Source organism: Paenibacillus sp. DS2015, from assembly GCF_050433705.1.
Lineage (GTDB): Bacteria > Bacillota > Bacilli > Paenibacillales > Paenibacillaceae > Paenibacillus_AQ.
Map to the genome: position 1 here is coordinate 1 of NZ_JBNPWS010000009.1, position 57,671 is coordinate 57,671.

The 57,671-nt window shown below is 41.6% G+C and carries 52 protein-coding genes, 1 rRNA gene, 1 pseudogene and 1 riboswitch (1 of these 55 running past the window's edge); of the genes and pseudogenes, 44 read left to right on the forward strand and 10 right to left on the reverse strand.

From position 1 onward, the window contains the following. A 5S ribosomal RNA gene (gene rrf, locus J2T13_RS10140) occupies window positions 1–95 on the forward strand; the annotation flags it as partial. A 220-nt stretch (window positions 96–315) separates the two neighbouring features. On the opposite strand, the gene J2T13_RS10145 is transcribed toward rrf, so the two are convergent. Further along, the gene (locus J2T13_RS10145; protein ID WP_429370848.1) at window positions 316–732 is read right to left on the reverse strand and encodes a hypothetical protein; all 417 of its coding nucleotides are present in this window, start codon (window positions 730–732) and stop codon (window positions 316–318) included. Further along, complete coding sequence (locus tag J2T13_RS10150) at window positions 729–1,133, reverse strand: stalk domain-containing protein (RefSeq protein ID WP_429370850.1); 405 nt, start codon at window positions 1,131–1,133, stop codon at window positions 729–731. The genes J2T13_RS10145 and J2T13_RS10150 overlap by 4 nt, the downstream gene beginning before the upstream one ends. Before the next feature lie 372 nt (window positions 1,134–1,505). Here J2T13_RS10150 and J2T13_RS10155 point away from each other — a divergent pair, with 372 nt between their 5' ends. The 17 genes from J2T13_RS10155 to purD all read left to right on the forward strand — a co-directional run bounded on the left by J2T13_RS10155 (window position 1,506) and on the right by purD (window position 19,520). Further along, window positions 1,506–2,240 (forward strand): acyl-[acyl-carrier-protein] thioesterase, encoded by a 735-nt coding sequence (locus tag J2T13_RS10155; RefSeq protein WP_429370852.1) that lies wholly within the window; start codon window positions 1,506–1,508, stop codon window positions 2,238–2,240. Window positions 2,241–2,303: 63 nt separating this feature from the next. After that, window positions 2,304–2,441: a hypothetical protein gene (locus J2T13_RS10160; RefSeq protein ID WP_199924974.1), complete on the forward strand. Its 138-nt coding sequence runs from the start codon at window positions 2,304–2,306 to the stop codon at window positions 2,439–2,441. 130 nt (window positions 2,442–2,571) lie between these two features. After that, window positions 2,572–4,701: a DNA topoisomerase III gene (locus tag J2T13_RS10165; protein ID WP_429370855.1), complete on the forward strand. Its 2,130-nt coding sequence runs from the start codon at window positions 2,572–2,574 to the stop codon at window positions 4,699–4,701. A 101-nt stretch (window positions 4,702–4,802) separates the two neighbouring features. Continuing rightward, window positions 4,803–5,066, forward strand: a complete 264-nt coding sequence (locus J2T13_RS10170; protein ID WP_429370857.1) for a DUF1294 domain-containing protein — start codon at window positions 4,803–4,805, stop codon at window positions 5,064–5,066. A 37-nt stretch (window positions 5,067–5,103) separates the two neighbouring features. Then, a complete protein-coding gene (locus J2T13_RS10175; RefSeq protein WP_429370859.1) occupies window positions 5,104–5,538 on the forward strand; it encodes a universal stress protein in 435 nt (144 codons plus the stop codon). A 176-nt stretch (window positions 5,539–5,714) separates the two neighbouring features. Beyond that, window positions 5,715–5,816, forward strand: a riboswitch (purine riboswitch). A gap of 194 nt (window positions 5,817–6,010) precedes the next feature. Beyond that, entirely contained in the window at window positions 6,011–6,496 is a 486-nt protein-coding gene (gene purE, locus J2T13_RS10180; RefSeq protein WP_429370861.1) for a 5-(carboxyamino)imidazole ribonucleotide mutase, read from the forward strand. Further along, window positions 6,493–7,683: a 5-(carboxyamino)imidazole ribonucleotide synthase gene (gene purK / locus J2T13_RS10185; RefSeq protein WP_429370863.1), complete on the forward strand. Its 1,191-nt coding sequence runs from the start codon at window positions 6,493–6,495 to the stop codon at window positions 7,681–7,683. The genes purE and purK overlap by 4 nt, the downstream gene beginning before the upstream one ends. A gap of 9 nt (window positions 7,684–7,692) precedes the next feature. Beyond that, the gene (gene purB / locus J2T13_RS10190; protein WP_429370865.1) at window positions 7,693–8,988 is read left to right on the forward strand and encodes an adenylosuccinate lyase; all 1,296 of its coding nucleotides are present in this window, start codon (window positions 7,693–7,695) and stop codon (window positions 8,986–8,988) included. A gap of 54 nt (window positions 8,989–9,042) precedes the next feature. Further along, window positions 9,043–9,948, forward strand: a complete 906-nt coding sequence (locus tag J2T13_RS10195; RefSeq protein ID WP_429370867.1) for a phosphoribosylaminoimidazolesuccinocarboxamide synthase — start codon at window positions 9,043–9,045, stop codon at window positions 9,946–9,948. Window positions 9,949–9,965: 17 nt separating this feature from the next. Continuing rightward, on the forward strand, window positions 9,966–10,211 hold the full coding sequence (gene purS / locus J2T13_RS10200; RefSeq protein ID WP_429370869.1) for a phosphoribosylformylglycinamidine synthase subunit PurS: 246 nt from the start codon (window positions 9,966–9,968) through the stop codon (window positions 10,209–10,211). A gap of 4 nt (window positions 10,212–10,215) precedes the next feature. Beyond that, window positions 10,216–10,908: a phosphoribosylformylglycinamidine synthase subunit PurQ gene (purQ, locus tag J2T13_RS10205; protein WP_429370871.1), complete on the forward strand. Its 693-nt coding sequence runs from the start codon at window positions 10,216–10,218 to the stop codon at window positions 10,906–10,908. Continuing rightward, on the forward strand, window positions 10,883–13,132 hold the full coding sequence (gene purL, locus J2T13_RS10210) for a phosphoribosylformylglycinamidine synthase subunit PurL (RefSeq protein WP_429370873.1): 2,250 nt from the start codon (window positions 10,883–10,885) through the stop codon (window positions 13,130–13,132). The genes purQ and purL overlap by 26 nt, the downstream gene beginning before the upstream one ends. A gap of 8 nt (window positions 13,133–13,140) precedes the next feature. Beyond that, on the forward strand, window positions 13,141–14,640 hold the full coding sequence (gene purF / locus J2T13_RS10215) for an amidophosphoribosyltransferase (RefSeq protein WP_429371108.1): 1,500 nt from the start codon (window positions 13,141–13,143) through the stop codon (window positions 14,638–14,640). A 153-nt stretch (window positions 14,641–14,793) separates the two neighbouring features. After that, on the forward strand, window positions 14,794–15,834 hold the full coding sequence (gene purM / locus J2T13_RS10220; RefSeq protein ID WP_429370875.1) for a phosphoribosylformylglycinamidine cyclo-ligase: 1,041 nt from the start codon (window positions 14,794–14,796) through the stop codon (window positions 15,832–15,834). Continuing rightward, on the forward strand, window positions 15,834–16,457 hold the full coding sequence (purN, locus tag J2T13_RS10225; RefSeq protein WP_429370877.1) for a phosphoribosylglycinamide formyltransferase: 624 nt from the start codon (window positions 15,834–15,836) through the stop codon (window positions 16,455–16,457). The genes purM and purN overlap by 1 nt, the downstream gene beginning before the upstream one ends. A gap of 112 nt (window positions 16,458–16,569) precedes the next feature. Then, on the forward strand, window positions 16,570–18,117 hold the full coding sequence (purH, locus tag J2T13_RS10230) for a bifunctional phosphoribosylaminoimidazolecarboxamide formyltransferase/IMP cyclohydrolase (protein ID WP_429370879.1): 1,548 nt from the start codon (window positions 16,570–16,572) through the stop codon (window positions 18,115–18,117). 137 nt (window positions 18,118–18,254) lie between these two features. Next, window positions 18,255–19,520 (forward strand): phosphoribosylamine--glycine ligase, encoded by a 1,266-nt coding sequence (gene purD / locus J2T13_RS10235; RefSeq protein ID WP_429370881.1) that lies wholly within the window; start codon window positions 18,255–18,257, stop codon window positions 19,518–19,520. 453 nt (window positions 19,521–19,973) lie between these two features. On the opposite strand, the gene J2T13_RS10240 is transcribed toward purD, so the two are convergent. After that, window positions 19,974–20,810, reverse strand: a complete 837-nt coding sequence (locus J2T13_RS10240; protein ID WP_429370883.1) for a YitT family protein — start codon at window positions 20,808–20,810, stop codon at window positions 19,974–19,976. 284 nt (window positions 20,811–21,094) lie between these two features. On the opposite strand from J2T13_RS10240, the gene J2T13_RS10245 reads away from it, so the two are divergent. Beyond that, entirely contained in the window at window positions 21,095–21,706 is a 612-nt protein-coding gene (locus J2T13_RS10245) for an alpha/beta hydrolase (protein ID WP_429370885.1), read from the forward strand. 179 nt (window positions 21,707–21,885) lie between these two features. Beyond that, window positions 21,886–23,175: a threonine ammonia-lyase IlvA gene (ilvA, locus tag J2T13_RS10250; protein ID WP_429370887.1), complete on the forward strand. Its 1,290-nt coding sequence runs from the start codon at window positions 21,886–21,888 to the stop codon at window positions 23,173–23,175. Between the two features lie 88 nt (window positions 23,176–23,263). Here the strand turns inward: ilvA and J2T13_RS10255 are convergent, their stop codons facing one another. Continuing rightward, on the reverse strand, window positions 23,264–23,779 hold the full coding sequence (locus tag J2T13_RS10255) for a C40 family peptidase (protein WP_429370889.1): 516 nt from the start codon (window positions 23,777–23,779) through the stop codon (window positions 23,264–23,266). A gap of 203 nt (window positions 23,780–23,982) precedes the next feature. Continuing rightward, window positions 23,983–25,491, reverse strand: coding sequence for an aminotransferase class V-fold PLP-dependent enzyme (locus J2T13_RS10260; protein WP_429371110.1), 1,509 nt, complete (start codon window positions 25,489–25,491; stop codon window positions 23,983–23,985). Window positions 25,492–25,782: 291 nt separating this feature from the next. Here J2T13_RS10260 and uxaC point away from each other — a divergent pair, with 291 nt between their 5' ends. From uxaC to J2T13_RS10290, 6 genes are all read left to right on the forward strand, one after another. Beyond that, a complete protein-coding gene (uxaC, locus tag J2T13_RS10265) occupies window positions 25,783–27,198 on the forward strand; it encodes a glucuronate isomerase (RefSeq protein WP_429371112.1) in 1,416 nt (471 codons plus the stop codon). Between the two features lie 134 nt (window positions 27,199–27,332). Beyond that, window positions 27,333–28,331, forward strand: coding sequence for a LacI family DNA-binding transcriptional regulator (locus J2T13_RS10270; RefSeq protein ID WP_429370890.1), 999 nt, complete (start codon window positions 27,333–27,335; stop codon window positions 28,329–28,331). 160 nt (window positions 28,332–28,491) lie between these two features. After that, window positions 28,492–29,946: a tagaturonate reductase gene (locus tag J2T13_RS10275; RefSeq protein ID WP_429370892.1), complete on the forward strand. Its 1,455-nt coding sequence runs from the start codon at window positions 28,492–28,494 to the stop codon at window positions 29,944–29,946. Between the two features lie 56 nt (window positions 29,947–30,002). Further along, on the forward strand, window positions 30,003–31,493 hold the full coding sequence (locus J2T13_RS10280) for a UxaA family hydrolase (RefSeq protein WP_429370893.1): 1,491 nt from the start codon (window positions 30,003–30,005) through the stop codon (window positions 31,491–31,493). Window positions 31,494–31,774: 281 nt separating this feature from the next. Further along, window positions 31,775–32,002: a DUF1858 domain-containing protein gene (locus J2T13_RS10285; protein ID WP_429370895.1), complete on the forward strand. Its 228-nt coding sequence runs from the start codon at window positions 31,775–31,777 to the stop codon at window positions 32,000–32,002. 41 nt (window positions 32,003–32,043) lie between these two features. After that, window positions 32,044–33,303, forward strand: coding sequence for a DUF438 domain-containing protein (locus J2T13_RS10290; RefSeq protein ID WP_429370897.1), 1,260 nt, complete (start codon window positions 32,044–32,046; stop codon window positions 33,301–33,303). Between the two features lie 311 nt (window positions 33,304–33,614). On the opposite strand, the gene J2T13_RS10295 is transcribed toward J2T13_RS10290, so the two are convergent. After that, window positions 33,615–34,289 carry a DUF1129 family protein gene (locus tag J2T13_RS10295; protein WP_429370899.1) on the reverse strand — a complete coding sequence of 225 codons (675 nt, stop codon included), beginning with the start codon at window positions 34,287–34,289 and terminating at the stop codon, window positions 33,615–33,617. A gap of 137 nt (window positions 34,290–34,426) precedes the next feature. Here J2T13_RS10295 and J2T13_RS10300 point away from each other — a divergent pair, with 137 nt between their 5' ends. The 3 genes from J2T13_RS10300 (at window position 34,427) to J2T13_RS10310 (ending at window position 36,474) form a co-directional block, all read left to right on the forward strand. After that, the gene (locus tag J2T13_RS10300; RefSeq protein ID WP_429370901.1) at window positions 34,427–34,633 is read left to right on the forward strand and encodes a hypothetical protein; all 207 of its coding nucleotides are present in this window, start codon (window positions 34,427–34,429) and stop codon (window positions 34,631–34,633) included. A gap of 126 nt (window positions 34,634–34,759) precedes the next feature. Continuing rightward, entirely contained in the window at window positions 34,760–35,590 is an 831-nt protein-coding gene (locus tag J2T13_RS10305; protein WP_429370903.1) for an alpha/beta hydrolase, read from the forward strand. A gap of 89 nt (window positions 35,591–35,679) precedes the next feature. Then, on the forward strand, window positions 35,680–36,474 hold the full coding sequence (locus J2T13_RS10310; RefSeq protein WP_429370905.1) for a DODA-type extradiol aromatic ring-opening family dioxygenase: 795 nt from the start codon (window positions 35,680–35,682) through the stop codon (window positions 36,472–36,474). 121 nt (window positions 36,475–36,595) lie between these two features. On the opposite strand, the gene J2T13_RS10315 is transcribed toward J2T13_RS10310, so the two are convergent. Continuing rightward, window positions 36,596–37,138: a DoxX family protein gene (locus J2T13_RS10315; protein ID WP_429370907.1), complete on the reverse strand. Its 543-nt coding sequence runs from the start codon at window positions 37,136–37,138 to the stop codon at window positions 36,596–36,598. A 323-nt stretch (window positions 37,139–37,461) separates the two neighbouring features. Between J2T13_RS10315 and J2T13_RS10320 the strand changes: the two genes are divergently transcribed. The 4 genes from J2T13_RS10320 to corA all read left to right on the forward strand — a co-directional run bounded on the left by J2T13_RS10320 (window position 37,462) and on the right by corA (window position 41,434). Continuing rightward, a complete protein-coding gene (locus J2T13_RS10320; RefSeq protein ID WP_429370908.1) occupies window positions 37,462–38,535 on the forward strand; it encodes a DUF3048 domain-containing protein in 1,074 nt (357 codons plus the stop codon). 204 nt (window positions 38,536–38,739) lie between these two features. Continuing rightward, entirely contained in the window at window positions 38,740–39,354 is a 615-nt protein-coding gene (locus J2T13_RS10325; RefSeq protein ID WP_429370910.1) for a DUF47 domain-containing protein, read from the forward strand. A 14-nt stretch (window positions 39,355–39,368) separates the two neighbouring features. After that, window positions 39,369–40,358: an inorganic phosphate transporter gene (locus J2T13_RS10330; RefSeq protein WP_429370912.1), complete on the forward strand. Its 990-nt coding sequence runs from the start codon at window positions 39,369–39,371 to the stop codon at window positions 40,356–40,358. A 116-nt stretch (window positions 40,359–40,474) separates the two neighbouring features. Then, window positions 40,475–41,434 carry a magnesium/cobalt transporter CorA gene (gene corA, locus J2T13_RS10335; RefSeq protein WP_429370914.1) on the forward strand — a complete coding sequence of 320 codons (960 nt, stop codon included), beginning with the start codon at window positions 40,475–40,477 and terminating at the stop codon, window positions 41,432–41,434. 57 nt (window positions 41,435–41,491) lie between these two features. On the opposite strand, the gene J2T13_RS10340 is transcribed toward corA, so the two are convergent. Beyond that, window positions 41,492–42,115: a tyrosine protein kinase gene (locus J2T13_RS10340; RefSeq protein ID WP_429370916.1), complete on the reverse strand. Its 624-nt coding sequence runs from the start codon at window positions 42,113–42,115 to the stop codon at window positions 41,492–41,494. A gap of 306 nt (window positions 42,116–42,421) precedes the next feature. Between J2T13_RS10340 and J2T13_RS10345 the strand changes: the two genes are divergently transcribed. The 6 genes from J2T13_RS10345 (at window position 42,422) to J2T13_RS10370 (ending at window position 49,701) form a co-directional block, all read left to right on the forward strand. Further along, window positions 42,422–42,712, forward strand: coding sequence for a YerC/YecD family TrpR-related protein (locus J2T13_RS10345; protein ID WP_429370917.1), 291 nt, complete (start codon window positions 42,422–42,424; stop codon window positions 42,710–42,712). A 1-nt stretch (window position 42,713) separates the two neighbouring features. Continuing rightward, window positions 42,714–43,484 carry a sirohydrochlorin chelatase gene (locus J2T13_RS10350; protein WP_429370919.1) on the forward strand — a complete coding sequence of 257 codons (771 nt, stop codon included), beginning with the start codon at window positions 42,714–42,716 and terminating at the stop codon, window positions 43,482–43,484. Between the two features lie 21 nt (window positions 43,485–43,505). Further along, window positions 43,506–44,390, forward strand: coding sequence for a diacylglycerol kinase (locus tag J2T13_RS10355; protein WP_429370921.1), 885 nt, complete (start codon window positions 43,506–43,508; stop codon window positions 44,388–44,390). 61 nt (window positions 44,391–44,451) lie between these two features. Beyond that, window positions 44,452–46,056: a 23S rRNA (uracil(1939)-C(5))-methyltransferase RlmD gene (gene rlmD, locus J2T13_RS10360; RefSeq protein ID WP_429370923.1), complete on the forward strand. Its 1,605-nt coding sequence runs from the start codon at window positions 44,452–44,454 to the stop codon at window positions 46,054–46,056. 1,268 nt (window positions 46,057–47,324) lie between these two features. Then, window positions 47,325–48,437, forward strand: coding sequence for an SAVED domain-containing protein (locus J2T13_RS10365; RefSeq protein ID WP_429370925.1), 1,113 nt, complete (start codon window positions 47,325–47,327; stop codon window positions 48,435–48,437). After that, window positions 48,430–49,701, forward strand: coding sequence for a cyclic GMP-AMP synthase DncV-like nucleotidyltransferase (locus J2T13_RS10370; protein ID WP_429370927.1), 1,272 nt, complete (start codon window positions 48,430–48,432; stop codon window positions 49,699–49,701). Before J2T13_RS10365 ends, J2T13_RS10370 begins: the two co-directional genes overlap by 8 nt. 605 nt (window positions 49,702–50,306) lie before the next feature. On the opposite strand, the gene J2T13_RS10375 is transcribed toward J2T13_RS10370, so the two are convergent. Beyond that, entirely contained in the window at window positions 50,307–50,981 is a 675-nt protein-coding gene (locus tag J2T13_RS10375; protein ID WP_429370928.1) for a helix-turn-helix domain-containing protein, read from the reverse strand. A 462-nt stretch (window positions 50,982–51,443) separates the two neighbouring features. On the opposite strand from J2T13_RS10375, the gene J2T13_RS10380 reads away from it, so the two are divergent. From J2T13_RS10380 to J2T13_RS10400, 5 genes are all read left to right on the forward strand, one after another. Beyond that, window positions 51,444–51,863 carry a hypothetical protein gene (locus J2T13_RS10380; RefSeq protein WP_429370930.1) on the forward strand — a complete coding sequence of 140 codons (420 nt, stop codon included), beginning with the start codon at window positions 51,444–51,446 and terminating at the stop codon, window positions 51,861–51,863. Window positions 51,864–52,020: 157 nt separating this feature from the next. After that, on the forward strand, window positions 52,021–52,152 hold the full coding sequence (locus tag J2T13_RS10385; protein ID WP_429370932.1) for a hypothetical protein: 132 nt from the start codon (window positions 52,021–52,023) through the stop codon (window positions 52,150–52,152). Window positions 52,153–53,045: 893 nt separating this feature from the next. Then, window positions 53,046–54,002, forward strand: coding sequence for a hypothetical protein (locus J2T13_RS10390; protein WP_429370934.1), 957 nt, complete (start codon window positions 53,046–53,048; stop codon window positions 54,000–54,002). After that, window positions 54,002–55,105 carry a hypothetical protein gene (locus J2T13_RS10395; RefSeq protein WP_429370936.1) on the forward strand — a complete coding sequence of 368 codons (1,104 nt, stop codon included), beginning with the start codon at window positions 54,002–54,004 and terminating at the stop codon, window positions 55,103–55,105. Before J2T13_RS10390 ends, J2T13_RS10395 begins: the two co-directional genes overlap by 1 nt. A 4-nt stretch (window positions 55,106–55,109) precedes the next feature. Next, window positions 55,110–55,463, forward strand: coding sequence for a hypothetical protein (locus tag J2T13_RS10400; protein WP_429370937.1), 354 nt, complete (start codon window positions 55,110–55,112; stop codon window positions 55,461–55,463). Between the two features lie 1,281 nt (window positions 55,464–56,744). Here the strand turns inward: J2T13_RS10400 and J2T13_RS10405 are convergent. Next, window positions 56,745–57,671, reverse strand: a pseudogene (locus tag J2T13_RS10405) (IS30 family transposase); it runs 35 nt beyond the window's last position.

Sequence of the window (57,671 nt, forward strand, 5' to 3'; positions counted from 1 at the left end):
TTCCACACGTACCCATCCCGAACACGACCGTTAAGCCCTCCAGCGCCGATGGTACTTGGACCGCAGGGTCCTGGGAGAGTAGGACGTCGCCAAGCAATAAAAAGAACATTACCTATATACGGTAGTGTTCTTTTGCTGTTTATAGAGGCAGATGTAATAAAGGTAGGCAATATTTAGTTAGATTCCTGTGACCATAGAGCATTCGTAAGTATGCGTTGTGGGTACATAAGACGGGTTGATTAGCAGAAATCCTATTGCTATACATAAAGAAAAGACTGCTACTGATGTAACAGTCTTTGTAATAGATTATAGGCTCTATAGAACGTAGATGGCGTCTAATGAATATACTCCGCTACTAAGTTTACTAAATATGAAACGAACTGCATATAGATTAAAGCCTTCTTGGGGATAAAAAGTTGAGTCGAAATTAATAGTAGAATCAGATTTATAAGGATCAATACCTGATATATCATTAGCGTCTGCCTTTTTCAATATAGAAATATATTCCTTTTTAGTTCCACTAAATTCAAAACTTATCTTATTCGTGAGAAAATTTTTGAGGTTGTCTTTCGTTACTTGTCTCCCCTGAAATGCGTTCTCTGCCGTGGATTCAGTAACATATTTATCAATAAATTTGTTAACATCGGTCATGTTACCACTTTCAAGGGCACTTCCAAGAAGGTTTAGTATCTGAACCATGTATGGTTTTACTTCTTTTTCTATCTGACTCAAAGTAATGTTGGAAGGTAATGTGAGTATTGTGCTACCCGTACTGCTACTTCCAGCACTACCGCTAGCACTACTACCATCACTGTTACTTGATCCATTATTAGTAGAGCTAGAACTATCTTTGTAAGGGATGCCAACGTTACTGTCTGCACTATTGATCGCGTTATCTGTTGAGAGCTATTATTCCAACTCACTTCGGCTCCTAATGCTTCAGAGACTACCCGAAGAGGTACGTATGTAGAGCCATCATAGACTAAGGCGGACAATTTATCCCCATTTGAATCTTTGGGGGTCCACTTTATCCCGTCTACCTTAAATGTAATATTGTGGTTAAGTGCTGTGCTTGGATTTTCTGGATTCCGTTCGCTGCTCCAGCGATAATAGATCCAAGAACTAAACTGCAAGCTAATACAGATACAACAAATACTGTTTTTGTTACTTTCATAAATAGCCTCCTAGAAATAAATATGTATTTATTACACTAACTAAAAGGTTCTGTTTCCCATAGTTTCATATAATTACAAGTCATATATTAACACATATCCTTATACTTGGGAAAGATATGGATGTCGCAGAGTCCAATCACAAACTGCTCATTAGGTTGGACACTTGTTGATTGCAGTATTATTAATTAATATACTCAATGGAAGTTAAAGTTCTTATGAAAGTGTTAGTATTTTTACACATGTAGTGGGCTAACCTTGTATTGGATGGGGTACAATGAACAATAGATTGATGAGTATTGATTACTAAAGAAACAGGAGAGAAATAGACACATGGGAAATACATGGACAGAAGAACACCTCATTTATTCTAATGAAATTGATTATAACGCCAATTGTCGATTATCTAATTTGCTGAGTTTGATGCAGCGTGCTGCTGATGGTGATGTGGAGCATATGGGGGGAACAAGAGACCAAATGCTCGCTCATCATCTTGGTTGGATGCTGACAACGATTGACTTAGTATGCGAACGGATGCCTAGATTTAATGAAACTATACAAATTAGGACATGGAATAAAGGTACGAAGGGGCCGTTATGGTTAAGGGATTTTAGGATATATGATGAGAATGATCTAGAAATCGCTAAGGCATGTACGTTGTGGGCTCTAGTGGATATTCATAAGCGTAAGGTGCTGAGACCATCCGCATATCCATTTAATATAAACTCTAACCATGATGATTCCGTTGGACCTGTGCCGGATAAAATGAATATATCGGATGAAGTCGAACTATATACATCTTATTCAATAACGGTACGTTACAGTGGCATAGACAGTAATAGACATTTAAATAACTCTCGTTATGCTGACTTATGTATGGATGCATTGACACCACCTGAGCTGGATACAATAGCTATATTGGGTTTCCATATTACCTATGTTCATGAAGTGAAGAGCGGAGAGCATATTGAAGTACTTCGTTCTGATCTTTTGAATGGATATATTTATTTCAGAGGACAATCGTTGGAAGGTACACGTTACTTTGAAGCATGTTTACATGTAGGATGATATAGTAATGTAATCCGCATAGCTCATTAAACGATTGGGTATGTTAATGGGAGGGGTGATATCATGCCATTTCATAAACCATTGAAAATTAACAACCAGCAGAATAAATCAAGTATTAAAGAAGAAGCGATAACATTACACCCGGAAAAGGCTGCAAAATATCCACCAAGCTTAAACAATATTCCTAAGCAGAATTCCTAAGCTCGATTGTCGTGGTGGTAATAGCTTATAGATTCATATTCAGAGCCCAATACTTTAAAGTATTGGGCTATTTACTTTTTGGATGGGATGTATTCAGTGATATACTAGACCTACAAGAAAGGAGCGAGTCATGAAATCTTTAATATTAGCAGAAAAGCCTTCCGTTGCAAGAGAAATTGCAAGGGTAATGGGCAGTAGAGAGAAGCATAAGGGGTATTTTGAAGGACCTAAATATGTAGTTACTTGGGCACTAGGACATCTCGTCGGTCTTGCGGAACCTGAGGATTATGATCATAAATTTAGTACATGGAATTTAGAGGATTTACCTATTCTTCCAGAGTCAATGAAGCTCAAGGTACTCCGGGAGACGAGTCAACAATTCAAGGTGGTTCAACAGCAGCTTCGACGTCAAGATGTAACTTCTCTAATCGTTGCTACTGATGCGGCAAGGGAAGGAGAGTTATTAGCCCGCTGGATTATTACCATGGCGAAGTGGAATAAGCCGTTCCAAAGGCTATGGATTTCTTCACAGACGGATAAAGCCATTAAGGAAGGTTTCGCATCCTTACGACCTGGACATGAGTTTGATCGTTTATACCATGCAGCTCGTTGTCGCGCCGAAGCCGATTGGATGATTGGTCTGAATATTACACGGGCACTGACTTGTAAGTTTGGGGCTCCACTGTCTGCTGGACGAGTACAGACACCTTCACTAGGAATGATTATGGATCGAGAGAAGGAAATTATCAATTTCAGATCAGAGGAATACGATACGTTATCGGTTGATTGCGGAAATTTCACGGCAACGTGGAGAGGTGCGAATGGTGATGCTCGGATGTTTGATCGGAAGCAGGCTGAGGCACTTCAGAAGCAAGTCCAAGGGAAAGCTGGCTCTATTCTTAAGGTGAAGAAGTCGGAAAAGGTGGAGCCGCATCCACTTGCGTATGATTTAACAGAACTACAACGAGATGCTAACAAAAAATATGGCTTCTCAGCGAAGCAGACTTCTAATGTACTTCAACGTTTATATGAACAACATAAAGTAGTTACTTATCCGAGAACAGATAGCCGTTATTTAACTTCAGACATGACGGATACGTTAAAAGAACGATTAGAGAGCGTAGCCGTAGGACCGTATGCGACATTGGCTAGACCCCTTCTACGTAAGCAGCTACCTATCACTAAACGAATCGTAGATGATAGTAAAGTAAGTGATCACCATGCCATTATTCCAACGGAAGAGACGTTACTACTGAATAAACTAAGTGCTGAGGAACGTAAATTGTATGACCTCATCGTGCGTCGCTTTATCAGCTTATTTTATCCACCAGCCCGTTATGATGATGTTGCGGTAACTGTTAAGGTGGAGAAGGAATCTTTCTACGCTAAAGGTACGACGGTAAAAGTTATCGGTTGGCGTGAGGTATATGGTGGTGAGATGGGTGATGAAGTAGATGAAGAGGTTGCGGATCATCACGAGAATCGTACTGTGCTCCCAGAGTTACGCGAAGGGGATGCTATAACAATACAACGGACTAACGTTCGCTCTGGACGTACGCTTCCTCCGAAGAGATATAACGAAGCTTCGTTACTCTCACAAATGGAGAAGCATGGATTAGGGACGCCAGCAACTCGTGCTGACATTATTGAGAAATTAGTTTCATCCGATACCATCGAACGACAAGGGAATGCACTACACCCCACAGGCAAGGGCAAGCAATTGATTGAGCTAGTATCACCACAGCTACGTACACCAGAGTTGACGGCTAAATGGGAAGCAGAGCTTGAGAAAATTGCAAAGGGTCAAGGAAGTCCGGAGCCATTCTTGCAGGGAATACGGAGTATGTCTAAAGAATTAGTATCAGGAGTTAAAGGGAGCTCAGCCGAATATAAGCCTCATAATGTATCGAACAGTCATTGCCCTGAGTGTAATACACGTTTATTGGAGAAAAAGAGTAAACGGGGTACGATGTTAATTTGTCCGAATCAAGATTGCGAGTATCGTCGTTCTGATGATAAAAAGCTATCCAATCGACGTTGTCCACAGTGCCATAAAAAAATGGAGATGAAGGATGGTAAGGCGGGTCTATATGTCCAATGTCTTTCATGTGGAATTACGGAGACGGTTAATAAAGATAATAAACATATTAATAAACGTGAAGAGCGCAAATTAGTCGAGAAATTTACACAACAGGAGACAGTGGGTTCTAATCTAGGTGAACTACTGAAGGCTGCAATGGAGCAGAAGAATAAGGGGTGATTCAAAGATCGATGAGCTGGGTATTATTGTGTCCTATCATCGATAGTTCTATAATGGAAGTGTAACATAAAGAATGAAATAAGGGAGTGGACATTCAGCGGATGAGAACTGCACTGTGGATATGGTTTATTTTTATCAACATGGTGGGATATCTAGTCATGTCTGAAGATAAGAAGCGTGCTCAAAGAAGGCGTGACCGAGTTCCCGAGAAAACATTGTTTCTATTAGCTGCCATGGGCGGTTCATTGGGTGTACTGATTGCAATGTACCGTAAGCGGCACAAGACAAGGCATCTTAGCTTTAGATTTGGAATACCTGCTCTACTCTTTGTGAATGCTGTGTTGTACGGATATTTCATGATGTAGAATCAAGATAATTAGCTAGATGAAAGAGGCGAAGCATATGTTATTTTCCAATATTTTATTAGCTTATGATGGTTCCAAAGCTTCAAATAAGGCCTTTGATCGTGCAATCGAATTTGCACAAGCCGTTCCAAATGCAACGTTAACGGTTATTCATGCTTTTGATTTTCCTCGAATCTTTATTGGTGAAGGACTGGCCCCAATTCCAGCTTCAGTGAATAAGGATTATTATGATCTTGCTGAGCAGACAGTGGAAGAAGTCAAGGAACGTCTTGCCGAAGCTGGTGTAAAAGGGAATGCACAATTGGTACAAGGTTCCCCTTCGCAAACCATTCTAGAATATGCCAAAAAGAACAATTCCGATATTATTATTATTGGGAGCCGGGGTCTTGGTGGTATTCGAGAATTCGTACTTGGTAGTGTTAGTCATAACGTCGTTCAAAATGCTAGAATACCTGTATTAGTCGTTAAATAAAAAAGTACATTTATAGCCAGTGCACCTGTCATTTCAGGATGAGCTGGCTATATTTATTTTATTTCTCGCTAAAAGCGAACGTTATTTTTAGATATTATATAAATGTTCGGGTTTGAGTTGACATAGAGTGAATGAGATTGTTAAACTGTAAGTATAGAGTGAATCAGCTGTAATACAAAGTGTCTGTAAATAGATCTCGTATAATGCCGGGAATACGGCCCGGACGTTTCTACCCGAATACCGTAAATTTTCGGACTACGAGGGAATACTGATGGAACCACGATGCTTTGGGAATAAAGCTCTGATGTTCTACGTCTTAGATTTGTCATTTTTTATCAATTGATGACAAATCTCAGTGTATTCCTTCCTAGTCCGGTGTCCTGAAAATAGAAGTATTTTCTTGGGCTTTCGGATTTTTTGAGTTTTTTGAGTTTAATGATAAGTAGTGATTCACAAGAGAGTGGGTTGAGGCATGTTACCAGAGGTTGCTGTCATTATGGGAAGTAAATCAGATTGGGAGACAATGAAGCATGCTTGTGAAATGCTAGATGTTCTCCAGATCCCTTATGAGAAAAAAGTCGTATCGGCTCATCGTACACCTGATCTTATGTTCACTTTTGCAGAAGAAGCTGCTGGACGTGGAATTAAGGTTATCATTGCCGGCGCAGGAGGGGCTGCTCATTTACCTGGAATGGTGGCTGCTAAGACCCTATTGCCCGTAATTGGTGTTCCAGTTCAATCGAAAGCACTAAACGGATTAGATTCATTACTATCTATTGTCCAGATGCCAGGTGGGATACCTGTAGCTACTGTGGCGATTGGTAATGCGGGAGCAACTAATGCCGGTCTACTTGCTGCTCAAATCATCGGTGCCTTTAATCCTGAAGTACAGGCAAGAGTGCAAGCAAGGCGAGATGCCATCCGTGATGAAGTGCTAGAGAGTAGTGATTCTCTATGAAAAATACAGGTAGAGATCTTGGAGGCAAACCTGTAGTAGGCAATAGAACGATCCTACCTGGGGATACCATTGGTATTCTGGGTGGTGGGCAGTTGGGTCGTATGATGGCGTTAGCTGGAACGGCGATGGGGTATCGATTCGTGACCCTAGACCCGACACCAGAAGCACCTAGCAGTCATACGGCTCATCAGATTGTTGCTGCTTATAACAATATAGAAGCTGCAAGAGAATTAGCTATGGCAGCGGACGTAATCACATATGAGTTCGAGAATGTGGATGCAGGAGTAGCTTCTCTATTAGAGAAGGAGTCATATGTTCCACAAGGAAGTCAATTACTATATACAACACAGCATAGAGTTCGTGAGAAGCAAGCTATAGAGAAAGCGGGCGTGCCAGTCGCTCCTTATCGTGTTATTGAAGGTCTGGATAGTTTGAAGGAAGCTGTAGATGAACTGGGTCTACCATGTGTTCTGAAGACAGCTACAGGCGGATATGATGGCAAGGGACAATTCGTGATCCGTCATGCGGAACAATTGGATGAAGCTTTTACAGAATTAGCGGCTTCCGGAAGAGAATTAGTACTTGAGCAGTTCGTATCCTTTCAGAGTGAAATATCTGTAATTGCAGCGCGTAGCCCGCAAGGTGAAGTGAAAACTTTCCCGGTATCAGAGAATATTCATGTGAACAACATATTGCATCTATCTATCGTTCCCGCACGGTTAAGTTTGAAAATACAACGAGAAGCACGTCAACTTGCAGAGAAACTTGCGACAAGTATGGATGCGGTTGGACTTCTTGCCGTCGAAATGTTCGTAACGGCGGAGGGTAAGCTGTATGTCAATGAAGTAGCTCCTCGTCCACATAACTCGGGACACTACACGATGGAGGCATGTGAGACCTCTCAGTTCGAACAGCATGTACGTGCCATCTGCAATTTAGAGCTTCAGGATACGGAGTTGCTTACTCCTGTAGTGATGGTGAATGTACTGGGACAGCATTTAGATGCAGTCATTCAAAGAGCGGGAGAACGTGATGAGATGGCTATAGAGCTTGGCGTGATTCCTAAGCTTCATTTATATGGAAAGAATGAGAGCAAGACAAACCGCAAAATGGGCCATATTAACTTGTTATGTAAGGATGTTCAAGAGGGTCTGGATTGGGTGGAACATACTAATATTTGGAGGTAGTGAATAAAGATGATCGAACGTTATAGTAGACCAGAAATGCGGGCCATTTGGACCGAAGAAAATAAATTTAATTCATGGTTAGAAGTAGAATTGTGCGCCTGTGAAGCTTGGGCTGAATTAGGGGTTATTCCTAAAGAAGATACCGTGTTACTTCGTCAGAATGCCAAGTTTGATATTGAACGTATCTATGAGATTGAACAGGAAACACGTCATGATGTCATCGCCTTTACTCGTTCGGTATCGGAGAGTCTTGGACAAGAGCGTAAATGGGTACATTATGGCCTGACTTCCACAGATGTAGTTGATACGGCCCTGGGTTATGTCCTTCTTCAAGCTAATCAGATATTAGAGAAGGATATTACCAATTTTATTGAAATTCTTAAAAATAAAGCCCTGGAGTACAAAGATACACCTATGATGGGCCGTACGCATGGTGTACATGCTGAACCGACGACATTTGGACTCAAGATGGCACTGTGGTATGAAGAGATGAAGCGTAACTTGGAACGTTTCCATCATGCCGCTAAGGGTGTGCAGTTCGGTAAAATGTCAGGTGCAGTTGGAACTTACGCAAATATCGATCCTTCTGTAGAAGAATTTGTATGTAAGAAGTTAGGTACAACCGCAGCACCGATCTCTACGCAGACGTTGCAACGTGATCGCCACGCTGAATATATGGCGACGTTAGCTTTGATTGCTTCATCCTTGGATAAGTTCGCTACTGAAATCCGTGCTTTGCAGAAGAGTGAAGTACGTGAAGTAGAAGAAGCATTTGCTAAGGGTCAAAAAGGTTCGTCTGCTATGCCTCATAAACGGAATCCAATCGGTTGTGAGAACATTTCGGGTCTATCCCGTGTCATTCGTGGTCATATGGTAACGGCTTATGAAGATGTAGCATTGTGGCATGAACGTGATATTTCACATTCTTCTGTAGAACGCATTATTCTTCCAGATGCTACAATGCTGCTGAACTACATGTTGAACCGTTTCGGTAACATTGTGAAGAACTTAACCGTATTCCCAGAGAATATGAAGCGTAATATGGCTCGTACCTTCGGAGTTCCCTTCTCAGGACGTGTCATGACTAAGTTAATTGATAAAGGCTTCAGCCGTGAGCAAGCGTATGATACGGTTCAACCACGTGCGATGCAAGCTTGGGAAGAGCAACGTCAGTTCCGTGACATTGTGGAAGAGACAGCTGAGATTACGGAGGCGCTTAGCCCTGCTGAAATCGAGGATGCATTCAATCCAAGTTGGCATTTGAAGCATGTAGATACCATTTTTAATAAATTGGGTCTGACATAAAGGTTGACTGATTTAGCTGTTGATCAGAAATTTACTGAACCGAGGAGGATGGACATGACATCAACGGCTATAGCTACTGCCGTGGAGCTTGTCAACGCGCCACTGCTTTACAAGGGTAAGGTTAGAGAGCTGTATGATCTAGGAGAGCACGTTCTAATTGTTGTGACAGATCGTATTTCTGCTTTTGATTATGTACTTGACCCACCAGTGCCTAACAAGGGGAATGTCTTGAATCGTCTAAGTGCTTACTGGTTCGAGCAGACTCAAGACCTGATGGAGAATCATGTCGTCCATACAGATGTTGAGCTACTTGGGGATATTGTCAAAGATAAGGCATTGTTGAAGAACCGAGTTATGGTAGTCCGTAAGGCAGAACGCATTGATATCGAATGTGTTGTGCGTGGCTATATTACAGGCGGTGGTTGGCGACAGTATCAGCAAACCGGGGAAGTAAACGGGATTCGATTACCAGCAGGTATGCGTAAGAACCAAGCCTTCGAACAACCTATATTCACACCAGCAGCTAAGAATGACGTAGGTCATGATGAAGATATTTCATTGGATGTGATGAAGGAATCGGTAGGAGAAGAGCTTGCGTTGGAATTGCAGGAAAAGAGCTTGCAGTTATATAGCTTTGCTCGAGCCTATTGCGCAGAACGAGGTATCATATTAGCAGATTGTAAATTTGAGTTCGGTATTTTAGATGGCCGAGTGATTCTAATAGATGAAATATTCACACCTGACTCATCGCGTTTTTGGGCTAAAGAGAAATATGAGCTCGATGTTGAGATCGATAGTATGGATAAAGAACCCGTACGTTCTTACCTAGCGTCTTCTTCATGGGATAAGAATAGTGTACCTGATCCGCTTCCACAAGAAGTTGTAGAAGAGACGACACGGCGTTATGTAGATATTTATTATAGATTAGCTAATACCAATACCAATGATTCGCCATTCTGAGGAGGAACGAACAGACAATGATTAAAGCAACCGTCTATGTCACCATCAAAAAGAGCGTACTTGACCCACAAGGAGTAGCCGTTCAAGGAGCACTTCATTCTATTGGATTCCAAGAAGTTGAAAGTCTTCGTATCGGTAAATATATGGAGCTTAATTTAGATACAGATGATCGTGCTGAAGCAGAAACAAGATTGAAAGCAATGTGCGAGAAACTTCTGGCGAATACGGTAGTCGAGGATTACCGTTACGAATTGGAGGGCTAAGCCCATGAAATTTGCTGTTATTGTGTTTCCGGGTTCTAACTGTGATATTGATTGCTATAAAGCGGTTGAAGATACAGTAGGAGAGTCCGTTGATTATGTATGGCACACGGCGACTGATCTTTCAGCGTATGACTGTATTCTTATTCCGGGCGGCTTCTCTTATGGTGACTATTTACGTTGTGGAGCCATTTCTCGATTCGCTCCCGTCATGTCTGAAGTGGCTAAGGCTGCTGAACAAGGAAAATTCATTCTTGGGATTTGTAATGGGTTCCAGATTCTAACGGAAGCGGGTCTGCTACCAGGTGCCTTACGTCGTAATATGTCGATGAAATTCCGTTGTCATGACACGGTGTTGAAGGTCGTTAACAACGATACGCCATTCACGCGTGAATATCGTAAGGATGAGGATATTACGATTCCAATCGCACATGGTGAAGGAAATTATTATTGTGATGAAGAGACGCTTGCGAAGCTCAAAGCAAACAATCAAATTGTATTTACTTATAACGATAATCCGAACGGATCGCTGGAGGATATTGCAGGTATATGTAATGAGCGTGGCAATGTCATAGGAATGATGCCACATCCAGAACGGGCAGTTGATTCATTGTTAGGTTCAGAAGATGGCAAACGCATGTTCACATCTATATTGAAGTCTTGGAGGGATTTACATGACGCAGCAGCAAATGTCCGTTAAAGAACCGACCGTAGACCAGATTGCGGAGCAACACATATATCAGCAAATGGGTGTGTCGGATCGCGAATACGAGCTGATTTGTGGGTTCATGGGTCGTAAACCCAACTATACGGAAATAGGCGTATTCAGCGTTATGTGGTCAGAGCACTGCGCATATAAGAATTCGAAGCCTTTGCTTCGTCGGTTCCCTACAACTGGACCTCGTGTTCTCATGGGACCGGGCGAAGGCGCTGGTATTGTTGATATTGGTGATAATCAAGCCGTTGTATTCAAGATTGAAAGTCATAATCACCCTTCGGCGATAGAACCTTTCCAAGGTGCTGCGACAGGGGTAGGCGGAATCATTCGGGATATTTTCTCCATGGGTGCTAGACCGATAGCAGTCCTGAATTCCTTGCGGTTCGGTAAGCTTGAGAGCGACCGTGTGAAATATTTGTTCGAGCATGTTGTATCAGGTATCGCAGGTTATGGTAACTGTATCGGTATTCCTACGGTTGGTGGGGAAGTGGTATTCGATGAAAGTTATGATGGGAATCCATTAGTGAACGCTATGTGTGTGGGACTTATCGATCATGACAAAATTCAACGTGGCGTAGCTAAGGGTGTAGGTAATCCCGTGTTCTACGTGGGTCCTCCAACAGGGCGCGATGGGATCCATGGAGCAACATTTGCTTCAATTGAACTAAGTGAAGAGTCTGAAGCGAATCGGACCGCTGTACAAGTCGGTGATCCATTCATGGAGAAGCTCGTTATGGAATCTTGTCTAGAGCTTATTGATAGTGGGATAGTAGTCGGAATTCAAGATATGGGAGCTGCGGGCTTAACTTGTTCCAGTGCAGAAATGGCTAGTAAGGCGGGTAATGGTCTAGAGTTGTACTTAGATCAGGTACCACAGCGTGAAGAAGGTATGACCCCTTATGAAATGATGCTCTCTGAATCACAAGAACGGATGCTGTTCGTCGTTGAACCGCGTGATGAAGCACAAGCACAAGAAATTTTTGATCGTTGGGGTGTTATTTGTACCAAAGTAGGTAAAGTAACTGATGATGGACGTTTGAAATTGATTCACCACGGTGATGTCGTTGGGGATATGCCAGTTACGGCATTAGTAGATGAGTGTCCAGTATATGATAAGCCTTCAACGGTTCCTGATTATTATAAAGATAGCGATAAAATTGATACGCTGCGCTATGAGGAAGTGACAGATCTTGAGGGCGCGCTTAAGCAGGTGCTATCATCTCCAAGTATAGCTAGTAAAGCATGGGTATATGACCAATATGATTACATGGTTCGGACAAGTACAGCCGTCCGCCCAGGTTCAGATGCAGCTGTGGTAACGATTCGTGGAACACGTAAAGGTCTAGCAATGACAACAGACTGTAACGGTAGATACGTATATTTGGACCCAGAAGTGGGCGGTAAGATTGCCGTGAGTGAAGCAGCCCGCAACATTGTATGTTCAGGAGCAGAGCCACTAGCGATCACAGACAACTTGAACTTTGGTAGTCCTGATAAGCCGGAGATTTTCTGGCAAATGGAGCGTGCGGTGGACGGATTAGCTGAAGCTTGCCGTGAGCTGAATACGCCGGTTATTGGGGGTAACGTAAGTCTTTACAATGAGAATGCGAGTGGCGCTATCTATCCAACACCTGTTATAGGTATGGTAGGTCTAGTACACGATCTTGATCACATTACGACACAGGACTTTAAGCAAGAAGGAGACATAATCGTACTACTGGGTGATACGATGGCTGAACTAGGTGGTAGTGAATTCCAAACGGTTCTGCATGGTGTCGCTGAAGGTCGTCCACCTGCACTTGATCTGAATGTAGAGAAGAAGCTATTATCTGCTGTATTGGGCGCGATTCAAGGTGGCCTCGTTCAGTCTGCACATGATTTGTCCGAAGGTGGATTAGCAGTAGCGCTTGCAGAGTCATGTATTAGTGGTGGGGTTGGAGCTAAGGTAAGTGTTGATACAGAACTTCGTGCAGATGTGGCCATGTTCAGTGAGAGTCAATCTAGAATATTACTATCTGCAACAGAAGAAAAGGCAGAACAATTGATAAGCTTTATTCAAGGTTTTGGAGTTCCGGTAGTTAAGTTAGGTACAGTAGCAGGAAGCAAGCTCGAGATCAATATTAACAAGGGCACTTCAGCAGTCAATGAATCCGTGGAGGCCTTGAAGCAGGTTTGGAAGGATGCGATTCCATGTCTCATGAAATAACGTCCGATATGTTGATTGCAAATGATGCCAAATTGTCATCCAAGATTCCTTCTCAGTTGTGGACCGGTGACTTTTATAATGAAGGTACAGGTAAGGATGATATTTTTGATACGTTAAAAGAAGAATGTGGTGTCTTCGGAGTGTTTGGTCATTCCGAGGCGACCTCGCTCTCTTATTATGGTCTACATGCTCTGCAGCATCGTGGAGAAGAAAGCTGTGGTATGTGTGTAGCGGATGGTAAAGATTTCAACTACCACCGAGGTATGGGACTGGTCAAAGAAGTGTTCGATAAAGATACAATGGCCTCTCTAGTGGGTGATATGTCAATTGGACATGTACGTTACTCTACAAGCGGAGATAGTCGTCTAACGAATGCACAACCGTTAGTGTTCAAATATCGGGATGGAGATTTAGGGATTGCTACGAACGGTAATATCGTGAATGCACCACAGATTCGGCGTGAGTTAGAACAGATGGGTTCTATTTTTCAGACGACGAGTGATACAGAAGTTATTGCTCACTTGATCGCTCGCTCTCCTAAAGATGTTGTGGAAGCAGCGAAAGATGCGCTGAGCCGTATCGTGGGTGGGTACGCTTTTCTCATCATGACGAACGATAAATTAATTGTGGCTTCTGACCCGAATGGACTTCGTCCGATCACGATGGGTCGTCTAGGGGATGCCTATATATTTGCTTCTGAGACGTGTGCATTAGAGACTATTGGAGCTGAACTAGTACGTGATATTCGACCTGGCGAGTTGTTAGTACTTGACGCTGATGGTTTACGGGAAGACCGCTTTATAGCACCACAGAAGAAGGCGATATGTTCGATGGAATATATTTATTTTGCCCGACCTGACAGTGATTTGAATGGTACTAACTTGCATGCGGCACGTAAAAGAATGGGGAGTAGAATGGCGCTGGAGGCGTTCATTGATGCTGATATTGTAACTGGGGTTCCAGATTCAAGTATCTCTGCCGCTATTGGTTATGCCGAGCAGACTGGCATTCCCTATGAGCTTGGATTGATCAAGAATAAATATACAGGTCGTACATTTATTCAGCCAAGTCAAGAGTTGCGAGAACAAGGTGTCAAAATGAAACTCAGTGCTGTGCGTCGTGTCGTTCAAGGTCAGCGTGTCGTCATGATTGATGACTCAATAGTTCGGGGTACAACTTCTCGTCGTATTGTCAATTTGTTACGTGAAGCAGGAGCGACTGAGGTGCATGTCAGAATTACTTCACCTCCTTTTAAGAATCCATGTTATTACGGCATTGATACGCCTGATCGTAGAGAGCTCATCGCTTCTTACCGTACGGTTGAAGAAATATGCCGTGAAATTAACGCTGATTCTCTAGCGTTCTTAAGTACAGAGGGCCTAATCGCTGCCGTGGGCGGGGATAATGCTAGTGATGAGAATGGGGGCCTATGTCTCGCTTGTTTCACCAATCAATATCCAACGACGTTGGATTTCGATGGTGAGGAGAAGGGTGGCTGCGGCTGTTAATACACGTCAGCTAGAGTGTGTTAACTGATTCAATAACTGATTTAACACATTAATCATTAATGCTATGTAGAAGTTTTCTATATAAGGATTAAGTAGAGTTGTCTAAGAGTATATAGAATCGCTTGTCCATTAACGGAAGGGGTGTTGTTACAAGTGTCTGAAGCCTATAAAAGTGCTGGAGTAGATATCGCAGCCGGTAACGAAGCAGTTGAACGAATGAAGAAGCACGTGAAACGTACCATGCGTCCAGAAGTCATGACGGATCTTGGTGGTTTTGGAGCGCTATTCGGATTGAATAAGGACAAGTATGATGAACCCGTACTAGTGTCTGGTACGGATGGTGTGGGTACGAAGTTGAAGCTTGCTTTTGCAATGGATCGTCACGATACGATTGGCATTGATGCGGTTGCTATGTGTGTGAACGATATTATCGTACAGGGTGCAGAACCCCTCTTTTTCCTTGATTACCTAGCTTGTGACAAAGTATTACCAGAGAAAATCGAAGCGATCGTAGCTGGAATTGCAGAGGGATGTTATCAATCTGGCTGTGCTTTGATCGGTGGCGAGACGGCTGAGATGCCAGGCATGTACTCTGAAGGAGAATATGATATTGCTGGTTTTACTGTGGGGATTGTGGATAAGCACAAGATTATTAACGGAACAACGATTGCTCCAGGAGACACTGTGATTGGTCTTGCATCAAGTGGAGTGCACAGTAATGGTTTTTCTCTAGTACGTAAGCTTCTGTTGGAACAAGCGGGTTATAGCTTACAGGAGGAAATAGCAGAACTTGGCGGTAAGCTTGGAGATACGCTACTTACACCTACTAAGATTTATGTGAAGCCAATACTAAACTTGATTGAGAAGCTGAATGTAAAAGGGATGGCACATATAACGGGTGGCGGGTTTATAGAGAACATCCCACGTATGCTACCGGACCATGTGGATGTCGATATTACTTATAATTCTTGGCCAATTTTGCCGATATTTGAGTTGATGCAGCAAACGGGTAATATCTCGAATCGTGATATGTTTACAACTTTCAATATGGGAATTGGTTTAGTGTTGGTTGTTAGTGCTGCAGATGCACCAGAAGCACTAAGTATTCTCAAAGACAATGGAGAAGAAGCATATATTATTGGCCGTGTTACAGAAGGAGAATCCATCGTGACTTTTACAGGGGCTGACGTGTAATGAGTCATTACCGGATTGCCGTATTTGCTTCTGGAGAGGGCAGTAATTTTCAGAATTTAGTCAATGCTTCCGCTAATGGGGCATTAGGCGGAGCTAAGGTTGAATTGCTTGTATGCGATAAACCTGAGGCTCCTGTCGTTAAGCGTGCCAGAGATGCTGGAATAAAGGTTCATTTATTTACGCCTAAATCATATACTTCTCGTGAGGAGTATGAGCATGAGATCGTGACACAACTAGAGTCGCTAGATATACAGTTGGTAGTTCTTGCGGGTTATATGCGTCTATTAACATCCGTTATTGTTGATAGATATGCAGGACGTCTCATTAACATCCATCCATCATTACTTCCTGCATTCCCAGGTACGAATGCTATAGGACAGGCAATGGAGTATGGTGTGAAGATGACGGGAGCTACGGTTCACTTGGTTGATGGAGGAATGGATACGGGGCCTGTTATCGCTCAGCGAAGTGTTGAAATCAACGTAGACGACACGTTGAAATCATTGACGAAGGCTATACATGACATCGAGGAAAAGCTGTATCCACAGGTCGTATCTTGGTTTGCTCAAGGTCAGATTGTGATAGAAGGCAGACATATAACAAGGATAGATCCGAACAAATAACTACAATTCGTCAGCAGTTACCGACTCTGCTAAGTAATTTCGATATTTCTCGGGAAATAATGGTCGTGGAATCGAATGTTATCGTTTTAACAGATAAAGGAGGATCTTATTCGTGGGTATTAAAAGAGCACTAGTTAGCGTATCAGATAAACAGGGCATCGTGGATTTTTGCCGCGAACTGTCTGCATTAGGTGTGGAGATCATTTCTACGGGTGGCACAAGTAGTTTACTTGCCAAGGAAGGTGTACCCGTTATTGGAATTTCAGAAGTTACAGGGTTCCCCGAAATTATGGATGGGCGTGTGAAAACATTACATCCAGCTGTACACAGCGGTTTACTTGCCGTACGTGACAATGTGGAACATCAACAACAGATGAAAGAACTGGATCTTGGTTATATCGACCTTGTTGTCGTAAACCTGTATCCTTTCCAAGATACCATTGCTAAGCCAGACGTATCGTACGAAGAAGCCATTGAGAACATTGATATTGGTGGACCTACCATGCTTCGTTCAGGCGCTAAAAACCATGCTTTTGTAAGTGTGGTAGTAGATTCTGGCGATTACAGTACTGTGCTCGAAGAAATCCGCAAGGGTGGAGACACGACACTGGAGACTCGCAAACGGCTCGCGGCAAAAGTTTTCCGCCACACGGCGGCATACGACGCTCTAATCTCAGATTACTTGTCGAATGTGACAGGTGATCCGTTACCAGAACGCTTAACAGTGACTTACGAGAAGATTCAAGATCTACGTTACGGTGAAAATCCTCATCAAACAGCGGCGTTCTACCGTAAACCACTCGCTCCTGAAGGCACGCTAACAACAGCGGAGCAGATCCACGGTAAGGAACTATCATTCAATAATATCAATGATGCGAATGCGGCGCTGCAAATTGTGAAGGAATTCGATGAACCCGCAGTAGTAGCTGTTAAGCACATGAATCCTTGTGGTGTAGGAACGGGAGTTAATATTCACGAAGCTTATCAAAAAGCGTACAATGCAGATCCTACGTCCATTTTTGGTGGGATTGTTGCTGCAAACCGTACAATTGATGCAGATACTGCAGAATTACTCAAAGAGATTTTCTTAGAAATTATTCTTGCTCCTGATTTCACAGCAGAAGCACTTGAAATTCTGACGAAGAAGAAAAATATTCGTCTCTTGAAGATGGGCGAATTCGGTTCATCTAAAGAACGTAGTAGCCAGTTCCTATTCACTTCCATTGACGGAGGTATGGTCGTTCAAGAGAGTGACGTTCATTCAGTAGATGTTTCAGATTTGAAGGTCGTAACAGACCGCCAGCCGACTGAGGAAGAGTTAAAACAACTGTTGTTCGGATGGAAAGTAGTTAAGCATGTTAAGTCTAATGCGATTGTACTTGCATCAAATAATATGACTGTAGGTGTCGGAGCAGGCCAAATGAACCGTGTAGGTTCTGCTAAAATTGCGATTGAGCAAGCGGGTGAAAAAGCTAAGGGCGCAGTGTTAGCTTCGGATGCATTTTTCCCTATGGGAGATACCGTGGAATTTGCAGCTAAGGCAGGAATTACGGCTATCATTCAACCCGGTGGTTCGATTAAAGACGAAGAATCTATAAAAGCGGCGAATGAGGCTGGAATTGCAATGGTATTTACAGGCGTAAGACACTTTAAACACTAGAAAGATCTTAAATATCATAGTCCCATTAGAGTCAGGATACTCTCTATTGGGGCTATAGATTTGTTGTGAGATAGAACGAAATGAATGAAATGATTGATACAAATGAATCGTTTAGGTAATCAGCTGGGAGGGCGAACATGGATATATTAGTCGTTGGTGGCGGTGGTCGTGAACATGCCATCGTATGGGCATTGGCGAAAAGTCCTCAGGCAGGACGCATCTATTGCGCGCCAGGTAATGCAGGCATTGAAAACATCGCAGAATGTGTGCCCATTGGAGTAGGTGAGTTCGACCGGTTAACAGCTTTTGCTATAGAAAAGAATATCGGGTTCGTAGTCATCGGACCTGATGATCCATTGGTTGGCGGCATTGTGGATGCTTTTGAAGTTAAAGGCATTCCGGTCTTCGGGCCACGTCAGAATGCAGCTGCTATTGAAGGTAGTAAGACATTCATGAAAGATTTATTGCATAAGTATAAGATTCCTACAGCCGCTTATGAGAAATTCGATAACTACGAAGATGCACAGGCGTATTTGCTTAAGCAGGAGTTGCCCATCGTCATTAAAGCGGATGGACTTGCAGCGGGTAAAGGTGTAACTGTTGCTTTCGCGCTGGATGAAGCTGAATCTGCTTTGCGTGACATTATGGTTAATAAAGTATTTGGTGAAGCGGGGGCTCAAGTGGTTATTGAGGAGTTCCTTGCAGGGCAAGAGATGTCGATCCTTGCATTCGTAGATGGAGAAATCGTGAGACCGATGGTAGCAGCTCAGGATCATAAGCAAGTCTATGACAATGATCAAGGACCTAATACGGGTGGAATGGGTACGTACTCACCTTTACCACATATCGCTAGTTCTATCATTGATGAAGCCATTGAAACGATTATTAAGCCGACAGCGAAGGCTATGGTTGCGGAAGGACGTCCTTTTCGTGGTGTATTGTTCGCAGGGTTGATGATTTCCCCTGATGGGACTCCTAAGACCATTGAATTCAATGCTCGTTTTGGAGATCCAGAGACGCAAGTTGTGTTACCACGACTTAAGACTGATTTACTTGAGATTATGCTGGCAGCTGTGAACGGAACACTAGCTGACATCCCGATCGAGTGGAGTGAAGAGGCCGCAGTATGTGTCGTACTTGCATCAGGTGGATACCCTGCAGCCTATTCTAAAGGCATTACGATTCAGGGGCTAGATAATAAGACGGATGCCCTTGTCTTTCATGCTGGAACAGCAAAGAATGAAGCTGGCGAATGGGTGACGAATGGTGGACGCGTGCTTGGTGTGGTTGGCTTAGGGCAGAATATAGCCGAAGCGCGTATTTCAGCCTATCGTGAGGCGGATCGTATTCAATTCGAAGGTAAGCATCTTCGGACGGATATTGCAGCTAAAGCTCTCATATAGAGGTTGTTCAAAAAGTCATCTTTTGATCACGAAGCATATCAAGAGGCCTAATCGACGTCGAAGATTGAATTCAGCCGGTCTTTCCGGTGCTCACGTAGGTACTGCAAGCGCATGCTTCCGAAGTTCGTTTTCCACGAAAACGTGTAGCTCCGCTCCTCACTCCCTTGCTTCATCCAATCTTCTGAGGCGTTTCAAAGAAACGCAACATCGTAAGCATGCACTTTAGTGCTGAAAAGTCGACTTTTTGAACACGCACTTATAGTGAATTAATGTGTAATTGTAATACGGGGGAACAAGAGCGGGATGATATATAATGATCATCTAGAATGATCATATTAGAAGAGGCCTTTCCTGATCGTAGGAAGGCCTCTTTACATGCATTTGAGATTCAACCAAAGTAGTCAACTTGACTTGTTCACACACTATCCGTCCGACACTAGATCCTGATTTAGTCTATTTAGAAATATCCACAAACCCTTCTCCAAAAACATCACGTACATCATGAATGGTTAAGAAGGCCTCTTTATCGATCGTTTTAACGATTTTTTTGAGCATAGATACTTCTTGTTTACTAATAACGATATACAGAATTTCTTTAGCTGACTTGGTATAATAGCCATGCCCTGAGAGCACAGTAACGCCTCTGTCCATCATGACATTCACTTGGTCAGCAATTTCATTCTGCTGGGTGGAGATGATCATCACGGCTTTTTTGGAATTGAGTCCTTCTATAATGAAGTCCATGACCTTGGTACCGACGTAGAGCATAATGATCGTAAACATTAGACTTTCTGCTCCAATGATGAAGTAAGAAGAGAAAGCAACAATTAGGTCAAAGAAGAGTAGAGAGTAGCTAATATTCCAGTCTAGATATTTATTTGTCATTCTTGCTAGAATAGCCGTTCCTGCAGTCGTCCCTCCGACGCGTATAATCATCCCGATGCCTACCCCTGTAAAAATACCTCCAAAAATAGCATTGAGAATCAGTTCATCCGATGGGATGTTCCAGCTTTCTGTCAAATGGAGGAAGAGTGAGTTGAAGATCACGGCAATGATCGTGTAGATCGTCGTTGTTTTATCCAAAAATTTATACCCTGCTATCAGCAGGAATGCATTTATGATTAAGTTCACTAGCCCTGGGGACCATTGAAATACGTAGTAGAGAATAATCGTTATCCCTGTTACGCCACCTTCACCGAATTCATTCGGAATAACAAATAGGTTAACTGCGAGGGCAAAAATGAAAGAACCTAGTATAATAAATAGAATATCAATGAGTCTTTTTTTCATCTAACTTCCGCCTTTTTTTAATAAAATGAAGAATAAATGCCAACCATCTCATAAGAGCAGCAAAACTAAGATGATATCGTTTATTTGCAATTATGTCAAGGTTTTATATAATGTAGGAGATGATTATTGAGCACATACAGGTGTTGAGCCGATAAATCAGAGCTTGTAATCATTCACTATTTTATATATCATTTAATTAATAATCTTAATTTAAAGATAGTTTTAAGGTGATTAATTTGAGATCTTTCTACATGAACATAAGCACACAAGGAGGAGATAGGGTTATGAAGCATATTTTTAAACAAGGAAGTCACACATCTGCACCCACACTCGTTCTATTTCATGGTACGGGCGGCACGGAAGAGGATCTACTGTCCATTGGAGACATGATCTCTCCGACATCATCTATTCTGAGTCTTCGAGGAAATGTATTGGAGAATGGGATGCCACGCTTTTTCCGTCGGTTAGCTGAAGGTGTATTCGATCTTGAAGATCTAGTGGTGCGTACCAAAGAAGTGTACGCTTTCTTAGATAAAGCAGCTGAAAAGTATAGTATTGACCGTCAAAACATGGTAGCAGTGGGTTATTCGAATGGAGCTAACATTGCAGGTAGTTTATTATTTCACTATGAGGATGCCTTCAAAGGAGCCATTCTTCACCATCCGATGGTACCACTGCGTGATAAGGAGCTCCCCGATTTAACGGGAATTCCTGTGTTCATTGGAGCAGGGCGTAACGATCCGATCTGTCCTGCCAAGGAATCTGAGGATTTAGTTGCATTATTGACTGGAGCAGGAGCGGTAATGCATCTGCATTGGGAGAATTATGGACATCAATTAAGTCGGACAGAGATTGAAGCTGCTACCGAATGGTTTGGTAAACATTTCGAGTCGTAAAAGTTGAGCCTAGTAAGGAATTATTGTATATGGTACTATGAGAGGCCTCCGATTATTATTTCTGGAGGTTTCTTCTTGTCAAATCGTTGTTGTGCTTGAAAAAAAGTGGTGAAAAGAGTACGTTACTAATATAGAAGAACAGCGCTGGCGCTGATACAGAAGTAGTGGAGTGTGAGACAATGAAAAAGACGGATGGAGAAGCACATACAGTGCCATTGAAAGCGGCTCAAGTGAATATGGAAGATATCGTACGGGCACATCATGTGCTCCGGGAAGTCATCGTACGTACCCCGCTTCAATGGGATGCTGTACTGTCGGCGAAATATAACTGCAACGTATATCTGAAAAGAGAGGACTTACAAATCGTACGCTCTTTCAAGATACGTGGAGCATATAATATGATTCGGAGTCTTTCAGAAGAAGAATTAGCTAAGGGGATTGTCTGTGCAAGTGCAGGTAATCATGCTCAGGGCGTAGCATTTTCCTGCAAAACGCTAGGAATCCAAGGTAAAATTTATATGCCAAGTACGACGCCTAATCAGAAAGTAAAGCAAGTCAGACGTTTCGGTGGGGAGAACGTTAAAGTCGTATTAACGGGTGACACCTATGATGACGCTTATGCTGAAGCTATGAAGACTTGTGCGGAACAAGGGATGACGTTTATTCATCCTTTTGATGAGTCTCGTATTATTGCCGGTAATGGTACGATCGGTATGGAAGTAATGGAAGACTTAAATTCTTCCGCGGATTATGTATTTGTAACCATCGGTGGTGGTGGATTAGCTGCGGGCGTAGGTACGTACATTAAAACGATGAGCCCTCAAACGAAACTCATAGGCGTGGAACCACTGGGAGCTGCTTCCATGAGTGAGGCTCTATTACGTAAAGAAGTCGTCACACTAAATGAGATTGATAAATTCATCGATGGTGCTGCGGTTAAACGCGTAGGTGATTTAACCTTTGATATTTGCGTGCGTACGTTGGATGACGTAGTTAAGGTTCCAGAGGGGAAGGCTTGTACAACGATTCTTGAATTATATAATGAAAATGCGATTGTTGTAGAACCTGCTGGTGCATTGCCTGTTGCAGCTCTAGAGTTATATCGTGAGCAGATTCAAGGGAAAACGGTGGTCTGTATTATCAGTGGTGGCAATAATGACATCGCTCGTATGCAGGAGATTAAGGAAAGATCACTGATTTACGAAGGGCTTAAACATTATTTCATGATCAATTTTCCCCAGCGTGCGGGTGCGCTACGCGAATTTCTTGAAGAAGTGCTTGGACCCGAGGACGATATTACGAACTTTGAATATACCAAAAAGCATAACAAAGAGAACGGCCCTGCGCTGGTCGGCATTGAACTAGATTCTAAAGAGGATTATGGTGCCTTAATTGAAAGAATGAACCGTAAGGGCTTCGAGTATACGGAATTGAATAAGGATTTAAATCTATTTAATCTGTTATTCTAGAAGCTTCGTACAGAATAATAAAAAAAGAAGTCATCTTTATGGTTTAAGTCATTAAACCTTAAAGTTAGACTTCTTTTTTTAACAAGTACTATTTCAACATCCGCTTTGCACCGAGGTAGGCTTCTTTATAATAACTAGTAGTTAGGGACTGAATTCTTACCCCTTTGGTTGTCGAGGCAATGAACTCTCCATTACCAAGATAAATGCCAACTAGTGAGGCTTTTTTTCCATCTGTTTTGAAAAAGACGAGGTCGCCTGCCTTGAGACTCTTAGAACCAATGGCTTGACCCTTCTTGAATTGTGCCAGCACGGAGCGTTCAAGTGTTATGTGTGCATCTGAGTTCTTATACACAAATTGCGTGAAACCAGAAGCATCAAATCCGTCTGGGGTTACACCACCATATTTATAATCTGAGCCTATATATTGTTGTGCAAAAGTGGCAACCTGTTGTCTTAAAGTCGTAAGTGAACTTTTAGTGGTGCTGGCTGAACTCGTCTCGGCCGATTGTGTTGTTGTCTTAGAAGCATCTCCATAGACAGATGTCCATCCAGTCATGCTCACTGCTAGAATTAGACTCATTAGTAATACTGCTTTCTTGTTCATAGCGTTATTCTCCTCATTTCTAAATCATATCCTATGATAATAACCCATTTGGAGGAAAATAACGTTACTATTTGATGACAGTATAGTTATTTTTCTAAAATATAAGAATTTATATGTTGTACATAATAAATGATCCTTATATTTTTACGAGAAACGGATGCCGTCCCTTGAAAGGACGGCGCAGCCGTTTCTTCTCAATATGATTACAGAATGAACAACTCTTTGATATCAAACTCATAGGAATCATATATATAACGCCAATTATTCGTAGATGGATCGTAGTGATAGTCTTGTTTCCAGCATCCGATATGAGCGATGATCGAGCGGATGGCAGCTACAATTTCGTATATTTCAGCATTCGTCATGATGGGGTGCATCGATATTCGGACCCACCCAGGCTTATGTGTAAAGTCACCTTCATTGAGTTGGTCTGTGATCTGATGAGAGGTGTTTTTATTAATGTTGAGTAAGTAATGTCCATAAGGTCCGGCACAGGAGCACCCACCACGAGCCTGAATGCCGAAGCGGTCACTGAAGAGCTTCACCATTAAGTTGTAATGGATATCTTGAACTATGAAAGATACGATTCCGAGTCGATCTTTCGATTCACCCCCTAGTATAAATACCTCAGGGATCCCTGTTAATTCCTCCATCAATAGGGTGGCTAGTTCATGCTCCCGTTGGATAAGCTGGCTGATGCCCATATCTTCCTTCAATTGAATACACAGCGCTGCTCGTATTGTCTGTAGGAAACCGGGTGTCCCACCATCTTCACGTGTCTCTATATCGGAGAGGTAATGATGTTTCCCCCAAGCATTACTCCACAGCACCGTTCCACCACCAGGATGATCAGGAACACGATTGGTATAGAGTCGTGAATCAAAGATCACGATCCCACTGCTCCCAGGACCCCCAATAAATTTATGCGGGGAGAAGAAAATACCATCTAATTTCTCCATAGCAGAAGGAGGGTGCATGTTAATATCCACATAAGGAGCGCTCGCAGAGAAATCAACAAAGCATATCCCACCGTGCTCATGCATGATCCGTGCTAACTGATGGTAAGGGGTCTGGAATCCTGTGACGTTGGAACAGGCGGTAAAAGATCCAATCTTGCATGAACGATGCTTATATTGTGATAGGGATTGCTCTAACTGATGAGGATCAATTTCACCGTTCTTTCCTGGATCTATACAGACTACATCTCCAATCGTTTCATACCAAGTTAGATGATTCGAATGATGTTCCATATGGCTAATAAAGATAACAGGACGGCTCTCTTCTGTTACGGTCGTGTGTTCTTGGATCCATTGAGGTATTTTTAGTCCTAGAATACGTTGAAGTTTATTAATAGCATCTGTCATTCCTGAACCCGTCATAATCAGAACATCCTGTGGACTCGCGTTAACATGACGTTTAATCCGATCCCGAGCTTCCTTATATGACCTGGTCATGGTCATGCCCGTTATATTATCTTCTGTATGTGTATTAGCTACGAAGGGACCAAATCGATGAGAAAGGGCCCATTCAATAGGTTCATATAGACGCCCACTGGCTGCATAATCCGCATAAATGATCTTTTTTCTACCGTATGGGGTCTGATAATAACAGCGATTTCCGATCGTATGGTTACGAAAGGGTTGGAAATATTGTTCTAATAAGGATGAACGAGGATGATCTGAATGATCAGTAGGTTGGTCAGTAGGTTGTATGTTGAGCAAGAAGCATTCCTCCAGCGGTAATAGAATGAAGTTGATTCGATAAGTTCACATAGGTGGTCATTTCAGTATATGTAGCATCTTGGATTTGGGTTAAAGCCTAGATGTGATTTATTTAGGGATGTGCGAAAAAACGTATTGAAATGTGCAGCTCACTTGAGTTAAACTAAGGGCGTCAACAAAATGTTAACGTGAACATTATGGATGTGCATACAGCTATAATGTTGATTTGTTCAGTACTAATTATAACGTTGGGCCAAATCGGAGAAAGAGATGGTGAATGGAATGAAGGAATTTATGGGAAAAGACTTTTTATTAACTACAGTTATTGCTGTAGATCTATATGAGAACTATGCTAAGGACATGCCGATTATCGACTATCATTGCCACTTGAACCCACAAGAAATACTTGAGAACAAGAAGTTCAAGAATATTACGGAAGCCTGGTTGTACGGTGACCATTATAAATGGAGAGTGATGAGAGCTAACGGTATTCCCGAACAATATGTAACGGGAGATGCTAGTGATTACGATAAATTTATGGCGTGGGCAAGAACGGTGCCTATGATTATAGGGAATCCGCTGTACAATTGGACACATTTAGAGTTACAGCGGTTTTTCGGTATCTATGATGTGTTTAATGAGACGAGTGCACCAGCGATCTGGGATAAGGTGAATGCTCAATTGACAGGCGAAGGATTTGGAGCTAGAGATCTAATTACGAAATCCAATGTGACTGTGGTATGCACAACAGATGATCCTGCCGATTCTTTAGAGTATCATAAGCAAATTCAGCAACTTAAGGATTTTAATGTAAGCGTTCTACCTAGCTTCAGACCTGATAAAGGCCTCGAGATTACAAGAGAAGGTTATCTACCTTGGATAAGTCGCTTATCTGAAACTATGGGTTCGTCTATCACCACCTATGATGAGCTATTACTAGCGTTAGAATCACGTGTTAGATTCTTTCATGCTATTGGAGGGCGCGTGTCCGATCACGCGATCGATACCATGATGCACGAAGAGTCTACCCTGGAAGAGGCAGCTGATGTTTTTGCTAAAGCCTTAAAGGGTGAGGCGATATCGCTTACAGACGAGAAGAAATACAAAACATACACGCTTACGTTCCTAGGCAAGTTATATTCAGAACTGGATTGGACGATGCAGCTACACATTAACGCACTGAGAAACAATAACACCCGGATGTTTAATCAGTTGGGGCCAGACACGGGCTATGATTCTATGAATGATAATGAAATTTCTAAGCCGCTGGTGAAATTGTTAGATGGATTAGATAAAGAAGGATGCCTACCTAAGACGATTCTGTACTCCCTTAATCCTAAAGATAATATTGTTCTCGCAGGTATCATAGGAAGCTTCCAAGGTGGCGGTGTAGCAGGTAAAATGCAGTTCGGTACGGCTTGGTGGTTCAACGATAACAAAGATGGCATGCTTGAACAGATGAAGGTCTTATCCAATTTGGGTGTGTTTAGCCAGTTCATTGGGATGCTTACAGACTCCAGAAGCTTCTTATCTTATACTCGACATGAGTATTTCAGAAGATTGGTGTGTCGCTTGATTGGGGAATGGGTGGAAGAGGGAGAGGTACCAAATGATCCTGAGTTTCTAGGTGGTCTAGTCAAAGGGATCTGCTACGATAACGCCAAGCAATATTTCAACTTCCCTAACGTTGTATCCTGATTCAATAGAGTAATGAACAATAACCAAACCTAAGGTGGCAGAGTAGGACTAGGGGGAGCTATGGGTACAGAGGCTCTTGTGTTATTCTTAATGAAAAGCCAGCTGATGTAGGCGACGATAAGGATGGTAAGAACATGTCAGCCACAATTAAAGATATTGCGAAATTGGCTAACGTCTCTCATACAACGGTGTCTCGTGCACTTAACAATAGTCCACTAATTAAAGAGGCTACCAAGCGAAAAATTATGAACCTCGCAGCTCAGTTGAATTATACACCTGACTACAATGCAAGAAGTCTAGTGATGCAGAAATCGTATACCGTAGGTGTATTCTTCACCAGTATGACGACAGGAACATCATCAAGCTTCTTCTCAGACGTGATTCGTGGTGTGAATAGCGTAATTAGCGAGAATTATAACTTATTCGTAAGAGGGATTGATGACTACAAGGATTACTTGTCTATTAACAAGAAGAGATTCGACGGCATCATCTTAATGAGTCAAAGTGATGTGGACAATGCCTTTATTTATCACGTGTTACAGAGTGGAATTCCATTTGTTGTGTTAAATCGTCAGGTGGAAGAACGTTCGGTTGTTAATATTGTGCCGAATGATAAAGAAGGGGCCTACAAGGCAGTAGAGTATATCATTGCTCAGGGGCATGAACGGATAGCTATTATCGAGGGTATGGAAGGATTCAAGTCTACTCAGGAACGTAAGGATGGCTACTTGAAGGCATTGATTCAGCATGAAATCCCGATTCGAGAGCAGTATTTTCTACAAGGGAGTTATGATATGGACAGTGGCTACAAGGCCATGGAACGCATTATGGAACTAACGTTACGACCTACAGCCGTATTCTGTTCTAATGATGATATGGCGATCGGGGCGATGAGGGCAGCATTTGATCATGGTATATCGATTCCACATGAGTTATCCATCGTTGGGTTTGATGACATTGGATTTGCGCATTTTACAACTCCAGCTCTAACGACTGTGAAGCGACCCATTGAACAAATAAGTATCGAAGGTGCACACCAAATTTTGCAAATCATCAAGACGCCAGATCATCCCGTTGAGAAAATATTCGTCGACACCAAGCTTATGATTAGAGATTCTGTTTGTAAAATATAAACGGCTAGGTGCAGCCCTCAGAAATAGAATGTTATTTCTAAGTACTGCACTAATTTTTCAACAATATTGTGAATAACATCACAATATATGTTGATAGAATGAATTATTGTTAACGTGTGCATTAATTTGAAATCACAACTTGAAGATGGAGGGAATTGTCATGCAATCCTTAAATAAAGGTGCACGGAATACTAGGGTTACGCCCCCAGAGAAAGTGCTTCAATTTGGCGAGGGTAATTTTCTTAGAGCGTTCGTTGATTGGATGATTCATGAAATGAACCGTAAGAGCGGATTTAACGGAAGTGTTGTTGTGGTACAACCACTAGAGCAGGGAATGATCGATAAATTAAATGAACAGGATGGGCTGTACACGTTGTATTTACAAGGCATGAAGGATGGCGTAGCGGTGAAAGAACATGCGGTGATGGATAGCATTAGTCGAGGGATTAATCCATACCGTGATCATGATGATTATATGGCACTTGCCGCTAGCCCCGATCTGAGGTTTGTCGTCTCCAATACGACAGAAGCGGGGATTGCTTATGATGCTAATGATCGGCTTGATGATAAGCCGCAGACCAGTTTCCCAGGCAAATTGACTGCCTTTCTATATCGCCGATTCCAAGCTATGGAAGGGCGAGTGGATAAAGGACTAATTATTATTCCATGTGAGTTGATTGATCGCAATGGAGAGAAGTTGAAGAGGATCGTTCTTCAATATGCAGAGTTGTGGAAGCTGGAGCCAGCATTCGTAAGCTGGATTGAGGAAGCCAACACTTTCTGCTGTAGTTTAGTAGATCGTATTGTCCCAGGATATCCGAGAGATTCGATCCCTGAAATGACAGCAGAATTAGGATATGAGGACGGACTCATTGTGGTTGGTGAACAATATCATCTATGGGTAATCGAAGGACCGCAATGGATTAAGGAAGAATTTCCAGCCGAAGTGGCAGGTCTTAATGTACTTGTAGTCGACGATATGACACCTTATAGAACACGGAAGGTGGCTATTCTGAATGGTGCTCATACGGCACTCATGCCTGTAGCTTATCTGTATGGATTGGAAACAGTAGGAGAAGCCATTGATCACGAGGTGGTTGGGGGTTATGTTAGGGAACTACTCTCGAATGAGATTATACCCACACTAGACTTACCACAGGAGGAGCTACATTCTTTCGCTAAGGATGTTGTTGAACGGTTCAGGAATCCTTTTGTTCAGCATTATCTAATGAGTATCTCACTCAACTCCATATCCAAATTCAAGACAAGAGATCTTCCTTCCCTGCTGCAATATACGGAATCCCAAGGTCGGTTGCCTAAGAAGCTTGTCTTCTCACTAAGTGCATTGATTGCCTTCTATAGTGGGCGAAGAGGGAAAGACGAAATGATCCAACTGACCGACGATGCAGATATTCTGGAATGGTTCGCTTCCTTGTGGAACGACTGTGACGGTACAGATGATGGTCTGCATGGGCTGGTTACGGATGTACTGGCAGCATCTCATCATTGGGGCTGTAATCTGAATGAAGTGGCTGGACTTACGGACAAGGTTACTGAAGGTTTAATTGCGATCGAGAAGGCGGGGATGAAGTTAGCTCTGCAACTTGTCATGTAATAGTCTGTACACCCTTAAGATTATGATTGTGGAGGTATACAAGGAGGACGAAGATCATGAAAGAGATACTGCAAATTAATGAAGTCGATAATGTGGCTGTGGCACTCAAAGATTATAGCGTGGGTGACACAATCGTGATCGGTATGAAGGAAATTGCAATAACGGAGGCCATTGCTAGAGGTCATAAAATTGCACTGAACCTTATTAACGAGGGGGAACATGTATTGAAATACGGTTACCCGATCGGTCACGCAATAGCGCCTATCGCGCCGGGTCAATGGGTGCATACACATAACACCAAGACCAATCTGACAGGGGTAGAGGAGTACAGCTTCGAACAGAAGCTGACAGCGAATCCTTTTTCTATGGAGAATCTGACCTTCAAAGGTTATAGACGTAAGGATGGAGCTGTAGGAATTCGCAACGAGTTGTGGATTGTTCCAACGGTCGGTTGTGTAAATGGTGTGGCTGAGCAAATCATTAACACCTTCAGAGCTGAGATCGGAGATATTGCGCCATTCGATAATCTGCTAGTGCTGAAGCACAGCTATGGCTGCTCCCAATTAGGGGATGATCATTCTAATACCCGTACGATTCTAGGCAATGCTGTGAAGCATCCTAATGCGGGCGGTGTGCTTGTGCTCGGACTGGGTTGTGAGAACAACAATATGCAGGAATTTAAAGAGTCGCTCGGATGTTACGATGAGAATCGTGTGAAGTTCCTAGTATCCCAAGAAGTGAATAACGAGGTTGAAGAGGGTGTGAAGCTCCTGAAGGAGATTTACAATCATGTACAGGATGATCATCGTGTAGAGGTGGCCCTATCTGAGCTAAAAATAGGTCTGAAGTGTGGTGGATCCGATGGTCTGTCGGGGATTACAGCTAATCCACTTTTGGGACGCCTGTCGGATTACATGGCCGCTCAGGGCGGTACAACAGTCCTCACAGAAGTACCAGAAATGTTCGGCGCAGAGAAGATTCTGATGGAGCGAGCAGCAAACGAGGTTGTTTTCCACAAGATCGTCGATCTGATTAATGATTTCAAACAATACTTTCTGGATCACAAACAACCGGTATACGAGAATCCTTCTCCAGGTAATAAAGCTGGCGGAATCACTACATTGGAGGATAAGTCACTGGGTTGTACACAGAAATCTGGTACCTCCATCGTTATGGATGTATTGAAATATGGGGAGTCTATTAGCCACAAAGGGTTAAATTTGCTCAATGCGCCGGGCAATGACCTGGTAGCCTCCTCCGCACTTGCGGCAGCAGGGTGCCAACTGGTCATCTTCACTACGGGGCGGGGAACTCCTTTTGGCACCTTCGTGCCAACCATGAAGGTGTCCACAAATTCTCCTCTGTATGAAGCTAAACGTCACTGGATCGATTACAATGCGGGTGTGCTGGTAGAGGATGGCTCGGCGGATGAGGTGCTACGCGATTTTATTAACTACATTATTCATGTTGCGAGTGGTGAACCTGTCAATAATGAGAAGAATAATTTCCGTGAAATTGCGATATTTAAGACAGGTGTAACGCTATAATAAGCCAGTGTCCATTCGAATAAATCAGAATAAGAGGCTGTCTCTCGCTTGAACTGCACCTCCAATGGTTAGTCGCGTCTAACCATTAGGTGTAGCTCAGGAAGGGATAGTCTTTTTGCTATGGAAAATAATGATGTGATGCCTTGAAGTTAGGTGTGAGTATTTTTGAATTTGTGTGGTCGAAGGCATCTTTTATTGTTTGTGATTGGAATCACAATCCTCTGATAGTCTCCATGATAATCTGAGTTTGAGAAGAGTTCTCAATAAAGGAGAAGAGGCACATGGAAAAGGTGCTAAAGATGGAAGAATCGATATATGAATGGGTGAATCGATATCCAGAGGTCATCGACATTATGGTTGAACTGGGATTTTGCGATATTGTCAAACCGGGTATGTTGCAGACTGCAGGTCGATTCATGACCTTGTCTAAAGGAATTAAGTTGAAAAAAATGGACATCGACACCGTTAAGCTGACTTTTCAGCACTATGGGTTCAAGGTTCTAGAATAGATCATCTTATTTAACTAGGATTCGATAAGGAGAGGATACGAATGAGCGAACTAATTAACAATCGTGAAGTGGATGTACCGGAGCAAACCCGCCGTCAAGCCATGCTTAAGGAGATCATCAAAGAGCTACATGCAGGTAAGAGTGTGGAGGAAGTCAAAGCGCGCTTCGCCGAAGCCGTCGGTGACGTTACGGTGGCGGAGATTTCAGCTATGGAGCATTCGCTGATGACGGAAGAGGGCATACCGGTATCTGAGGTGCAGCGTTTGTGCTCGGTGCATACGGCGATATTCAAAGGATCAATTGAACAAATTCATCGCTCTTCTAAACCGGAGGAGCAACCGGGGCACCCTGTGCATACATTCAAGCTGGAGAACCGTGAAATTGAACGGTTGATAAATTTCCGCCTAGAATTACATGTGGGTAAATTCCAGAAAAATGACAGTGAAGAAATGATCTTTAAGTTATTGGAGGATTTAAACCTACTGTTGGATCTCGATAAGCACTACAGTCGGAAAGAAAATCTATTGTTTCCATACCTCGAGAAATACGGGATTTTCGGACCTACCAAGGTGATGTGGGGCGTTGACGATGGGATCCGTGGCATGATTAAAGAAGCCAAGGTACTTCTTAGTCAATATAATGGGGACAAAATAGAGATTGGCGAACGACTTACGCATATGATTAAGGAAGTCAACGAGATGATTTTTAAAGAGGAAAATATTCTAATGCCGATGGCACTAGAGAAGCTAACCGAGGACGAATGGGTCAAGATTGCGCGGGAGAGTGACGAGATTGGTTTCTGTCTGACATCGCCAGAACAGGAATGGATACCGGAGCGGGCAGCAGATCCAGAAGATACCGTACAGCAGCAAGAAGGAGAAGGAACTGCACCGCAAGGGTTTATCCGCTTTGAGACAGGGCTATTATCGTTACACCAGTTGGAGACGGTGCTGAATCATTTGCCTGTGGATCTGACGTTTATTGATGAGAACGACGTTGTTCGTTATTTCTCTCACGGGAAGGAACGTATATTTGCTAGAACTAAAGCTGTCATTGGTCGTACGGTGCAGAACTGCCATCCACCACAAAGCGTACATGTGGTAGAGAAGCTACTGGAGGATTTCAAAGCGGGCCGCAAGGATGCTGAGGACTTCTGGATTGCGATAAAAGATAAATTTATCTATATTCGTTATTTCGCCGTCCGTGATGAGGCAGGCCAATATATGGGCACACTTGAGTTTACACAAAATATCGCTCCAATCCGCGCAATTGAGGGACAAAAACGTATACTGTCCGAATAGCCATATAGAAGGAAGAAGGAATCTTGCCGAGTCTTGCCTATGATGCACTCATCCTCACTTAAGCAAAGAGATAAATAGATGTCATGATAAGTTAATTGTTCGGGAAAAATAGCCCTTTCAAAACATACAGGAGCGAGTTCTCCATTTGTATGCTTGAGAGGGCTTCTTTGATTTTTGAGTCACTGCACTTTTAGATGGGAAAATTACTTTTGCGATATTGCTCTACTGTGGAATTCAGTTTGTATTTGTTCTGCTCTAAGATGTCCATGAAAGCTTGGAGTTTCTGCAAATATGGACTTTCTACGAGTTATTTAATTATTTCTGAAAAATAATCCCCATCCCAGGGCTCCGATGACGGTAATCATTAGGCTTATCCAAGGCTCCACGCTAAAGCTAGGGAGAGCGCTGCTGAATGTAAACCCAACAAACATCACAATAAGCAGAATGACTACGTATATGCCCATCCCCTTAAGTGTTAATTTAGGTTTAGAAGGGTAAGGGTTGTCCTGCTCTTCTTCTGTCTGAGAATTCAATAATTTAGTGACAGATTCAACAAGTAGGATGGAACCCCCAGCGACAATAATAAGCGTTAGAACGCTGATCTGAGTAATATTATCGGTAGATTGACCGAGCGATTGTGCCGTGAATCCAATAATTGTCTCAATGAAGAAGAATAATGTCAGAGCGATCCAAGGGATCATGACATAATATCGTATTCCTGACGTCGTTTTCTTCTTGGGCATATTCTTTACCTTCAGGCTGCTATATTCTTCTGGATCAGGCCCAAACAGCTGTGTCGCACTCTTACCTTGGGATTGAGCTTCTAATAATTGGTGTGCTAAATCCAGCAGTAATTGTTCACTGGGAAAACGTGCAGCGCCGCTATCTCTAAAGTAAACGACGATATCCTCGTAATAGTCTTTGTTAGCTGGTGTCATTTGTTCTCTTAGACGATTATTTTCTTTAATCATAGCTTTAATGTTCATAGGTGATAACTCCTTCTAGATTAAGTATAGGAACAGCTCACTAGCAATGCAAGTCGCTGCAGATGAATAAATCAGGGTGTACCTTACCAGAATATAATACGATACGACTACCATAAACGAAAAAGGAGTGAACTTGTATGGATAAGAATCCAGATCGTACGTATTTGTCACAAGAGGGGATTACGGCGTTGTCCAATACGGAAGTGCTGGCAAATGAACTGGTAACAGAGAATGAAGCCCATGTTCAATCTTCTATATGGGAGAACTCTAATGAATTTCATCTGATGTCTGATTGGGAAGGGAGACAGGAGACGTTTCATATGTTCCTCCAAAGCTACGATTAATGATGGCTTCGTAAATTTATTGACATTCCTCTAGGGACGATGTTAAAATAAATCCATAATTCATATTAAACTTATCGGATTTATATAATATAAAGAAACGTCCTATAAAGTAAGGGGGAATGGTGCATGGAAAGGCACATTATTATCCGGCACAATGAAGAAGAATTGACAGCTAATATTCATTATCCATCTTCGTCTGTTAAACGAGAAGGGCGCAGTAAAGATCGGATACCTTTAGTGGTTATATGTCATGGGTTTGTCGGTAGCCGGGTCGGTGTGAATCGTCTATTCGTTAATGCGGCGCGTGAGTTAGCAGAAGAGGGGTACATGGTTGTTCGCTTCGACTATGTTGGATGTGGAGAAAGCACGGGGGATTATGGACGGGAAGGGCTTGAATCGATGATCAATCAGACCCGGACTGTACTAGACTATGCGCTTACCTGCGCTGATGTTGATCCTACTCGGGTTACTCTCATTGGGCATAGCCTTGGAGGGGCAGTTGCTATCCTGACTGCAGGACGTGATCAAAGAGTTAAGAATCTGGTGCTGTGGGCATCCGTTGGTTATCCATTTAATGATATTGTCAAAATCATAGGCAAAGACGTATATGAGACATCTATCAAAACAGGATTCTCCGATTATTTGGGCTATGAATTCACACCAACGTTCTTTGAATCCCTAGCACCGTTTCAACCCTTTCAGCAAGCAGGGAAGTTTACTGGAGATGTTCTATTGATTCACGGAACTGGGGATGAATCTATTCCGGTGGACTACACTTTTCTGTACCAGAAAGTATTCTGGTTGCGGCCTGAAGGGCGCTGTGATAAAGAGGTTATTTTCCAAGCGGATCATACATTCTCTTCCGGTGCTCACCGTAAACAGCTGTTACATCGGACCAAGGAATGGCTTAACCAACAGGAGAATATTCAACAAGACTGGCAGCATTGGATGATCTAGTGATGAGGGTAAGAGAATATTGGTAAAAAACCTTCATACACGGTAAAATATAAATAGCAACGTATACTGGCGTATGGAGGTTGACAGCAATGACATTACCTTCTTTATTTGTGGCACACGGCTCACCAATGCTCGCCTTAGAGGACCATGAGTATACAAGATTTCTAGAGAAATTAGGCCGGGATTTAAAGAAACCGAAGGCGATCATTGTCTTCTCAGCGCATTGGGACAGTCCTGATCAGTCGGGTACTGTAGATGAATCACATGACACGATGCATGATTTCTATGGGTTTTCTGATGAGATGTATAAACTCACTTATCCTGCCCAAGGTAGCGCTGAAATCAGTCATCGCATTGATGAATTATTCCAGGCGAACAATCTGCATTACGTTCCGGTAAAGGGACGTGGACTTGATCATGGTGTCTGGGTCATCCTTCAGAAGATGTTTCCAGACGCAGATATTCCCGTGGTAGAGCTTTCTGTAGATTCCCGCCGATCACCGAAGGAGCAATATGCAATCGGTGCAATGTTGTCAGAACTCCGTAAAGAAGATGTGTTAATCATAGGTAGCGGTGGACTTGTCCACAATCTACGTATGGTGAATGGTCAGGCAACTGAGCCGGATGCATGGGCTATGCAGTTCGATGATTGGATTGCGGAGCAACTGGAGGCTTGGGATTTGTTACCACTGTTTGATTATGGTCAGAAGGCGCCACATGTAGATCAGGCCGTTCCGCATTATGCGATAGAACACTTAGTTCCCCTATTCTATGCCATGGGAGCCGCAGATGATCAACGACATGCGAAGCGACTCATTCAAGAATATCAGTACGGTAATCTGAGTCTGAACTGCTGGATGTTTGGTGCAAACGGACCAGATTGATAATCGTAGCGATCACCCTGATGAACTGAAATTAAATTTGTCACAAGAAATAAAGAGGGTATCCCAGCCATGATATGGCTGGGATACCCTCCTTTTAATAGATGTGCTACTTAAGGATATGTTATACAGTAGCCTTCGTATTTATTCTTGCATTAGGCTTAGTTGTCATAGTGGGTGTTTTATCTTTTCTGTGAAACAAACTACGTACATAAGGCATTACCCAATGATCAAGTCCGATGCGGCCTGCATTGGCAGCAGCTACGACGATGAATACTTCAAGTATAAGCAATTGTGCGTTGGTGCTTACAGTTCCCGAGAAAAGGAAGGCTGCGTTCATTACAATGGCCATAAGTGCTGCGAAAGTAGTAAATGTACCTAGAATGAGTCCAAGTCCTACTAGCGTCTCACCTAATGGAACAAGAACGTTGAAGAATTTGACACCTGGTAGTGCGGCATGTTCTAAGAATGTTGCCCACCAGCCTTGAACGCTTGGGTGATCTCCAGTACTGTTGGCAATAGCTCCTTGAATGAATCCAGCTGCATTAAATCCACCACTGCTTAATTTACCCCAGCCTGCTGTGAACCACTGATACCCTACATATACACGAATGACGGTTAGAATCCACATAGCCATTTTATTATTTCTTAGCCAATTGTTAAACATAATATCCACTCCTAAGTATATTTTTGTTTGTTCTAAGTTTGTTTGTTGCGATGATCGTCTTTGATGTCTTTATTATATGTGAATAATTTCACATGATGTGTGATATTAATCACAATTTTAGATAAATTTTAAAATAAATTTTGAAGTATATTGAAATCGGCTTTCCCTAGTGTCTATTACTAAGGAAATAATACAAGAATTTACGCTCGAACAAGCTATTCAGTGATCTTTAAGGCAGCTTTCACAGACAAGTAGAACCTTTTATGATTATAATGGAATGACGAAGAAGATATTGGCAATATGAGAGGAGCTGCAACCTTATCATGAATCCACCTAAATTTTCGCGCCTTATGGGCGGAATGCTGGCATTATTACTACTCTCTTCCTGTAATAACGATGACACCCAGAAGGCAGAAATTGTAACACCTGTGGATGTTCCAACAATTACAGAAGAACAAACTCCAGAACCATTAGAGGTCGCAAGTCTACTATACACGGCCCCGCTTACAGGACTTCCTGTTGAATTGGTCTCAACGCTGAGACCAATTGCTGTAATGGTTAATAATGCGCCACAAGCTAGACCTCAATCAGGACTGACACAAGCAGATATCGTATACGAGGTGCTGGCAGAGGGTGGGGTAACACGCTTTGTGGCTATTTACCAGAGCCATAATGAGGTTGTTACAGTAGGACCCGTAAGAAGTATAAGACCTTATTTAATTGAACTAGGTGAGAGTTATAATGGATTGTTAGTACATGCTGGGGGGAGTCAAGCTGCCTATTCAATCATACAAAAGCAGGGCAAAGAAGATCTTGATGAGATTGGAAATGCGGGGGCTTCTTTTTGGAGAGATAAGAGCCGGAAAGCACCTCACAATTTGTATACCGATGTGGAGAAGTTACGTGCAGGTGCGGACAAGCTGAAGTATAAGACGGAAGTAACCATACCCAGTTATCCTTTCCGTACGAATGATGAACTTATATCGGGTGAGAACGCGAATAAGATCGATATTAGCTTTCTACTTAAAGGATACAAAGTCTCATATCAATATGACACGGCCTCACAAATGTACAAGCGTTCCATTAATGACAGTCCACACATTGATCTTAACAACAATGAGCAGCTACAGGCTGCGAACGTGATCGTTATGGGAGCGGATCATAAAGTGCTGGATGATGTAGGTAGACTTTCTGTTGATTTGGAATCAGGTGGAGAAGCGATGTTGTTCCAACGAGGCGTGATGATTAAAGGGAATTGGATTCATAAAGCTGATGATGTCATTAGATTTGTGAAGGATGGAATTGAGGTCCCTTTCGTACCTGGTACTACTTATATAAACATTGTCCCTAATGAACCTACTTTTGATAGTCACGTAACCGTGACGAATGCTGAATAAAAACGAGCTAAACGTGGCAATCTAAAGGTAACAATTGGGTGAATTCGCTGTAATTAGGTGATTATTAAAAAGGTTCGCGAACTTTGTAAAAAAAGATCGGAACCGCCTTTAAAAAGAGCTGTTGGATATGGTAAGATAACTTGGGTTGTCATTTGTTTGTTTAGCTTTTCGTTCACGGCAATATTCTGCAAAGGGGTAATCGTAATGAAGTTTAAGAAGAAGGACATATTTTTCGAAACATTGGAGAGTATGGCAGATACGATTGTACAAGCCGCTGATTATTTCGCTCAGCAAGTTTCAAATCTTCAAGATATAAATGTTTTTGCTGATGGAATGAAAAAGTATGAGACTCAGTGTGATGAATATACACACACGATCATTAAGGAGCTCAACAAAACGTTTATTACTCCGATCGACCGTGATGACATTATGGACCTGACGACGAGTATGGATGATGTTATGGATGGTCTGGAAGCTACTGCTTCTCGATTCTATATGTATAATCATCTCAATCCGGATGAGTATGTTGTACAATTTGCGGAGATATTGCGTCAATCAGCTTATGTTATTCAGAAGTCAATCAATCTGTTATCTCAGAAGAAACTTCTTCAAATTCGTGAACATACGATTCGCCTTAATGACCTTGAGAATCAAGGTGATGATTTGCTTCGAATTTGTGTGAAGAACTTATTCGATACTGTGAGTGATCCTATTGAACTGATTAAGAAAAAAGAGATTTATGAACGCCTTGAACAAACCACAGATACGTGTGAAGATGTAGCCAATATGCTGGAATCAATTATCATGAGTAACTCTTAAGGAGTCAATTTAACATGGATACGTCATTTTTTATATTAGCCATTGTCATTTTTCTTGCTTTAGCATTTGATTTCATTAATGGCTTTCATGATACAGCGAATGCCATTGCAACATCTGTATCTACACGGGCACTAAAACCGCGAGTTGCTATTATTATGGCAGCATGTATGAATTTTCTGGGAGCTATTCTGTTTACTGGGGTTGCCAAAACCATTGGGGGCAGTATTGCTGATCCAGCAACACTAGATAACGGAATGGAAATCGTAATTGCGACTCTATTAGCTGCGATTATCTGGAACCTAGTGACTTGGTGGTTCGGTATTCCATCATCCTCTTCACACGCGTTAATCGGTGCTTTGGCGGGGGCAGTACTAGTCGGTGCAGGATCGGATCACGTGAAATGGGAAGGATTTATTAGTATCGTTAAAGTACTGATCTTCTCCCCATTAATCGCATTTGCTATTGGTTATATTGTCATGACCGTTTTGAAATGGATCTTTGCCAAAAAAAGCCCACATACGGTGAACAAAGGTTTCCGTTCAATGCAAATTGTTACGGCCGCGTTCCAATCTTTCACACATGGAACAAATGACGCACAGAAATCGATGGGAATTATTACATTTGCTCTGGTTGCATCAGGACAATTAGAGTCGCTAGAGGTTCCACTTTGGGTTAAGCTCTCTTGTGCTACAGCTATGGCGCTTGGTACCTCCATTGGTGGGTGGAAAATTATTAAAACGATGGGAACTAAAATTTTCAAGATTGAACCGATTAATGGCTTCGCAGCTGATATGACGGGCGCTTCAGTTATATTAACAGCAACGGTTCTTCATATGCCTGTAAGCTCAACACATGCCATTACATCAGCTCTCTTGGGTGTTGGTAGTGCGAAACGTTTCTCTGAGGTGAAATGGTCACTTGCTGGGCGAATCATCGTTACATGGTTTATTACCATACCAATTGCAGCTGTGCTTTCAGGGCTATTATTTAAAATCTTATTTTAACAACAACCATATATATATAGATAATGGGGATAGAGTGGGCCAATCGCTGAAGGTTGGCTTTTTTTGTTTCATTTTGTATGATGAATAGAAGTGATATAAAGAGAGAAGGACAGTTTATGATTAGGACACTTGCCATTACTCATTCACACGATATCAAGGTTGGAATTCCATTGGATGAGATCCAAATGAGTGATTATGCTTGGTTGTGGGTAGATTTCAATGCTCCAACAACGGAAGAATCACTATTACTGGATACTCATTTCCATTTTCATCCGCTGGCAGTAGAAGATTGTATGTATGTGCTACAGCGGCCCAAGCTTGATTTCTATGGCGACCTACAGTTTCTTGTCTTACATGCGCTTAATCCTGATACGTTGCATGCAGAGGAAGTGGATTTATTCTTGGGTCCTGATCTATTGGTATCCTTCCATCAGAGAGAGCTTCCAGAGATCGATGAAGCATGGGCGCAAATTGTCCAGCATGCACATGATCGCAAAATATGGTCTCGTGGCCCCATAGCTTGCGCGTATACGATGATTGATATGATGGTGGATCGTTACTTCCCTAGCCTATATTCTATTGAGGATGAACTGGCAGAGCTTGAAAGCCAGGGGGGGAATGAATCTGTAGAAGAGTTAATGAGTCAAGTATTTAATCTGCGCGGGCGACTGCTGAAGTTACGTCGAACGATTGTACCGATGCGGGATCTTATGTATAGAATTATTAACTCGCAGCATGTCCAGAGCAGTGGTGAGCACAAGGTATATTTTGCAGATATTTATGACCATTTATTGAAGCTTACAGATATGATAGAAGCAGATCGTGAAATGACAGCGGACCTACGAGATAGCTACATATCCGTTAATTCGAATCGTATGAACGCGATTATGAAAACACTGACGGTAATTACGACGATCTTCATGCCACTAACGCTCATTGCTGGAATTTATGGAATGAACTTTGTGAATATGCCAGAGCTTCATTTTCAATATGGTTATGCAGCAGTCATGGCATTCATGTTCTTGTTAGGTGGAGGGATGGTCATGTGGTTCATACGCAGGGGCTGGTTCAAATAAAAGAGAGTGTAAGTGGTTCACTCTCTTTAAATGACAGCATTTTTCCTCAAATATGTGTTATTTACGTCGATTCTTATTAGAAATATTCTTTTTAGAAGTTTTCTTTTTAGAAGTTTTCTTTTTAGATGTATTGTTTCCTTTAGAAGTTCGACGTGAAGGCTTTTTCTTACTTTTGGGAGCCGATTTCTTGCGACGCCGCTTAGGAGGAACATAGAACATGCCATCTCCGTCCTCACTAGATGTTCCTTTCGTTGAACCCTTGCCAAAGGAGCCCATCACTAGCTTAACCATGGGAGCCATCTGCTGGACACCTGACATCACCTTCTGAAATTTACCCATTGAACTGACAATGCCGTCTATTCCTCCCATTCGATCGATAACACCTTTAAGCTCGCCTAGATTCGCTAGAGAGAAGCCAGTCTTAGCTGCGGTAGCAGCAGCCACAGGGGCAACTTCTACAACAGGGTTAATCCACTCGGCGGCGCCAAAGCCAGCACTAGGAGCGGGCAACCCTGCGGCACCTCCTTGAAAAGGAGTAAGGGCTGAAGATTCTACTTGCGGGATATTCCCGAAGGGACTAATGCCAGGATAAATGTATTGGGAGTCCAGTGAGGGTGTTGTGAATGGCTCGGACAGTGAACGTTTATTGCTCGGGGAACGATGATAGTAATGTTGAACCATGAATTATCACTTTCCTTTTTGTGTGGGTTTACTGTATATGTATGTGATAGGCAAACATAAGGTATGGACGAATGCCCGGTTATTCTTATGTAGGAAGGGGAATCGGGCACATGCCTAGAATAAAATTATAGTAAGAGGAATTGGGTCTATTTGGAGGATGCGGAATACATCTAATACTCCGTGATCGAGCATCTATGAATCGGTAATCATTCTATTCTGCACAGCGATAAACCGTTAATGCTTGAAAAGACTGCATTGAGTCGGGTACAATGAGATTACTTAGTAACAGTAGGGGATGATTAGCCAGTGCAATTAAAGAAACTTGATGATAAAAGTGTAGATCAATTGTTTGAAGCCATTTTGACTCTTAAAAATTTAGAAGAGTGTTATATATTTTTCGATGATCTGTGCACAGTGAATGAGATACAGTCACTTTCTCAGCGTCTAGAAGTAGCACGTATGCTAGGCAAGGGTTCGACATATAATCAAATAGAGGCAGAGACAGGGGCAAGTACTGCTACCATCTCACGAGTGAAACGTTGCTTGAACTATGGTAACGATGGGTACAAAATGTCGCTAGAGCGTCTAGGACGTTAAGATGTGTAAACCAGGCGTGCTTATTATCAGCCATGGCTCAAGGGAATCTTCTTGGGTTGAACTGGTGGATGAAGCGGTCAAAAAGTTGCCGCTACAGGGGGATATCCCTGTGGCGGTTTCGTTCTTGGAGATCGTGGAAGGAAGACTTATTCAAGATGGCATTGATGTTCTTGAGGATCAAGGTGTTACGGACATTATCGTCATTCCTCTATTTGTATCATCTGGAAGTACCCATGTAGATGAAATAGCTTATGCACTGGGTGCGAAAGATACAGCTGATTCAAATACTGACTTGGAACCTTTCCACATTCGTGCGAATATACATTATGGAACGCCGATGAATGATGACCCTGAGATTGCTCAGATGGTCTGGGACAAGGTTCGCGATTTATGTGTAGAACCGAAGCAGGAAGTTATTCTACTGGTAGGACATGGTAGTATTTATGAGAATTTCAGACAACGCTGGGTGAAGGGGATATCTTCACTCGCTGAGAAAGTATACAATATTAGTAATGTAGTTGCTGTTGATTATGCTTTACTTAATCCTGACTCCGTGCGTGAACGTATGGAGTATTGGCAAAGAGAGCATGGATATCAGGTGATTGTGGCCCCTCTTTTTCTAAGTGAGGGCTATTTCATACGAAAGGTAATTCCGGATCGTCTCGAAGGATTATCCTATCGCTATACAGGCAGAGCTATTCTACCGCATCCGTTGTTATCTGAATGGATAGGTAACCAGGCACATTTCATGTTAGCAGGTTTGAAATTATGATAAACAGGTGGGGTTCTTAGTATGAACAAAAGAGCTAGATTAATTTATAATCCCACTTCTGGTCGAGAAGAAATGAAGAGACGTCTAGCAGATATATTACAACGACTCGATCAAGGCGGCATTGAGACTTCGGTCCATGCAACGACAGAAGAGGGAGACGCGACTAAGGAAGCTGCAGATGCAGTAGGGCGGGGATATGACCTCATCATTGCTGCAGGTGGAGATGGTACGCTGAACGAGGTTGTAAACGGTATGGCGGAGAAGGACAACCTTCCACCACTCGGGTTGTTTCCACTTGGAACAACCAATGATTTTGCCAGAGGGCTTGGAATCTCGAAGAATTGGGAAGAATATTGTGATGTAATCATACGTCAAGAGACACGTCCGATTGATATTGGTAAAGCCAACGATCGTTACTTCATTAACATTGCAGGTGGCGGTACGCTGACAGAATTAACCTACGACGTGCCTAGTAAACTTAAGACGCTTATTGGTCAACTAGCCTATTATCTCAAAGGGATTGAGAAGATGGTCAGTCTGTCACCTCAGGAACTTATTATTAAGGCCAACGGTCAGGAAAGAATCCATGATGAATTCATGCTATTCCTTATCGCTAATACTAACTCTGTAGGTGGTTTTGAGAAGCTTGCACCTAGTGCTACCATCGATGATGGTCTCTTTGATGTGATTGCTCTTAAGAATTGTAACTTGCCAGAATTCGTTCGTGTCGTCAGATTAGCCTTAAGGGGTGGACATTTGAACGATAAGAATGTCATCCATTTCCAGACGGATCATATTGAGGTGAGTTCCCCGGGTAATGTGTTACTTAACTTAGATGGTGAGCTTGGTGGCTCGTTACCTGCAACCTTTGATGTGTTGAAGCAACATATGCGTATTTTTGCCTAAAGTACGAATTTGAGCATTTGACTTAAGAAGAGAAGATAAAGAAAGAAGTGAATATAGCATCATGAGAAACCACCGCAGCGGCCGGAACTCTGGTCGCCGTAGCAGTCCGGCTCCCATTGTCGGATTGCCGGTATCCAAGAACGATGAAGTCGTCATTGACATCATTGGCATGAACCATGACGGAGAAGGGGTAGGCCGCGCAGAGGGCTATACCCTATTTGTGCAGGGCGCACTCCCAGGGGAGAAAGCCCGTGTGAAAGTACTCAAGACGAAGAAGCAGTTTGGCTATGCCAAGCTGATGGATATCGTCGAAGCCAGTCCAGATCGGATACAAGCACCCTGTGCTATCTATGATCAATGTGGTGGCTGCCAATTGCAGCATATGGAATACAGCGCCCAATTAGAGTGGAAACGAAAGCTCGTGGTGGACAATCTAATGCGTATCGGGAAGCTAGATGTAGCAGGGGAACGAAGCTTTAGAGCGAAGGCGCTAAGTGAGGATACGGCCAGCGGAGAGAATATAAGTGCGAGTGAAGCGAATGTTAAGAGTACAGTGGGCGTAGAGAGTGCGGAGAGTGAAAGCCGTGCAAGTGCTACTTCGGAAGTTTATGTAGCAGCGAGTGAGCAAGGCGTAAAAGTGCTTCCTACGCTCGGCATGAGTGATCCTTGGCGTTATCGTAATAAAGCTCAAGTTCCCATCGGTGCCACTGAGGCGGGGATTGTTGGCGGGTTCTATGCACGCGGTAGCCATCGTATTATTGAGATGGAGACATGCCTTATCCAGCATGAAAGTAATGATGAGATCATCAATCATATCAGAGCTATCGGTCGTAAGCTTGGTATAACATCCTATGATGAAGAGACAGGTCAAGGACTGCTGCGACATGTTGTTGTCAAAGTAGCTTTCCGTACCCGAGAAATGATGGTTATTCTAGTGACGAATGGCGCGAAGATTCCGAACGTAGATACATGGATTGCTGAGATTAGGAAGACCATGCCGGCAGTGACTAGCATTTGCCACAATATCAACACTCAAGAGACAAATGTCATCTTCGGAGATCAGACTAAGGTACTCTGGGGAAATGAAGTTATATATGATTACATTGGTGATGTGAAGTTCGCTATCTCTGCGCGTTCTTTCTATCAAGTCAATCCAGTTCAGACAGAAGTACTATATGGCAAAACGTTGGATTACGCTGAACTTACAGGAGCAGAGACCGTCATCGATGCCTACTGCGGTATTGGCACGATCTCATTGTTCTTAGCTCAGCATGCTAAGCAGGTGTACGGTGTAGAAATCGTACCTGAAGCGATTGAAGACGCGCGTGCGAATGCAGAGCTTAACGGGATGAAGAACGTTACCTTCGAAGTCGGTGCATCTGAGGATGTCATTCCACGCTGGAAAGAACAAGGCATTACGCCAGATGTTATCGTCGTCGATCCACCACGTAAAGGTTGCGATCCAAGACTGCTAGAGACAATCTTAGCGATGCAACCAGAGCGAGTAGTGTATGTGAGCTGTAATCCCTCGACGTTAGCGAGGGATTTGAGAGTGCTAGAGGATGGCGGGTATAGGACGGTAGAGGTACAACCGGTGGATATGTTCCCGCATACGGTGCATGTGGAGAGTGTTGCGTTGTTGGTTAAGGGATTTGTAAAGAATTAATAATACCGTGATATTACAAATAAACCCGTGCTAAATATCAAATAAAGTCGTGATAAAACCATCAAATCGCTAAATGGAGCACGGTGTAAACCCAGATCCATGCGATTCCGCAGAGCCGAGCGATTTTTAGGATTTCCTCCTGCATTTCGCTCGGTTTTTTTTATCTTTCTTTTACTCAGCCCATCCTCGCCTTATCACCTCTAATCCTTTTTCTCAGGCATTTTCCCTCTCTCTTTTTTTCTTCCATAACCTCTGGAATCCCTTGCCACACCTGCATTATCAATATTTAACTCGGCTCTATTTATCCAGCTTTTATGCTTATCTCATGTGTTTCCTCGGCTTTTTTAATCGATCATTTACTCTGATTAATTTCTTCCTAAACCCAGTACTCCACCTATGTTTTCTCCTGCTCTGACGGCAGATTGTTAGCTATTTGACGTAGAGAAGAAAAAGGCGAGAGAAGGGCTGAGATGTCTTGCTGGTCGTGGGGTTTGGGCGATTGGAGTGGGAGGGAGCGGGATCTGCGAATTTTAAGCCTTTTCCTGTGTTTGTAGCAAGACATTATTCAGATTTCAATAAAGTTGTGATAGAAAAAGTTGAGGAGAAAATCGGGGAAATCACAGTTTTGTAGCAAGGGTTTATTCATACGGGCTACGGTAGAATGCGGGTTTGAGGGGTGTTTTTTAGCAGGGGTATATTCATTTTGAACATAGTAGAGACGAAAAAAGGAGAAAAGTGATTTTCTCTTTTTCTCTCTCTTTCCCCCCTATGCAAGAAATCACCTTCTTTTACCCAATGATATTTCAATCAGAAACCAGTATCATCAATGGTTTGAAGGGGGTATCGTAATCATTCACTACCATATTTCCTCCCTTCACAACTCATATTTTAAGTTCGTCCAATCCGGATTTCCCTATCTTTCCTCTGTCATTCTCTCTGCCTTTGAGGACAGCAATTATTCTCTCCTTTCATACACAACTAAACCATTTGTATTCCAGTTTTTACTTTGAATTCCCCTCTTTTGAGGACAAGAATTATTATCTCGATTTGTTACTCGGATATGGATTGAAATCCTTGTGGCGTAAGGGATCTGGGGGATTTTGTGGGGGGAAGAGGACAGTTATTATTATTTTTTTTACAAAGTACAGGTTTTTTGTGAGGTTACAAAGTAGAGAAAGATTATATCGATAAAATGATTGTCATTTATTGTACCAATCAAGAACATATGTGCTATACTTTTTCTAGTAATTATAAAGGAGTCTACCTGTATGCAACTTAGCAATATGACTATTTTTTTCACTATGCTAGTTATCTTATTGATCGGCATTATATTTTTTATCTTTCGACATTGGAGACGGAATCAGAAGGAAGAAATATTCTCCGACGTTTTATTTGCAGCAGGAATAGAATTAGTCTTAACTTCTTTTGGAACCTTGGATGCAGAAATTATTGCGATTTTTAAAAATAAAGACGTGGAGACTAACTATGTACAATTAATAATTGGCTTCATATTACTCGCATGTTCATGGTTTCTGTTTCGTCATATTAAAGCCAAGATGTACATATTGAATATCAATGGTTACTTCCCAGATCGAAGAATAGAATATCGACATGAAGATGTTGGACTTCATCATTTTCAATTTAAAGAAAGAGAGATTGACTTTATTCGTCTATTTAAGAAGGGTATAAACGAGACCGTTTATACCGAAATAAAGGAAGAACTAATAGAAAAAACCAATAACTTCAAATCCGAAACCCGTGATAAAAAGAGAGGTTATACAGGAATTGCTCCTTCTCCTCTTATTATGCTTGCAGGGAACACCTTTGGTAGAGAAGGAATAGATGAATTTTTCGAATATAACAAATTCACTTCTAAATATTATCAGCTACATGAAAAAGCAAAGCTTAAATCAAACACCCATTTAATTATTCCAGATATTACATCTTTTATTAAAAACCAACAGTCAGAAACATTTGCCGAGATCGTGGTAAGCATTAGTCTTACTTCTCAAATTGTTGAGGGTCAACTGACTCAATTCACCTGTCCTCATTACATGATTCAAGTACGAAAACCGCAAGATAATATTATTGAAACTAAAAAACAACTTCACAATTACGTCAAGCAAACACTTGTTACCCTTGAATCCTTAACGCGAAAGATTCCTACTTTAAAGAAAATACACCTCGTTTATTCAGGGCAAAGCTGTTTTTCATTTGAACTTGGGAGGCTCATAGATATAACTCGTCATGCAGAGATTACCCACTATCAGTTCTCCCAACAATCTACTCCTCTATATCCATGGGGAATTGTAATTAATGGTGATCGATCAGGAGAATTCTTAATAAATGAATCTGAAGGAGTGAATATAAACCGTGCATAATTTAGATAGTAATTTCAATACCTTTTATTCGGAACATGTCGTCCTGTTCGATGATGAAAAAGAGAATTTGATTGAAAAAAAAGACTTGAATATTGATAGATTAGAGTCTGGAATAGTGGAGTATAACGCTGAAAAGAAGACCGATTTTGAGTTGATTGATCATGTAGTTCAAGGTAGTATGGCAATGGAGACGGTTGTTCAAAACGAAGAAAATGAATATGACATCGATGTTGCTATTATATTCGACAAAGATAATCTTCCGGACGGGATGATTGCAACAAAAAACATGGTTGTTGATGCTCTTAAGCGAAAATGTAAACAATTCAAAACAGAACCAGAAGCCTTAACAAATTGCATTCGTATTGAATATGCGGATGGATACCATATTGATTTCGCGATCTATCGGAAATTTATCGATTCAAATGGTTATATCTCTTACGAACATTGTGGAAGTGAATGGCGAAGTCGTGATCCGGAAGCTATTAGTGATTGGTTTAACAATGTAAACAATACGTCTAACCAAGATGTTCAAAAGGTCGTTAGCCTTTTAAAGATGTTTTGCAAATCGAGAACTGGATGGTCAATGCCTGGGGGTCTTATTCAATCCGTATTGGTTGCAGAATGTATTCAGTCCAAAGATCGCTTAGATGAAACGTTCTACTATACGATACAAAAAATTAGAGATCGTCTTGAAGATAATAAATCTATTCAAAACCCGACAGATAGTAGCTTGAGCCTGTTGTACACGGATAAGGATGAACAAAAGGTCAAGAATTTGCATACACGATTAACTAATCAAATCAAGAAACTAGATTATGTGCTATTTAAAGATGATTGCACAGATGAACAAGCGGTATCTACTTGGAAGGAGTTCTTCCGGCACGACTATTGGGGAGATCTTATTACAGAATCCGTTGATCAAGTTATGGTTAGTAAAAGCTATTCTGCATATAATGACGTTGAAATCATGGTCAATGTGGAGTGGATACCTGGGACACTTATCCCTCTCTCTGGAATAAAGGGACGCATACCTAAAGATAAATCTATCACTTTTACCGCTAAACCAAATTTTAATAATTACACAGAAATCGAGTGGGAAGTTATCAACTATGGTGATGAATTTGGGACTGATAGAGGTCATACATCAAAAGGAATAAGCGTAACGGAGCACACATGCTATAGGGGTAATCACAGTATGATATGTCGAGTTTTCAACCAAGGTACACTCGTTTGCGAAAAAGAAGTTAAAGTTCCAATCAAATAACGCATGCAAAAAGAAAGAATTGGCTATTTATGCGGCTTCTTTTTTGTTTGGTCGCAACAGCTTTCTAAGAAACCATATAAATGCATCCGAATTATCAGCTACAATAATAGTTTCGGTATTCTTCTGGAATAGAGATTAAAACTTGTTGTCATGAGTTATCCTTCTAATCATCTATTTTACCTTCTCCGATACGAAATAAAAGGGAGATTCACTATGCCCAAGATCAGGTCGTAACCCTTAATTGCTTTTGGGATTTGGGGAAAGGGATGGGGAAGGACTGGGATTCATCAGCCGAGCTGCAATTTTTTTGACAAGAAAGAGTCCAACGAACAATTTAGAGTTGTGTATTCGAGTAAATCCAGGGTTGTTGTGCATTCCCTATAAAGTTCACCCACATCACTTAAAGTCTACATTTGGAAACTTAAAGCTTGTCAAAGAGCCGAGCAAAACCCAGGTATCCACACCTGCATTTCGCTCGGCTTTTTTTCTCATTTCTTACTCAATTCATTTTCCTAATATAGTCTCCACATTTCTCGCCAATATCGGCTGTATCCTTTTTTAAATTTTCTGTTCTAACAACTCAAAATTTAAAGCAGGATTTCGAATCAAATTAATTCAATTTCTCGTAGTAGAGATAGCCACTCTTTTCCTTCTCTTGCCCAGATAAAATCATCAGATATATTTGGATCCCCTTTCTCTTTAACTGTAGTTTCATACTTTCCATCATATCGAGCTTCAAAGACCCCAATCGTTTCAACTAAGTATCGAATATAACCAACTTTGCCTTCATACTCTGGTTTGCTTACCAGACGTTTTTGATTTTCGTTATACAGTTTGAAAACTTCACCAACGGTCAAATTTTCACCTGCCATAGAACGCCATACTGTAGATTCGCTAATGCGAGCCTGTTCATTCCGTTTACCACGGGTAAAACCAACAAATCGCTTTGCATCAATCCAGTTGTTAATGGTTGAAATGCTTACTCCGAAAATCTTTGCTAATTGCCCCGTTGTAAAAGACTGTGTGGTGTCATGTTCTGCAATGGATAGAATAGTGCCACCAACTTCCTGCAACCCTCTTGAGAGAATATCAAGAGCTTGTGCGTTTTCTCCCCATTCCGCGAAATTTTGAACCTCTTGGACTAATTGAGGAGATATGGCATTGAATTTCATAGCGATATTGTAAAACACTTTGAACATTACTTCTGCTCTTGAACGCATATGAGATGTTTCTTCAATTATTTCTCCAAATGCTCTTTTATCCTCTTCTGAAAATTGCATATATTTCACCTCTTATTACCTTAATTCTATGTGAACTGCTAATAAACTGCAAGGGAAACTGCGAATGAACTGCCAACACTTATGTGTGCAATCGCTATAAAGATCACCCGAGACAACAATAGAATCTGCAAAGGGAAGAGAAGGAAAGGGACGACTTTGTACAAGCTATCATATAGAATATAGATGGCTAGCAATATAAGGGTTCATCCGATTTTTAATGGGAGTATTATCGTTATTGATAATTTGCTAACATAGGGACTCTGTGCTAGGATAAAAAAGAAATATATTATAACCAATTAATGTTTGTGAGGAAGTGTAGTAAAGATGAGGTTTAAAAAAATAATTAATGAATCAATCAAATATATTGTTAAAGAAAACCGCGACTAGCCTTAGTAGCGGTTTTTTTTATTGACTATAGTCTTGATTGGTTCTGGCTTTGTCTAAAAACTCAAAGGAGTGATAATGATGCAGATTTCGAAACAAGTGCTTGAGCCGGAACAGTTTATTAGAAAAGCAAGAGGATCAAAAAAAGGTTCTATGTTAAAGTTTTCAGAAAATTCAAAATTTATGGAGGAGGATTATGAACTCTTGGACTATATGTTGACTCGTATATGTAGTCATGAGAAAAATCTGACTATGTTCTTCGATATGAGTGATCTTTCAGCATATTTAAATCAGAAATTTGATAAAAATTTTGATATCGCTGAAATCAAGGGTTTCATTAATAAGATAAGTAAAGGGATTTTTGATGGTAAAGAAAATGGATTAGACTTTTTCTATCGTATTGTAAGCAAAAAACAACTTTATCCATTGGATGACAAGGTTGAAATACAGTTTTCTGATGAAGTATATACACAATTCTACAGTGTTATGAGGAATTAAAAGTTGGCTTGATTGTATCAGAAAGAAAAACAATAAAATTATCTTGAACGTAGGTATTAGAGACAGACAATAAATTTCGATGTTGAGAAAAATCGTATAGTCTAAAAGATTTATAGGAGAATGATTTGTATTGAGGATAGAAGGAAGTAAAAGAAGGATGGCTACCAGTAATCACTTGAAGCCCATCACTGAGAGAATGAAGTATGAAACCAAAATACCATTAATAGGCCAGCGTGAAATCGAGCAATCTAAAACGGCTTTGAAGTTGCTACGTCTGTATACAGTATGATAGAGGATAGAAGGGATATAAATGAATATAATCCCAATCCAAAGAAGGTGTAAAGGGATCGGATATTGTTCGATCCCTTTCAATTATGAATATAGTGGAATTTTATGTCATATTTGGATGGTGCTTTGGTTATAGGGTAATGTGATAAGTATATGTGTAGATCATTCAGTATTCATGGTAAAATGAGGATGCATAATCGTGTAATTAGGCCAAAATTAATTACGTAGCTATGAACTCACTATTTTGTATGATCCAAATGGGTTCATTAAATCCATAGCTAAAGATCGCGTTTGCATTTTATAATCCATTGCAGGCTATAAATACATATGTAGCAAAATAATTTAACCATGAGAGGGTGGGTTAAGGTTAACGTAATGACAGGGGCACGACTGATGAATCTTCTGTAATGGGAGTAGAGGAATGGCCCCAAGACTAATTGAAAAGAATGAACATTTTCCAAGCGTGAAATGTACCGATTAGGTAAGAATGAGGAAACATCATCTCGAAATGGAGTGATGTCACACTGTTAGCTTAACGACTCTTAGATGCTATCAATCCCAGATCTGTGAGTAACGAGGAACTTATGATTTATTACATTCAATTAGAGAGAACGCGTACTGCTGAGAAACTGGCACGCTACGTGTGGCGTATGAGTAGATCTGGAAATTACATCAATTGCTTACCTATTGATAACGAAAGTTTAAAAGTGAAAAAAAGAGATGGATTAGCAACCTCAAAATCGTTGGTGTGGTTGCATAAGCGACAATGGTCAAGTGATTTCTCAAAAAGCAGGGACAGCCAATTCAAAAAACTGCGTGAGACAATAATTCAAGTCTAAACGTTATTGTTAACGAATAGTAGTATCACGAGACTACTAAGGAGTGTTAATAACAATGATTACAGATATAGAAGGGATTAATACATTGAAAAAAGTATTAGTAATTACCCAGTCCGAAGATCAAACAGTCGATTATTTAATGAAAACTTACGGTAGTGAAATTCAATGGTATAGGTTAGATGTAAATCGATTAGATCAATATCATATTCAAATACAAAATGACCGAATCCATATAACCAATGAAGTTGAAAGTATCTCTGATGATGAAATCACTGGACTATATTATAGGAAGGTTGCTTTTCCTGATTTAAATTCCTTTGAGAATCAATATATTCCATTTATGCAAAAAGAGATAATGAGTCTTGTTGAAGGAATCGCAGAGACGGTTGGTTATTCATGCTTGTCCAGACCATCGGTGTTGCGGCGATCTGAAAACAAGATAGTCCAATTAAAATCTGCCGAACGAGTCAAGTTTAATCTTGCACGTACACTAATAACTAATGATAATATATCTGCGGAGCGGTTCTCCCTAGAACAAAGCACAATTGTGAAACCTATCTCTACCGGAAGGTTTATGGGACCTGATGGATGGAGATACATTCAAACTAATATGGTAGACTACACTAATTCCTTTGATGGGTTATCTATGGCACCAGCCTACTTTCAAGAGTATATCGGAAAGCTTGATGGTGAATATAGGGTGACAATTATCGAAAGAACTGTCCATGCTGTAAGGATTGATTCTAACCATGCTGTGGATTGGAGGAAAAAGGACGCAATAAACAAGTATAGTTATGTAGAACTACCTTACAGATTAATAAAGCAATGTTTTGACCTGATGGATGATTTAGATTTGTCCTTCGGAGCATTTGACTTTATAAAAGTGGGGGATGAATATATGTTTTTAGAGATAAATCCTAATGGGCAATGGCTTTGGCTAGAACAAGCCCTTGGTATACCCATATCCAGATCTATAGTAACCTTTTTACAAAAGCGAAGGGTGGGGGGGTAATGTATTACTGGTTCATTAATTCTTTATCATGGGTATTTCCTTGTTTTAATATTTCAGATGACGATAATTTTGGTACTCTTAAAAAGGATTCCAAACAACGTCGATTCTCTCTCTTAGCCATAAGACTGGGAGGTCTGATTTTTTATTTTTGTTCATACGGATATTGGCGTGGACAGCCCGAACAGATAAATCTACATTCAAAAGGATTTAAGTTGTTTTATTCGCTACGTTTATCAAAGTACGGTAATCTGAGTGATTCGGAAATTGAGAGATTAAAAACCAATCATGCTACATTCCTGAATGCTCACCCTGAGACAGATAAGCGAATTGTTTATAAAGAGACACTGATGTATAAACTAGATGAATTGAAGGAAAAAAAGAATAAATCCTTTAATAAGTTATTGGCATATCTCGCGGTTTTCGCGTTTCTTATACCTCTATTAATTCCACCTGTTCTTAATTTTAAAGACATCTTTGACAAGCCACTATTCATGATGCTAAGTTACCTCACATTAAGTCTATACTTAGTTTACTTTCTCATCAATTTTGCTACACTCTTCTTTGAATCAGTTAAAGTGAAAACATATTCTCGTTTTTCGTATAGATCAATAAAAGAATCTACTGTACCAGAGGAAACTTTTCTTAACGGTCTATACATAGAATATCAGCTTCGTAATAACGAAAGTACAAATGAAGTATCATTTATTCTTAATATAGAAAAGTATATTCGAGCAAGTTTAATAGCAAGTGTACTTTTAATCTCCATTCACATCCTTTTTACTTTTAGTGAGATAAATCCAAAAAATATTGGAATAAGTGATAAATCAGCCCAAGTCCTGCACCTTAAATTAGATGAATCACCAAGAACATTATTAAATAATCAAAAAGATGAATTGCAAACAATTGAGGACGATCTTCTAAAGAATAGGATTAAAAGAATACTACTTATCCGAAGTGGGACAAGTAGCATAGAAAACTATATTCGTATTGTTAATCTGATCCAGTCATATAACGTAAATAGTATAGAGATCGTCGAAATAATAGACAAGCCCCATCCCCTATCGCAAGAAGGACATTTGCAGATAGTCATTGAAAGGAGGTGAATGAATGAAAAAACAACCATACTTAGCCTGGTACTCGGTACATAACCGTTCAGAAGGCAGTATTATTACAGAGTCAAGGGAAAATACTGAGCCAGACGAGATTAGTTTTAGTGATAGCGATTATACAAAAAAAACTGCAACCATCGAACAGACTGAACCCGATGAGTACATTTTTAGTAGAAGGGGTACAGAGACTCGCTCAATTGAGGGATCGGAACCGGATGAGTTATTGTTTAGCGAACAACCGATAACTTTTGTAATTGAAGTCACTGAACCCGATGAATATTACTTTCAACTAAATAATTTTACTGAAAGCACAGAGACCTCTATTCCTGATGAGATTTCCTTTTCAAATTGATATTATGAAATCCTTTAAGAACACCCAACCTGATGAATTGATTCATCAGGTATAAAAATTAAAACAAACTCATATTCCCCCCGTTTCTTCCAAAGAGACGGGCTTTTTTATTAGAGTAATCTAGCCATTTTTTATTTCTCCTGCTCTGACGGCAGATTGTTAGCTATTTGACGTAGAGAAGAAAAAGGCGAGAGAAGGGCTGAGATGTCTTGCTGGTCGTGGGGTTTGGGCGATTGGAGTGGGAGGGAGCGGGATCTGCGAATTTTAAGCCTTTTCCTGTGTTTGTAGCAAGACATTATTCAGATTTTAATAAAGTTGTGATAGAAAAAGTTGAGGAGAAAATCGGGGAAATCACAGTTTTGTAGCAAGGGTTTATTCATACGGGCTACGGTAGAATGCGGGTTTGAGGGGTGTTTTTTAGCAGGGGTATATTCATTTTGAACAATTGTGTAAAGAATTAATAATACCGTGATATTACAAATAAAGTCGTGCTGAAAATCGAATAAAGTCGTGATAAAACCATCAAATTGCTAAATGGAGCACGGTGCAAACCCAGATCTATGCGATTCCATAGAGCCGAACGATTTTCAGGATTTCCTCCTGCAATTCGCTCGGTTTTTTTATCTTTCTTTTACTCAGCCCACCCTCGCCTCATCACCAAAATCCTTGCTTCTCATGCCTTTTCACTCTATCTTTTTTTCTGCCATAACCTCTGGAATCCCTCACCACAACTGCATTCTCAGGATTTACCTCGACTCTTTCATCCAGCTTTTAAGCTTATCTCATGTGTTTCCTCGACTTCTTTAATCGATCATTTACTCTGATTAATTTCTTCCTTAACCCAGCACTTCACCTATGATTTCTCCTGCTCTGACGGCAGATTGTTAGCTATTTGACGTGGGGAAGAAAAAGGCGAGAGAAGGGCTGAGATGCCTTGCTGTGCGTGAGGTTTAGGCGGTTGGAACGAGAGGGAGCGGGATCTGCAAATTCAAGCCTTTCCTCAGTTTTTATATCAAGACATTATTCAGATTATAATAAAGTTGTGATAGAAAAAGTAGAGGGGAAAATGGAGGCAATCACGGTTTTGTAGCAAGAGTTTATTTATACGGGCAACGGTGGAATGCGGGTTTGAGGGGTGTTCTGTAGCAGATGTATATTCATATTGAACAGATTGAGTTTGTATAAGACAAGTAATTAAAGGACTTCTCACAAGGAAGTCTTTTTTTATGCGGATATTTGCTTACTGACAGTTCAGTATATTGATCTGACGTTGACGGATTGTCAAGCCAAGTGCGACAGAGCATCCGTGAATGATTCGTGAGCGGTCTTCCAACCCAGGCATTCCCTGGGTCGGTTGTTAATGAGATTAAGAGCCTTAGCCAGTTCAACATCAGTCACCTCTGCGAAGTCTTTGCCTTTGGGAAAAAACTCTCGAAGGAGGCCATTTCCATTCTCGCTAGAACCACGTTGCCAAGATGAGTAGGGATCCGCAAAGTAGACATCTATGTTGTGAGTAAACTCAAGCGAGCTAAAGCAGGCAAACTCTTTCCCTCAATCCGTAGTTGCGCTCTTGAAAGTGCCCTGTGTGTACTGAGATGCGGCGACACCAAAGGCAATCTCCATAGAAAGTGCTGTTCGGTCAGGCATTTTAATCGCTGTATACAGTCGTGTCTTTCGCTCGATGAAGGTCGCAACACAAGCCTTGCTTTTCCCACGGCTGGAGACCACGGTGTCGAGCTCCCAGTGTCCGAATATCTCGCGGGAGCGGACTTCCTTGGGGCGCTGTTTAATCGATTTACCCATTAGAAATCTTCTTCTTGTTTCTAGCGGTTTACGACGTTTTCCTTTGTGACGTAGCATGCTCACTTCAGCCATGGGCTAATCGTCCGGCATAAATCCAGAGGTAGATCGTTTTGAAAGAAACCAGTGTGTTTCCAGCCGCCTTGTATCCCTGCGAAATTTATTCAGGAGACCATGTCTGCTGAAGCCTTTCTTCGACTTCCTTGGCTAATTCAGCTGTCCACTTTCCAACAGGTATAGAGAATTCCCGTCTCTGTTGATAGGCTCGTTGTGAGACTTCTGCCTCATAAACGCCTTCCACGTGATTATGATTCATTTCTCGTGGTACCGTGGAAAGATGCCGCCCAATTTCTTGTGCAATGGCACGAATGAACAGTCCACCCCTGTCGGTTGAGGATGTCTAGCTGG

Bases quoted from the DNA above. Each gene is read 5' to 3' on its own strand.
- J2T13_RS10170 (WP_429370857.1), top strand. From the start codon at position 4,803: ATGAGAACTGCACTGTGGATATGGTTTATTTTTATCAACATGGTGGGA.
- J2T13_RS10305 (WP_429370903.1), top strand. From the start codon at position 34,760: ATGGAAAGGCACATTATTATCCGGCACAATGAAGAAGAATTGACAGCT.
- J2T13_RS10355 (WP_429370921.1), top strand. From the start codon at position 43,506: ATGAACAAAAGAGCTAGATTAATTTATAATCCCACTTCTGGTCGAGAA.
- J2T13_RS10275 (WP_429370892.1), top strand. From the start codon at position 28,492: ATGCAATCCTTAAATAAAGGTGCACGGAATACTAGGGTTACGCCCCCA.
- purD (WP_429370881.1), top strand. From the start codon at position 18,255: ATGGATATATTAGTCGTTGGTGGCGGTGGTCGTGAACATGCCATCGTA.
- J2T13_RS10325 (WP_429370910.1), top strand. From the start codon at position 38,740: ATGAAGTTTAAGAAGAAGGACATATTTTTCGAAACATTGGAGAGTATG.
- J2T13_RS10300 (WP_429370901.1), top strand. From the start codon at position 34,427: ATGGATAAGAATCCAGATCGTACGTATTTGTCACAAGAGGGGATTACG.
- J2T13_RS10340 (WP_429370916.1), bottom strand. From the start codon at position 42,115: ATGGTTCAACATTACTATCATCGTTCCCCGAGCAATAAACGTTCACTG.
- J2T13_RS10315 (WP_429370907.1), bottom strand. From the start codon at position 37,138: ATGTTTAACAATTGGCTAAGAAATAATAAAATGGCTATGTGGATTCTA.
- J2T13_RS10255 (WP_429370889.1), bottom strand. From the start codon at position 23,779: ATGAACAAGAAAGCAGTATTACTAATGAGTCTAATTCTAGCAGTGAGC.
- purF (WP_429371108.1), top strand. From the start codon at position 13,141: ATGTTGATTGCAAATGATGCCAAATTGTCATCCAAGATTCCTTCTCAG.
- purE (WP_429370861.1), top strand. From the start codon at position 6,011: ATGTTACCAGAGGTTGCTGTCATTATGGGAAGTAAATCAGATTGGGAG.
- J2T13_RS10165 (WP_429370855.1), top strand. From the start codon at position 2,572: ATGAAATCTTTAATATTAGCAGAAAAGCCTTCCGTTGCAAGAGAAATT.
- J2T13_RS10290 (WP_429370897.1), top strand. From the start codon at position 32,044: ATGAGCGAACTAATTAACAATCGTGAAGTGGATGTACCGGAGCAAACC.
- J2T13_RS10160 (WP_199924974.1), top strand. From the start codon at position 2,304: ATGCCATTTCATAAACCATTGAAAATTAACAACCAGCAGAATAAATCA.
- J2T13_RS10155 (WP_429370852.1), top strand. From the start codon at position 1,506: ATGGGAAATACATGGACAGAAGAACACCTCATTTATTCTAATGAAATT.
- J2T13_RS10310 (WP_429370905.1), top strand. From the start codon at position 35,680: ATGACATTACCTTCTTTATTTGTGGCACACGGCTCACCAATGCTCGCC.
- rlmD (WP_429370923.1), top strand. From the start codon at position 44,452: ATGAGAAACCACCGCAGCGGCCGGAACTCTGGTCGCCGTAGCAGTCCG.
- J2T13_RS10320 (WP_429370908.1), top strand. From the start codon at position 37,462: ATGAATCCACCTAAATTTTCGCGCCTTATGGGCGGAATGCTGGCATTA.
- J2T13_RS10365 (WP_429370925.1), top strand. From the start codon at position 47,325: ATGCAACTTAGCAATATGACTATTTTTTTCACTATGCTAGTTATCTTA.
- J2T13_RS10385 (WP_429370932.1), top strand. From the start codon at position 52,021: ATGGCTACCAGTAATCACTTGAAGCCCATCACTGAGAGAATGAAGTAT.
- J2T13_RS10245 (WP_429370885.1), top strand. From the start codon at position 21,095: ATGAAGCATATTTTTAAACAAGGAAGTCACACATCTGCACCCACACTC.
- J2T13_RS10380 (WP_429370930.1), top strand. From the start codon at position 51,444: ATGATGCAGATTTCGAAACAAGTGCTTGAGCCGGAACAGTTTATTAGA.
- purN (WP_429370877.1), top strand. From the start codon at position 15,834: ATGAGTCATTACCGGATTGCCGTATTTGCTTCTGGAGAGGGCAGTAAT.
- J2T13_RS10175 (WP_429370859.1), top strand. From the start codon at position 5,104: ATGTTATTTTCCAATATTTTATTAGCTTATGATGGTTCCAAAGCTTCA.
- purK (WP_429370863.1), top strand. From the start codon at position 6,493: ATGAAAAATACAGGTAGAGATCTTGGAGGCAAACCTGTAGTAGGCAAT.
- J2T13_RS10390 (WP_429370934.1), top strand. From the start codon at position 53,046: ATGATTACAGATATAGAAGGGATTAATACATTGAAAAAAGTATTAGTA.
- J2T13_RS10330 (WP_429370912.1), top strand. From the start codon at position 39,369: ATGGATACGTCATTTTTTATATTAGCCATTGTCATTTTTCTTGCTTTA.
- ilvA (WP_429370887.1), top strand. From the start codon at position 21,886: ATGAAAAAGACGGATGGAGAAGCACATACAGTGCCATTGAAAGCGGCT.
- J2T13_RS10400 (WP_429370937.1), top strand. From the start codon at position 55,110: ATGAAAAAACAACCATACTTAGCCTGGTACTCGGTACATAACCGTTCA.
- J2T13_RS10395 (WP_429370936.1), top strand. From the start codon at position 54,002: ATGTATTACTGGTTCATTAATTCTTTATCATGGGTATTTCCTTGTTTT.
- J2T13_RS10285 (WP_429370895.1), top strand. From the start codon at position 31,775: ATGGAAAAGGTGCTAAAGATGGAAGAATCGATATATGAATGGGTGAAT.
- purQ (WP_429370871.1), top strand. From the start codon at position 10,216: ATGAAATTTGCTGTTATTGTGTTTCCGGGTTCTAACTGTGATATTGAT.
- J2T13_RS10280 (WP_429370893.1), top strand. From the start codon at position 30,003: ATGAAAGAGATACTGCAAATTAATGAAGTCGATAATGTGGCTGTGGCA.
- corA (WP_429370914.1), top strand. From the start codon at position 40,475: ATGATTAGGACACTTGCCATTACTCATTCACACGATATCAAGGTTGGA.
- uxaC (WP_429371112.1), top strand. From the start codon at position 25,783: ATGAAGGAATTTATGGGAAAAGACTTTTTATTAACTACAGTTATTGCT.
- J2T13_RS10195 (WP_429370867.1), top strand. From the start codon at position 9,043: ATGACATCAACGGCTATAGCTACTGCCGTGGAGCTTGTCAACGCGCCA.
- J2T13_RS10240 (WP_429370883.1), bottom strand. From the start codon at position 20,810: ATGAAAAAAAGACTCATTGATATTCTATTTATTATACTAGGTTCTTTC.
- J2T13_RS10270 (WP_429370890.1), top strand. From the start codon at position 27,333: ATGTCAGCCACAATTAAAGATATTGCGAAATTGGCTAACGTCTCTCAT.
- J2T13_RS10375 (WP_429370928.1), bottom strand. From the start codon at position 50,981: ATGCAATTTTCAGAAGAGGATAAAAGAGCATTTGGAGAAATAATTGAA.
- J2T13_RS10350 (WP_429370919.1), top strand. From the start codon at position 42,714: ATGTGTAAACCAGGCGTGCTTATTATCAGCCATGGCTCAAGGGAATCT.
- J2T13_RS10295 (WP_429370899.1), bottom strand. From the start codon at position 34,289: ATGAACATTAAAGCTATGATTAAAGAAAATAATCGTCTAAGAGAACAA.
- purL (WP_429370873.1), top strand. From the start codon at position 10,883: ATGACGCAGCAGCAAATGTCCGTTAAAGAACCGACCGTAGACCAGATT.
- purS (WP_429370869.1), top strand. From the start codon at position 9,966: ATGATTAAAGCAACCGTCTATGTCACCATCAAAAAGAGCGTACTTGAC.
- purB (WP_429370865.1), top strand. From the start codon at position 7,693: ATGATCGAACGTTATAGTAGACCAGAAATGCGGGCCATTTGGACCGAA.